This is a genomic window from Azoarcus sp. DD4, from assembly GCF_006496635.1.
In the GTDB taxonomy this organism is placed as follows: Bacteria; Pseudomonadota; Gammaproteobacteria; order Burkholderiales; family Rhodocyclaceae; genus Azoarcus.
This window is the reverse complement of sequence record NZ_CP022958.1, coordinates 3,354,871-3,411,093: the sequence shown is the minus strand read 5'-3', so window position 1 is coordinate 3,411,093 and position 56,223 is coordinate 3,354,871. Positions and strand designations below refer to the sequence as shown.

Here is a 56,223-nt window from a genome sequence, read left to right as displayed (position 1 = left end):
CGGCGTCGCCTGGCCACACCCAGACGAAACCGTGGCGTTCCACCACCGGGTAGCTGCGCACCGGCGGAAAACCGCGCACGCGCTGGCCGGGCATGGCCACGGTCTTGCCGTCGCAGCCCATCTCCAGGCCGTGGTAGCCGCACACCAGCCGGCCTTCCACCACGCGGCCGAGCGACAGCGGTGCGCCGCGGTGCGGGCACCAGTCTTCCACCGCGGCCACGCGGCCGGCTTCGCCGCGGTAGAACACGATGGGCTCGCCGCATATCCTGCGGCCGAGCGGCTTGTCGTCGATTTCGTCGGGGGTGCAGGCGACGTACCAGGCGTTTTTCGGGAACATGTCGGGTCTCTCCTCCTCGTGCGCGGGTGCGCGTGTCAGTCCTTGGTGTATTTGCCGACCAGGTTGCGGGCCTCGGTGTAGAGCCGCTGGCCGTCGGCCACTTCCTTGATCCACTCTTCGGTGACCGGGCGGGTAGCGGCTTCCCACTTCTTCATCTCGTCCGGGGCGAGCGCATAGACGGTGTTGCCGCGCGCCACCGTCATCTCGCGCGCGGCGGCGTCGGCGGGCGTGAACGCGGCGGAGATCCAGGCCGAGGTCTCGCGGCCGCTGTTGGCGTCGATCACCTTCTTCAGGTCGGCCGGCAGGCTGTCGTAGCGCTTCTGGTTCATCACGAAGATCATCGTGGACGACAGCATCGTGCGCGGGCCGTCGGCCTCGACGTGGAAGCGGGTGAGTTCGTGCGTCTTGGTCGGCGGCACCACTTCCCACGGCACCAGCGCGCCGTTGATGACGCCCTTGGACAGGCTTTCGGGCATCTGCGGCACCGGCATGCCGACCGGGGTGACGCCGAGCGCGGCCAGCATCTTGTTGCCCAGGCGGGACGGCGCGCGCACCTTGAGGCCCTTGAGATCGTCGAGCGACTTCACCGGCTTGTCGCGGAAGTGGAAGACGTAGGGGCCGGTCACCCAGGTGGCGATCGGCTTGACGCCGGCGAACTCGCTCATCGCGTTCTTCTCGACGAAGTCCCACAGCGCGCGCGACGAGGCTTCGCGGCCGGAGGTGAAGAAGGGCAGCTCGAATACCTCGGACAGCGGGAAGCGGCCCGGCGTCCAGCCCGGCAGCGTCCACGTGATGTCGGCCACGCCGTCGCGCGCCTGCTGCAGCAGCTGGGCCGGGGCGCCACCGAGTGACATCGCCGGGTAGATCTGGCATTTCATGCGGCCGGCCGATTCCGCCTCGATGCGCTCGCACCAGGGCACGATGAAGCGGGTGTGGGCGGCGGCAGTCGGCGGCAGCGAGTGCGCCAGCTTGAGCACGACCGGCTCCTGCTGGGCGAAGGCCGGGCCGGCGGCGAACGCCAGCGCCGCGAGCAATGCGCGGGACGGTTGCATGGGATGTCTCCTCTGTTCTCTCTGGATGGGGACCGGCTTTGCGCCGCCGGCAGGGCGTTAACCTTGGCGGATCAGGCGACCGCCGGGAATCAGGTCCATGACGCGCGGATTGGCCAGCGAGGCCTGCAGGTTGCGGTGGGCGATGCGGGCGTGCTCGCGCATCAGCGCTTCGGCGCGCGCGCCTTCGCGGCCGGCGATGGCCTCGATGACGGCGCGATGCTGGGCATTGGCGATCAGCAGGGTGCGCAGCGCATCGGGCGCGGCGGCCTGGACGCGGATGAAGCCGTTGGGCGAGGCGAAGGGCAGGGCATTGCCGCGCGCTACCTGGCGCTGCACCACCTCGCTGCGACAGGCGCCGGCCAGCAGTTCGTGGAAGCGGGCGTTGGCATCGACGTAACGCTCGAAGCGCGCCTCGTCGAGATCGCCGGCATCGAGCACGTCGTCGATGCGCGCAACGCAGTCCGACATCGCCCGCAGTTCGCCATCGGGCACGCCGCGCTCGGCGGCGAGGCGGGCGGCCAGCCCTTCGAGCGTGCCGCGGATCTCGATGGCGTCGCGGATCTCGTCCACCGAGAAGGCGCGCACGCGGAAGCCGCCGGAAGGAATGGGCTCGAGCAGGCCTTCTTCCTGCAGGCGGACCAGCGCGGCGCGGATCGGTGTGCGCGAGATGCCGGTGATTTCGGCGACCACTGGTTCGGAAACGCGCTCGCCGGCGGGGAGTTCGCCGTCGAGGATCATTTCGCGCAGGCGCAGTTGCGCCCGGACCGTTTGCGAGGCCGAACCGTCGTGGGTGTCGGTAGCGGGGGTATGCATGGTGTCTCCTCGGCGAGGCGCCCGAAGGCGGCCCGGTTTGCCCCCTGTTGCCGCATGCGCGAAACGCGCAGAGGGTGGGGGATCTGCTGTGTGTATACAACTATGATCGTAAAACAGGAAAATTGAGATGTAAACGCAAAATTTTCATCATGATGTATACAGACTGCTCCGCCATCGCCCGCTGGACAGTCGTAAACGAATGCGCCCGCCGGAAGGCGGGCGCGAAAGCTCGAAGTGCCGGCGGCGCCTGGCGCGCCGCGGGTGAGGTTCAGTAACCGACGGTGAAGCGCTTGCGGCTGTGCGCCGGCTTTTCCAGCTCATCGATCATCGCCACGGCGTAGTCCTGCAGCGAGATGTGGCTCTTTCCGGCGGCATCGACCAGCAGCTGGTCGCCGCCGAGGCGGAACTTGCCGGTGCGCTCGCCGGGTTCCAGGTAGGCCGAGGGGCTGAGGAAGCTCCAGTCGAGATGGGTCTCGGTGCGCAGGATGTTGAGCGCCTCGCGCGCGCCGGCGGCGGTTTCCTTCCATTGCGCCGGGAATTCCGGGGTGTCGAGCAGCTGCACGCCGGGGGCCACTTCCAGGCTGGCGGCGCCGCCCACCACCAGCAGGCGCGGCACGGCGGCTTCCTTGGTGGCATCGATGATGGAGCGGATGCCCTGCACGTAGTAGTTGTAGACCTCGGTCTGGGCGTGGCCGCTGAAGGCGCTGATCACCGCCTCGTGGCCGCGCAACTGGGTGACCAGGGTGGCGGTGTCGAGCACGTCGGTCTTCAGCGCGGCGAGATTGGGGTTGGCGGCGAGCTTTTCCGGGTGGCCGACCAGGGCGGTGACCTGGTGGCCGCGGGCCAGCGCTTCTGCGAGCAGGGCGGAACCGACATAGCCGCTGGCGCCGATGATGACGATCTTCATGGTGTGACCTCTTGCAGTGATGTATTGGTGTGACAGCATCATCGCAAGATCGATTGTTACGATAAACGGCGATAGATGGAACTTACTGTTATCTGAAGAAAGCCAGTGTTTGCATCCATCGACGTCCAGCGGGAACTGCGGGCCGGTCAGCGCGGGGCGTAGCGCCGGGCCAGCCAGTGGTCGAGCGAGATCGCACCGGGGCCGCGGGCGATCAGCACCAGCAGCACCGTCGCCCACACGCCGTGGGTCGGGTAGGCGTCCGGATAGACGAAGAGCTGGATGGTCAGGGTCATCACCAGCAGCGCCAGCGCGGAGAAGCGCGTCGCCAGCCCGAGCAGGATGAGGGCGGGGAACACATGCTCGGCGACGGCCGCCATCGGCGCGGCGAGTTCGGGCGGCAGCAGCGGCAGGCGATATTCGCTGCGGAACAGTTCGATGGCCGAATCCGACAGCCTCGGCCAGCCGAACCCGGCCTCGCCGGAGACGATGTCGAGCACGAAGCCCTCGATCTTCGTCTGGCCCGATTTCCAGAAGATCGCGGCGACGGAGAAGCGCCCCAGCAGTGCGATCAGCGTATCCGGAATGCGCGACAGCAGCGCGATGCCGCCGAGTATCAGTCCGGCGATGGGCGATGCCGGCGCGGCATGGCTGCCTGGGGCGGGCGTGTTCATGGCTGTCTCCTCGTGGGTGTCAGCGCCGTGATGGCGGATTTCTGCAGCAGCAGGCCGAGAACGCCTGCCAGGTCGAAGCCGGTGTCGGCTGCCGTCGCCGCTGTTGCCGCCTCGCCGAGCGGGCCGCCGGCCTGCAGCACTGCGATGAAACTGGCCGCCGCCGGCGCGATGCGCATGACTTCGACATCGATTCCGTTACGCAGGATCAGCGCCGTTTCCGCGGTGTCGGGCGCCACCGCCGACAGTTCGAGCAGGCCCTGGTGGGCGGCCCACAGGGAGACCACGGCCGAAGCCGAGGCCAGCACGTGCAGTGAGGGATGCAAGCGCAGGCCCAGCGCCGGCAGCGCCGCTTCGTCGGCCAGTGCGGCGGCCAGCTCGGCGGCGCCCAGCGGCTGCGCGTCGGCGGCGTGGCAGGCGAGCACCCGTAAATATTCGAGTCGGGCGACATCGGCCAGGTAGGGCAGTCCGGCGGCGGGCGGAAAGCCGTCGATGAAATCGGCAAAGCCGGCGCCGTAGAAGGCCAGGACGGGCGATCGCGGCGGATGGGCATAGGCGTAGATGCGCGCCATGGCACGGAAGAATTCCTCGCCGACAAGTTCCTGCGTCACCGGGAAGCTATCGGCCAGGGCATCGATCAGCGAGATGGCGACGTTGTTGCGATACACCCGGAAGCGTCGTGCCGGATCGGAACCGTTCCAGACCGTCAGTCCATCGGGGCAGGGCCGGCCGGGGTCGAGCAGGGCGGCGGCGACGTCGTCCAGCGGATTCATCATGCGTACTCCGCGCGCTCGGCGCCGACCGCCTGCAGCAGTGTTTCGGCCCGCCGTGCTTCGGCGAGCAGGACGGGGAATGCGGGGATGTCGTGGTCGCGCTCGATCAGCGTCGGGACCGCCCCGGTGCGATGCAGGGCCGAACGGTACAGCGCCCACACCGCCTGGGCGACCGGCGCGCCGTGGCTGTCGATCAGCAGCACCTCGCCGGCGGCAGCCGCATCGGCATCGCGGTCGAATCCGGCAAGGTGGATCTGCGCCGTCGCGGCCAGCGGCAAGGTGTCGATGAAGGTCGCCGGATCGCGGCCGTGGTTGATGCACGATACGTAGGCGTTGTTCACGTCGAGCAGCAGCCCGCAGCCGGTACGCCTGACGACCTCGCTGATGAATTCGCCTTCCGTCATCGTGGAGGCGGCGAATTCGACATAGGTCGCCGGATTTTCCAGCAGCATGCGGCGGCGCAGGCGTTCGTGCACGCGGTCGATGTGATCGCAGACGCGCTGCAGGCTGGCGGCATCGTAAGGGGCCGGCAGCAGGTCGTTGAGAAAGACCTCGCCGTGGCTGGACCAGGCGAGGTGTTCGGAGAACAGCAGGGGCTCGTAGCGCGCGACCAGCGCAGCGAGCCTGTCCAGGTGATCCTCGTCGAGCGCATCCTGGCCGCCGATGGACAGTCCGACGCCGTGGATGGACAAGGGGTAGCGGCTGCGGATCCGCGTCAGGTAGTGATGGAAAGGCCCGCCGTCCACCATGTAATTCTCGGCGTGGATCTCGAAAAAGCCGAGTTCGGGCAGGGTGTCGAGGATGGTGCGAAAGTGCTCGGGCTTGAGGCCCAGGCCGCTGCGCGGCGGGGCGGCGCGCAGCGCGGGAATGCCTGCGTCCGCCGGCGGAAAGTTGCATGTCGTCATGGCAGGCACTCCGTTACGCTTCAGCAGATCACATCTTCTTTGCCTTGAATTCCATCAGCTGCCCATGGCCGGTCGGCGAGGTGGACGAGGCCATCTTCTCGCAGCTGCCTTTCGGGACCAGCGACCAGGCGTTGCCCTGATGGTCGACCTTCGACGTACCGGCGCAGCTGGTGCCGGCACCGGCCTTGCAGTCGTTCTTGCCCTTGAGGGCGACGCCGTAGCATTTTTCCTTGTCGGCCATCGTGTCCTGGGCAAGCGCAGGGGCGGCGGCGATGGACACGGCGGCGCCGAAGGCCAGGGCGAGGGAAGCGGCGGTAAGCGATTTGCTCATGATGTATCTCCCGGGTGAGGGTGCGTGGATCGGATCGGACAGCCGGCAACACCGGCTGCTGTTCCTGTAGTCGGCGTTCGATTCGTATCCTTACACCGTCCGGTATCCGCCATTGCGTGGCGGGGATGCGCCGGCGAACGCGTTGCCGGCACAATGGGCGGGAGATCGACAGCGTGAATGCGGAAGGAGACGAGACGATGGAGATGAAACGCATCAGTTCCGGCAAGCTGCGCGCCATCGGCTACGACGCGCGCCAGCGCCTGCTGCGGGTGGAGCTGGACGACGGCAGTGCAATCGAATACGCCGCAGTCGGCGAGGAAGTCTGGCGCAGGCTGTCGGGTTCCGGCTCGGCGTGGAGCTATTACCGCGACAACATCGAGGAAGAATTCGCCGGCAAGCGGGTGGCGGCCAAGGCGGCGCCGAAGGCGAATCCGCTGGACGATCTGTTCAAGTAGCCAGCGCTTCGCAGCTGACAGCGGCCACGAGCCGAGGTTTGAGCGGGCGAGGTCTTAAAGCACGCTGTCCAGAGTCAGCCGCAGGTCGCGCCGGAGCAGCGCTGCAAAGGCTTCTGCGGAGACGGGTTTGCTGAAGTAATAGCCCTGGATCTCGTCGCAGCGGTGTTCGCGCAGCAGGCCGCATTGCTCGGCCGTTTCGACGCCCTCGGCGATCACCTTGAACTTGAGGTTGTGGGCGAGCGCGATGACCGCACGCACGATGGTCGCATCCTCGGTCTGGGTGAGCATGTTGCGCACGAAGGACTGGTCGATCTTCAGCGCATCCACGCGGAAATGCTTCAGGTAGGCGAGGCTGGAGTAGCCGGTGCCGAAGTCGTCGATCGACAGCTTCACGCCGGCCGCCTTGAGCCGCCCGAAGGTGGCGATCATCTTCTCGACGTCCTGGGCGATCAGGCTTTCGGTCAGCTCCAGTTCCAGCAGTTCCGGGGCGAGCCCGGTTTCACGCAGCATGTCCGCCGTCCAGGCGGCGAGATCCTGTTGCAGCAGCTGGCGTGCCGAAATGTTCACCGCGACGGTGGTCGGCGGCAGGCCCGCATCCGACCAGGCCTTGGCCTGCAGGCAGGCGGTGCGCAACACCCAGTCGCTGATCGGGATGATCAAGCCCGAATCTTCCGCGACAGGGATGAAATGGCTGGGCGGCACCATGCCGAGTTCGGGATGATGCCAGCGCAACAAGGCCTCGCAGCCGACGATCGCTCCGCTCTGCAGGCTGACCTTGGGTTGATAGAGCAGTTGCAGCTGGCCGGCCGCCGCCGCGCCGCGCAGGCAGGTTTCCAGGCTGACGCGGCGCTGCGTGTCCCGGCTCAGTTCCTGCGTGAAGCCCTGGAAGGTGTTGCGCCCTAGGCTCTTGGCGCGGTACATCGCCAGGTCCGCATTGATGATCAGGGCATCGGCGGTGTCGCAGTCCTGGGGGAACACGCTCAGGCCGATGCTGCCGGACAGGTGGATCTCGCGGCCTTCCAGCGTGATGGGCTGGCGGAGGCGCTCGATGATCTGGCACGCGCTGAGGTCGGCGTCGGTGCTGTCGTGCAGATCGGTCAGGAGGATCAGGAACTGGTCGCCGCCGTGGCGTGCCACGGTGTCGTTAGGGCGCAGGAGTGAGACGAGCCGGGCGCCGATCACCTTGAGCACCTCGTCCCCGAAGGGGTGTCCATACGCATCGTTGATGATCTTGAAACGATCGAGGTCGAGCAGCAGCAAGGCGAGCGACCGGCCGCTCCGGTCCGAGCACGCGATGGCCTGTTCGAGGCGCTCCTGCAACAGGTGGCGGTTGGGCAGGTCGGTGAGCGCGTCGTGGGTGGCCAGATGCCGCAGCCGCCGCTCGGCGTTCCGGCGCGCAGAGACATCGTTGATGAACAGCGTGTGGATCGGGCGTCCGTCCCGATGCAGGGCGATGACCCGCAGTTCCGCCTCGAACACGCCCTGGGCTCCGGTCAGCTGGAAGATGCCCGGCTCGGTGCGGGCGAGGATCGCGCTCCAGTCGGCGGGGCCGTCGGGCGCGCACAGCTTTTCGGCGACGGCGCGGCCGGTCTCGTCCCGCCGCAGGGCGAACAGGCGCTCGGCCGCCGCATTCCATTCGATCACCGCAAGATCGTGGTCCAGGCTGAGGATGGCGGTGTCGGTGGAATCGAAAACGGCGCCCTTCAGCGCCAGCGAGGCCAGCTGCTGCTCTTTGGCTTCGAGCAGTTGCACGTTCTGGATGGCGAGCTGTTCCTCGCGTTGCCGCAAGGCCGTGGCCATGCGGCCCAGCGCCTCGCCCAGCCGCCGGGTTTCGCGGAAGCCATCGGAGAGGGGCGGAATGACCAGCGGAGCGCGGCTGTCCAGTTGCTCGATACGGGCGACGCTGCGCTCCAGTTCGGCCAGCGGCCGGCCGAAGCGGCGGGCCATGCGGACCGAGATCAGCACGAGGCCGAGCAGCATCGCCAGTCCCATGCCGGCCACCTGGTACAACTGCTTGCGCAGCGGCGCGTCGATGAGCGTCGCGGGGCGCGATGCGACGATCAGCCAGGTGGGGCCGCCCGGCAAGGTCAGTTGGCGGGTGGCCGCCCAGCGGTCTTCATCCTGCCATTGCACGCGACCCACGAAGCCATCCACGCCGCCTCCGATCAGCGTGCCCAGTTCGTCCGGCACGGGCAGCGGCGCGCTGCCGACCTGCCGGGCGCCGATCAGGCTCGGCGTTCCGCCAAGTTCGACGACCTGGAGTTCCACCGCGTATTCGGCGGCGATGGCTGCCAGGAAGCGGTTGAGCGCCGGGATGTCGAGATCGGCGTCCAGTACGCCGATCAACTGGCCGGCGTGGTCGCGTAGCGGCCTCACATAGCTGAATCCCCACAGCGGGGTGCTGCCGCCGCCGTGGACGATCCACTGGTAGGCCGGCAGCCAGCGCCCCTCGACCGGCGCGTCCAGCGCTGCGCGGTAGAACGGACGCACGCGCGGATCGTAGCCGTCCGGGTCGCGCTGCTCGTGGGGTTTGAACCCGGTATCGGTCAGGAGATGGTTGCGCGTCACCGGATCGGTGGGCCGGGCGCCGGGGTGAAGCCACAGCAGGATCCGGCCGTCGGCGGTTCTTTCGAGGTTGCCGTACTCGCCGTGCTCGGCCAGCGCGATGCCGAGGTAGCTCAGCTCCGGCCGCTGTTCGAACGCAGCCAGCGATTTCTCCAGCACCGCCTGCAGGGTCGCCCCGGTCACGGTCGGGTTGCCGGCTGCGCGCGCGGCCGAGTCGGCCGTCATCTCGGCGGCACGGATCAGGATCTGCAGCCGCTCGACCGCCCGTTCGAGCGCGCGGGCGACATCCCGCTCTTCCGCCTCCCTGGTGCTGCTGACGCCCTGCCAGACCATGGCGACCAGGAAGGCAGCTACCAGCACGATGACCAGGCCGGTCGCGTTCAGCACCAATGCATGGGTAAACGAGCGGGGCGCCTGTTTCATCGAGTGAGTTCCGTGGCCGAGGTGGCCATGATGTCATATCGCGGCGTTATGCAGAAACGCATAGAGGGCGCTTCCCGTCCGCTGGGGAGGCGACATGCGATGGCGACGGAATCCCGATGCGCCCGGACCCGTTGGCTCGTCAGCCGGGATTGCCGCCGGTGAGCCACCGGATACGGTCGCGCGTGGAGCCGCCGTCGCCGGGGAGTCTGTCGAGACAGGCTGCCGTCGAGGCGCAGGCGGGCGGCTTCGCGCTACCGGTTGGCGCCTTTCGCGGTGTTCGGGGGCGTATCCAGCAGGCGCCTGAAGTAGGCGATTGTTTCCCGCAGACCATCCTCCAGCGGAATGCTCGGCCACCACTCGAGGTTCTTCCGTGCCAGGCCGATGTCGGGCTGGCGCTGACGCGGATCGTCTTCCGGCAGCGGCTTGAAGGCGAGTTTCGACCTGGAACCGCACAGCCGGATGATGGTTTCGGCGAGCTGGGCGATGGTGTATTCCGACGGGTTGCCGAGATTCACCGGCCCGGTGAAGCCCGGCCCGCTTTGCATCATCCGGACCACGCCGTCGACCAGATCGCTCACGTAGCAGAAGGAGCGCGTCTGGCTGCCGTCGCCGTAGAGGGTAATGTCCTCGCCATGCAAAGCCTGGACAATGAAATTGCTGATGACACGGCCATCGTGCAATTGCATGCCGGGGCCGTAGGTATTGAAGATCCGGACCACCTTGATGTCGAGCTTGTGCTGACGGTAGTAATCGAAAAACAGCGTCTCGGCGCAGCGCTTGCCTTCGTCATAGCAGCTGCGCGGACCGATCGGATTGACCCGGCCCCAGTAATCTTCCGTTTGCGGATGAATTTCCGGGTCGCCGTATACCTCGGAGGTGGATGCCTGCAGAATGCGCGCGCCCGTCCTCTTGGCCAGTCCCAGCATATTGATGGCGCCGTGGACGCTGGTCTTGGTGGTTTGCACCGGGTCGTACTGATAATGAACCGGAGATGCCGGGCAGGCGAAGTTATAGATTTGATCGACCTCGACATGGAGCGGAAATGTGATGTCGTGGCGTAGTGCTTCAAAGTTCGGATTGGCCAGCAGGTCATGAATGTTCTTGCGGCTTCCCGTAAAATAATTGTCTGCCGAAAGCACCTCGTGCCCGTCTGCCAGAAGGCGCCGACACAAATGGGAGCCAATGAATCCGGCTCCGCCAGTTACCAGAATTCGCATAAATAACCCGGAAGATGTCATGCATCAGATCGCATTCGTGATTACCTGCAAGGGCCGCCTGCATCACCTGCGACAAACGATACCTGCGATAGTCGAGCAGGCACCGGCGGAAATCATTGTGGTGGATTACGGATGCCCTGACAACACGGGCGATTGGGTCGAGGCCAATTATCCAGATGTAAAGGTCGTACGCGTCGGGGATGATCCGGGATTCTGTCTGCCGCGTGCCAGGAACATCGGCGCCAGGAATTCGACGACGCCCTGGATCTGTTTTATCGACGCCGATATACGAATCAATCCGGGCTGGCTCGACTGGATGAATAGCCATCTTGCCGCCGGCTGCTTTTATCGGGCGGCGCCGGATGGGGGCGTGCGGAATAACGAGACATTCGGCACCGTCATTTGCCCGAGAATTCCGTTCGAGCAGGTCGGCGGATATGACGAGGCATTCCGCGGCTGGGGCGGGGAGGATACCGATCTCTATCTACGGCTGACGGACGAAATGAAATTGAAGGAGGCTGCATATCCCTCCAGTTTCGTCGAACCGATATCGCACGACGACAGTGAAAGAACGAAATTCCACGACATCAAGAAGCGGGAAACGCAGCATCTGATCAATGTGTCCTACATCAGGATCAAACAGCACCTGCTTCGTGAACATGTCGATCAGCTCCCCATCGATGTCCGCAGCGACATGATGGAGCAGCTCAAGCGCCAGCTCGGCCGCCATCAGGAAGGGCACAGGAAGACCTACTCGGTCGTCCTGGAGATCAAGCAGCTTGTTGCCCGGGATGGCAAACAGCAGGATCTTCTGGTCGAGCTGAAAAAGCAGCGGCGATTCGTTCTGTTCGGTGCGCGCAAGCTGCGCATCAGGGCACGGCCCGCGCGCCGGTCCGGCGTGTCATGAACTGACGACCGGTCGCTGGATGAAGGCGGATGCATCCCGGATTGCGCCGGGATGTCATCCGCCTTCGTTCAAGTGCGACGGGTTCGATGGAGCCGGATTACCACTTCATTTCGCCCTTGTTGACCTTGGCGCCGATGTTCAGGGCGATGTCGAGGCCGGCGTCGGGGTACTGGCGCTTCATTGCCTCGATCACCGCCGCCGAATCCGGTGCCCGGTCCAGCTCGCTTTCGAAGCGCTGCAGGTAGGTACGGCTGTAATGCACCGCCTCGATGCCGGACTTTGCCTGCGGCGCGGCGTGGCCGGGAATCACCGTGGCCGGCTGCAGGGCTTCGATGCGGTCCAGCGCCTTGCCCCAGGCGGCACGCTGGGCCTTGGTCTGGGTGTCTGCCGTCCACAGGTGCAGGCCGGAGAACACATTGACGCCGCCGACCACCGCCTTGATCGACGGAATCCAGACGAAGCTGCGGTTCGGCAACTCGCTGTCCAGCCCCAGCACGTCGAGCTTCTGTCCTTCCAGCGTCAGCCCTTCCCTGGGCAGCGGTTCGGGAATGACGGGCGTGCGCGGCGCGTTGGAACCCAGCTTCGGCCCCCAGAACGCCAGCTTCTTGTCGACCGTGTTCCGGATCCAGGCAATCGTCGGTTCGCTCGCGTACACCTTCACGTCGGGAAACTCGGCCTTGATCACCTCCAGGCCGAAGTAGTAATCGGGGTCGCCGTGGCTGACGTAGACCGCCTTCAGCGCCTTGCCGCTGGCCAGGATGTCGGCCACCAGCCGGTGCGCGTCGGCGCGGGTGAATTGCGCATCGACGAGGATGGCTTCGGCCTTGCCGGTGACCAGCACCGAATTGACGTGGAAGCTGTTGCCGTCGGCGTTGTAGACCTTCAGCTGAAGCGGCGATTCGTCGGCGACGGCGCCGCCGATGGTGGCCAGCGCCAGCAGGGTGCCCAGGGTGATGGTGCGCAGCGTGTTCATGGTCTCTTCCTCGGTGGGTTGGGTGCTGCGAACTATAGGTAGTGGATACGAACGGATAAATGCTCAAATATGAGCATCTTTGTTGCGCAGAGTGTTCAAGTGGATAGATTGACCGCGATGCAGGTTTTCAGCGAGGTCGCCCAGCGCGGCAGCTTTACCGCAGCCGCCGAACATCTGGAGATGAGCCGGGTGATGGTGACGCGCTATGTCGGCGAGCTGGAATCGTGGATGGGCGCGCGGCTGCTGCAGCGCTCGACCCGGCGGCTTTCGCTTACCGACGCCGGCAGCGTCTGTCTTGCGCAGTGCCGCAGGATGCTCGAGCTGTCGCAGGAGATGCGCGACCAATCCGGCCAGCCGGGGCAGGCGCCGCAGGGCATGCTGCGGATGACTGCCAGCATGTCCTTCGGCATTGCCCATCTGGCGACGGCGGTGACCGACTACCTGGCGCGTTACCCCGCCGTCTCGGTCGACATGCTGATGGTGGATCGCAGCGTCAATCTGATCGAAGACCGGGTCGATCTGGCGGTGCGTATCTCCGGCGAACTCGATCCTGGCCTGGTCGCACGGCGGATCGCACCGTGCCGGTCGGTGGTGTGCGCGTCGCCCGCCTACCTGGCGCGTCGCGGGCGGCCGGAAACGCCGGGCGATCTCGCGCGCCACAATTGCCTCACCTACTCCAACTTCGGCAAGGGCGAGTGGCGATTCCTGCGCGGCGACGAGCGGGTCAGCGTCGCGGTGGGCGGAAACCTGAGCGCCAATGAAGCCACCGTCCTCACCCAGGCCACGCTGGCGGGCGCAGGCATTGCGCTGCAGCCGACTTACCTGGTCGGTCCGCTGATCCGGGCCGGCCAGCTGGTCCGCCTGCTTCCCGACTGGAGTCCGCCGGAACTCTCGATCTGGGGCGTCTACCTGTCGCGCCGGCATGCACCGGCGTCGCTGCGTACCATGCTCGACTTCCTGATCGAGCGATTTGGCGGCGAGCCGGGCTGGGATCTGGATTGACGGGCTGCCGCCGGACGTCAGCCCAAACCCAGCTCCGCCAGCATCGCATCCTTCTCCGCCCGCACCCGCGGGTGGTAGCAATCCGCTGGCTGGGCGCCCAGGTGGCCGACGCAGGCATTGCAGTCCACGCAGTGCGGCCCCGGCGTGCCGTCGCGGATGTGCTGGTAGAAGAAGGGATCGGCGAGGAAGGGCCGGCCGGCCGACACCGCGTCGCACAGTCCGCGGGCGATTGCGGCTTCCATCGTCGCCCGAGTGCGAAAGCCGCCGACGCTGATCACCGGTATCGTCAGCCGCGCCTTGAAATCCGGCGTGTAGTCGAGGTTGAAGCCCTCGCGCCCCTTCCACAGCAGATTGCTGGCGAACGCGACCAGCGGGCGGAACACCCGCAGCAGCGTGCGGCGCACGGGCGGCAGGTGGGCCATGCTGCCCGCCATCATGTTGCGCAGGCACAGGTCGAAAGTGCCGCGCACCATCGGGAAGCCGGATTCGTAGTGGCCGACCGAGATTTCCACCGCATCCACCCCGGCCGTCTCCATGATGCGTGCCGCTTCGGCCAGTTCGGCCGGCGCCAGACCGTCGCGCAGCGGCAGGGCGTCGGCGCCGTTCATCTTGATGATGACCGGGAAGTCCGCGCCCACCCGGCTGCGGATCGCGCCCAGCACCTCGCGCGCGAAACGCGTGCGCCGCTCGGGCGTGCCGCCGTAGTCGTCGTCGCGCCGGTTGGTGTAGGGGGTGAGGAACTGGCTCATCAGGTAGCCGTTGGCCGAGTGCATCTGCACGCCGTCGAAGCCGGCGTCGCGGCAGCGCCGCGCGGCCTCGCCAAACTGGTCGACGATGGCGGCGATCTCGTCGGCACGCATCGCCCGCGGCCGGGTGCCGGTGAGCAGGTCCTTGACCGCCGAGGCCGAGACGACCTCCGTCGCGCCGACGAAGTCTGGCACCACCTGGCGTCCACAATGATTGAGCTGGGCGAAGATGCGCCCGCCATGGGCGTGCACTGCCTCGGTGATCCGCGCCAGACCGGCGATCTTGTCGTCGTGGTCGGCACCCACCTGGCGCGGCGCCGATTTGCCCTGGCGGCTGACGTAGATGTTGCCGGTGATGATGAGCGGCGTGCCGCCCATCGCCAGCAGGCGGTAGAAGGCGACCAGTTCGTCGGTGACGAAGCCGTCGGCCGAGGCGCGCGTTTCCGCCGTCGCCGTCTTGAACAGCCGCCCCGGCAGTTCCAGCCCGCCGATGCGGATCGGCGTGAATAACAGGGTTTCGCTGGCAGCCATGCGTCACCTCCGCGAGCGCGGCCGGCAATCCCGATTGAATCGCCGTGTCATTGCAGCATAGACGACGTGTCCGGCAGTGGGCGCAGCCGGTGGTTTCGGCGGACAATCCGTGCTCGTCAAATCGCCGGTGCATGCCATGTCCAGCCTGGACAAGATCGACCTCAATTCCCTGCTGACCTTCGCCGCGGTGGCGGAGGCCGGCGGCTTCACCGCCGCGGCGGATCGCCTGGGCACCACCAAGGCGCGGGTCAGCCTCGCCATCGGCCGGCTGGAGAGCGAACTCGGCACCACGCTGTTCAGCCGCACCACCCGCCGGGTGACGCTCACCGAGGCCGGCGAGGCCTTGCAGGCGCGCTGCGTGCCGCTGCTGCGCGAGGCGCAGACGGTGCTCGCCGAGGTGGCGGAGGGCGAGGGCGCCGAGCTGGGCGGCACGTTGCGGCTGACTGCCTCGGTGGATCACGCCACGCAGTCGCTCGCCGGCGTGGTTGCCGCTTTCGCCGCCCGCCATCCGCGGCTGCAGATCGAGCTGCGCACCAGCGACCGGGTGGTCGACCTCGTCAAGGAAGGGCTGGATCTCGGCCTGCGCATGGGCTGGCTGCGCGATTCCTCGCTGCGGGCGAGCAAGCTCGGCGATTTCGACCAATACCTGGTCACGTCCCCCGCCTACCTGGAGCGCCACCCCGCACCGCAGACGCCGGAGGACCTCGCCGACCACACCTGGGTGGCCTTGATGCTGCTGCCGACGCCGCTCACCTGGACCTTCACCCGCGACGACGGCGAAACCCGCACGCTGCGGATGAACGCGCCGCTGCGCACCGATTCCGCCGGCACGCTGCGTGCGCTGCTGCGCCACGGCGCCGGGGTGTCGGTGCTCGACCAGTTGAGCGCCGAGGCCAGCATCGCGCGCGGCGAACTCGTCCGTCTGCTGCCGGAGTGGCGGCTGCCGCGCGGCGGCATCTACGCGGTGCACCCGCCCGGCCGCCATGTGCCGGCCAAGGTGCGCGCCTTCATCGAGTTCTACAAGGCGACGGCGCCCTGCACTGGGGCCGCGCCCGCGGCCTGAGCGGCGAGCTGCACGCATTTCTGCGCAAGGATTTCGGTGGGGTCGAGCAGCGCGATGCGGCGCCCGGCCACCGGGAAGTCCTCGTCCTGCGCCAGCAGCAGCGGCAGCTCGGTGCAGCCGAGGATGACCACCTCGGCGCCGCGCAGCACCAGCGCCACCAAGGCGAGCATCAGATCGTCCACGCAGCGCCCGCTGGTGTGGCCGGCCTTGACGCCTTGCGGCCCGTAGATGGCCTCCATCACCCGCGCCTGATCGGCCTCGTCCGGCACGATCAGCTCCAGCCCGGCCTCGGCGGCGATGTCGTGATAGACGCCGCTCGCCACCGTACCGCTGGTCGCCAGCAGGCCGACGCGGCGGCGCTGCGGATGTGCACGGCGGATGTGGGCGACGGTTTCCACCAGCATGTGCACCACCGGAATGGCGAGCTGCGGCTGGATGCGGCCGACGAAGGCGTGCGCGGTGTTGCAGGGGATGGCGATGACGTCGGCCTCGGCCGCCTCCAGCTTCTTGCAGGTGGCGTAGAGCGCGATGGTGGGGTCGGCGCCGTGGCCGAGCAGGTTGGCAGTGCGGTCGGGGATCTGCGGGTTCTGCTCGACGACGATCTTAAGATGTTCCTGGTCTCGCCCGGCCGGGGTGTTGCGCACGATCTTGTCCATGAAATCCACCGTCGCCGCCGGGCCGACGCCGCCGACCACGCCGATCTTGAAGGGCCGTGGCTGCGGCCGGGCAGGCCGCGCCACCGCATGCTCGGCATAGATGCGGTTGACGTCGAGGACGGGGATGCCGCGTGCAAGCAGCGCGTCCATCACCAGCGGCACCTCGCTGAAGCCGGGCAGGATCAGCTCGGCGCCCTGGTCCAGCAGGTCGCGGCAGGCGCGCGCCAGGCGCTCCACCGCAACGCCCTGCAGCTGCCCGGCCTTGATCCCGTCCGCGCCATAGATCGCCGTCATCACGCCTTCGCGCTGGACGTCCGGTCGGGGGTAGAGCAGGGACGTCGCCGGGAAATGGCGTTCGAACAGCGCGCTGGCGCGGACATGGTCGGAGGTCAGCACGCCCAGCCGGCGGGTGCCGGGGTAGTGGGCGGCAAGGTGCGCCTGCAGCGCATCCATGATGCTGAGGATGGGGAGGCGGACCTCGACGCGCAGCTCGTCGAGAAAGGTGTGGCTGATGAAGCAGGGCAGCAGCACCGCATCCACCCCGCGCGCCTCGAAGCGGCGGATGGTGTCGAACACGTAGAGCTTGCGGCCGCCGTGGGTGGCATCGCTGTCGCCGGGGCGGTCGTCGTCGCGGAAGGGCCGCTGCTCGAACAGCAGCTCGGCCTGATCCTGCCCGCGCGCAGCCGGCATCGCCTTGGCGAGCTTGTAGAACAGATCCGCGGCGCCGAGCATGCCGAGGCCACCGACGATGCCGAGTCGGCAGGGGTGTATGGGGTGTTGCATGGGGTATTCCGTTTTTGCTCGCTCGCCTTCAAGGGGCGTAGGCGGGGTTTCGCAGAGCCTTGCTCTGCGCCGCCGGAGCGGCGGAGCGAAGCGAAGACTCCCGGGTCAGGGTGGTTTTTTCCCCTCCCCTTCAAGGGGAGGGTTAGGGTGGGGATGGGGTTACGGAGATGCAGATGACCCCATCCCCATCCCAGCCTTCCCCTTGAAGGGGAAGGAGCCCCCCCGGCGCCCGGACTCATCGCCAATCGCCGGCCGGACGACGGTGCCGTCCGGCAACGGCTCCCGGGTCAGGGTGGGGATGGGGTCAGGGGCAGATTCGTGAAATCAACCGCGCGCCCCCTCGGCAACCGGCACCTTCGCAACCAGCGCTTCCGGCAGCGCGATGACGTCGCCCGCGGCGTGTTCCGTCTCCGCATCGTCCGCATCCACCACCGTCGGTCCCAGCTTGCCTTCCCACTTCGCAATCGCCGCCGTCGCCAGGCTGTTGCCGATCACGTTGGTGGCGGTACGGCCCATGTCGAGGAAGACGTCGATGCCCATGATCAGCAGCAGGCCGGCTTCCGGCAGACCGAACATCGGCAGCGTGGCGGCCACCACCACCAGCGAGGCGCGCGACACGCCGGCCATGCCCTTGCTGCTCACCATCAGCACCAGCAGCATGGTCAGCTGGGTGAAGAAGGACATCTCGATGCCATACACCTGGGCGATGAACATGATCGCGAAGGCCTGGTAGATCATCGAGCCGTCGAGGTTGAAGGCGTAGCCCATCGGCAGCACGAAGCCGGTGACCTCGTCCTTGACGCCGAACTTCTCCAGCTGCTCCATGGTTTTCGGGTAGGCGGCCTCGCTGCTGGCGGTGGAGAAGGCGATCAGTGTCGGTTCCTTTACCAGCCCGAGCAGGGTGAACACCCGTTTCTTCAGCACCACGTAGCCCACCCCGACCAGCACCAGCCACAAGGAGGCGAGGCCGAGGTAGAAGCTGCCGATCAGCGCCGCGTAGGTGGACAGCACGCCCAGCCCCTGCACCGTGATCGCCGCCGCCACCGCCGCGAACACGCCGATCGGCGCGAACAGCATCACGTAGTCGGTGATCTTGATCATCACGTGCACCAGCTCGTCGATGGTGCAGATCATCGCCTTGCCGGTGGCGTCCTTCAGCGAACTCAGGGCAAAGCCGAAGAACAGCGAGAACACCACGATCTGCAGCACCGCATTGCCCGACATCGCCTCGAAGATGCTCTTGGGGAAGACGTTGACGATGAAGTCCTTGAAGTTGAGCGAGGCGGTCTTCAGGTGGGTGGCGGCGCCCGCATCCGGCAGCGCCAGCTGCATGCTGTGGCCGGGCTGCAGCACGTTGGCCCAGAACAGGCCGAGCGCGAGCGACACGAAGGAGGCGGTGACGAACCAGCCCATCGCCTTCAGCGTGATGCGCCCCACCGCCTTGCTGTCGCCCAGGCTGGCAATGCCGGCCACCAGGGTGGCGAACACCAGCGGCGCGATGATCATCTTCACCAGGCGCAGGAAGATGTCGGTAAGCGCGGTGAAGTAGCCGGCAATCTCCTTGGCCGCCCCGGCATCCGGCGCCAGCGTATTGCACAGGTAGCCGACGACGATGCCGAGCACCAGCGCGATGAAGATCCAGGTAGTGAGTTTGTTGAGTTTCATGGTGTCTCCTCTATCCCTTCTTGTTTGGGCCTGCCGCGCTCAGCGCGCCACGGCCAGCCCCACAAACGCCCGCGGCCGCGTCAGCACCTCGGGCTGCAGGATCTCGTCGAGCTGTTCCCGGCTCAGCAGCCCCTTGTCCAGCACCAGGCCATACACGCTGCCGCCGCTGGCGAGCGCCTCGCGGGCGATCTCGGTGGCGTTGGCGTAGCCGATGTAGGGGTTGAGCGCGGTCACCAGGCCGATGGAGTTTTCCACGCTGTGGCGCAGCGCCTCGCGGTTCACCGTGATGCCGGCGACGCAGCGTTCGGCGAGCGTCAGGCAGCCGGCGCGCAGGTGGGTGACGCTCTTGAACAGGCTGTGGGCGATGATGGGTTCGAAGGCGTTGAGCTGCAGCTGGCCCGCTTCGGCGGCAAAACTCACGGTGAGGTCGTTGCCGATCACCTCGAAGGCGATCTGGTTCATCACCTCCGGAATCACCGGGTTCACCTTGCCCGGCATGATGGACGAGCCCGCCTGCATCGCCGGCAGATTGATCTCGCCCAGCCCGGCGCGCGGCCCGGAAGAGAGCAGGCGCAGGTCGTTGCACACCTTGGACAGCTTGATCGCCACCCGCTTCAACACCCCGGAAACCTGCACGAAGGCGCCGCAGTCCTGAGTGGCCTCCACCAGATTGGGCGAGGTCAGCAGCGGAATGCCGGTGATCCCGGCCAGATGCCGGCACACCAGCCCGGCGTAGTCGGGGTGGGCGTTGATGCCGGTGCCGATGGCGGTGGCGCCGAGGTTGATCTCGCGGATCAGCAGCACCGCCTCCTTCAGCCGGGCGATGTCCTCTTCCAGCATCACCACGTAGGTCGAGAATTCCTGGCCGACGGTCATCGGCACCGCGTCCTGCAGCTGGGTGCGGCCCATCTTCAGCACGTCGGCAAACTCGGTGGCCTTGGCGTCGAAAGCCGCGCGCAGCACCTCCATCGCCTCGATCAGGCCGAGGATGCCGCGGTAGCCGGCGAGCTTGAGCGCAGTCGGATACACGTCGTTGGTGCTCTGGCTCATGTTCACATGCTCGTTGGGATGCAGCCGGGCGTAGTCGCCGCGGGTGCTGCCGAGCAGTTCGAGCGCGCGGTTGGCGATCACCTCGTTGGCGTTCATGTTGGTCGAGGTGCCGGCGCCGCCCTGGATGACATCGACCACGAAGTGTTCGTGCAGCGCACCGGCGCGGACTTCCTCGCAGGCGCCGATGATGGCCCCGGCGCGCTCGGCATCGAGCAGGCCGAGCTCGCGGTTGGTCAGCGCCGCCGCCTGCTTGATCGCGGCCAGCGCGGCGACCAGGTCGGGGTAGATCGAGATCGGCGTGCCAGTAATGGGAAAGTTTTCGACCGCGCGCAGGGTATGCACCCCGTAATAAGCGTCGGCCGGCACGGCGCGGTCGCCGAGAAGGTCGTGTTCGATGCGTTCGGCTTTGCAGAGCATGATGTGTCCTGTGATGGGGAAGGCGCATCAATGCTATGGACGCAGCTGCGATTTCGTGGCGAGTTATGCGATAAATGCATGACTGCCCCAAGAAAGCCGAATAAGGGAAGGGGCGCTATCGCCTTTGCATGCGTGCCGGCGGCGGGTTTTCCCGCTCGCACCGGCGGTCTGCGCGCATCACTGCCGCCCGGCAAGCACGGCCCGGCCGGGAGCACGGCCCCGCCTGCCTGCACTCCGGCCGTGAAGCACATCACGCCGGCATTCCGTGTTGCCAAATGTAATATGCCGTTCGATCATGTCGAACGGGAACGCCACCCGCCAGTCACGGCACCGTGCCGGCAAGCGCCCCCGATCCGCCGAACCGCAAGCACAGAAAACGTCATGGCCAAATTCCTGAATACCAGCGCGACCAACTACTTCCTGGAAGAACTGATCAAGAACGCCAAGGATCGCCTGATCCTCATCAGCCCCTTCCTCAAGCTCAACGACCGGATGAAGGAGCTGCTGGCCGACAAGAACCGGCTGAAGATCGACGTCCGCATCGTCTATGGCAAGAGCGAACTCCAGCCGGAGGAGATCAACTGGCTGAAGGAACTCACCTACATCCGCACCAGCTTCTGCAAGAACCTGCACGCCAAGTGCTACATGAACGAAGAACTGGCCATCATCACCAGCCTCAACCTCTACGAATTCAGCCAGATCAACAACAACGAAATGGGCGTGCTGATCCGGCGCGAGGAAGACGGCGAGCTTTACCGCGAAACCTATGACGAAGCGCAGCGGATCATCCGCATCAGCGATGAGGTAAGGATCACGCTGGAGCGGGTGAGTGCGGATGCCAAGGGCGAGGACGAGGGTAAGGGGGAATCCGAGGACAGCGGCGACAAAAGCGAGACTGGTGACCGCAGCGGCAAGCTGACCACGTCCAAGCTGGCGCAGAAATCCGGGATGAAGACCGGGGAGTTTCTGGAAAAGCTGGTTGCGGCGGGGCTACTGGAAACGCGGGATGGAAAGCACTACCTGACGGCAAAGGGGAAAGAGGCCGGTGGGGAGTTCAAGATGAGTCCGCGGTTCGGGCCGTATTTTCTTTGGCCTGAGGGGCTGAGTCTGTTGTTGTAATCAATATATGAGAGGAAGGCGCTTACGGCAGGAGATCGGCCAAAGCTGTCGTTCAGGTGTTCCCGCGCAAGCGGCAGCAATGTTTCAGCAACGCGCCTTTCAGCACTGACTTGCCCTGAGCGGTAGCTTCCAGACGAGCCCCGTCATCCACTGAGCCACAGCTTCCAGTGGCTGCTGTCTGCTGCACCAGAAATCACCATCCCTTGGTAGCCGAAGCGGGTGTTGGCTCGTGGGTACGTTGACAGCTGACCAGCGACAAGTTTTCCGGGAAACGACGGAGCCCTTGCCATGCGGGCAAAGCAGGAAATGCTCGGAACCATGTTGAAGCACGACGAGGCACAGCAGAGCGTCGAAGACATATCCCTGCCTGCGCTTAGCGGGGGCCAGATACATAAGCGGCGCAAAGCAAAGTGCCTTGTGGATGAGCTAGCGCGATATGCTTTCCGAAAAGGAGGCGGACATGACGGAAATGTATCTGAATGCGCTTAAGGGAGAGCTTCAAAAGGGTGATCCGAAAACGCTAGAGCGGCTTGCCGCCGACCTAGTCAGCAAGCTCGTCGGTGTCCGCCTAACCGTTGCAAAGTCCGGTTTCCAGCATGGCTCAGACGCGGGAACGGTTGGCCGTTCTGGGCGACACCTTCGCCTTGAGTGTAAGCGCTACGCTGATGACTCACCTCTCGACGACCGAAACTTGCAGGGCGAGATAGATGACGCGCTTAGACGAGACGGCGCCCTTGAGGCTTGGATTCTCTTCTCTACTCGGGGCGTTCCTCAACAGACAGAAGACAGCCTGCAGGCCAAGGCGCAAACCACGGGTGTCCCCGTCATCGTGATTGACTGGCGACAGGACAGCGCTGAACTGCCGACTCTCGCCGCGCTGTGTGCTTGGGCACCTGAAATTATCGAAAAACATTATGGCGAAACTGCAAGGACAGTTGCAGAGGCAATGGCTGAGCCTGCGAAGCCTTTAGTAGAGCGCCTTGTGCGCGAACTATCGCCTTGGGCCATTGGATACCAGAGACTCGTCGATAGTGCCAATGAACGATTCAAGAAACTATGGAGCAACGCAGCAGAGTCTAGGAGTGTGTTCGGTCAGAACGTTGCTGGCGGAGTAGTTCCGGTCGTCCACCGACAGTCCATTTCGAGCGGGTTGGAGTCTTGGTGGCTATCGGATCCAAACAGCACAGCCGTCGTACACGGCGCCGAAGGTATGGGTAAGACTTGGGCCGTTGTGCAATGGGCGCAAAGTAGGTTGGAAACACTTCCAATCTTTCTCATGCTGCCCTCGTCGGCCTTCAAGGAGATGAGAGGTATCACATACGCAAGCGCTACGGAATTTATCGGCGATGCGCTTCGTGATTTAACCCCCGGCACTGAGAGAACTTACTGGCGGGCACGAGTGGAGCGTCTGCTTCAGAGGCCTGTCATCGAAGGGCCTGCGTTTCTCTTGTTGGTGGACGGGGTCAACCAAGAGCCTTCCTTTGAGTGGGAGCGCTTCCTTCAACTTCTAGAGGGTGACGCCTTTAAGGGGCGTGTGCGAGTAGTGGTTACAGCGCAGACGCATTTCCTGCGAGAACGCCTTCACGATCTGCGCCGTCTGTCTTACTCCGTTAAACGGTTTGAGATCGGGCCGTACGACCTATCTAAAGGGGGTGAATTCGATGCTCTGCTTAGCCTCCATGGCGTCGATCGGGGTCGGCTTTCTGCTGCAGTGATCGAGCTTGCGCGTATTCCCCGTCTGTTTAAGCTAGCTATCCATCAGAGCAGCGATGCTGCCTTGTACGGTGAGCCAACACCCGGGCGCCTCCTGTGGGCGCATGCGCGAGATGAGTTAGGCCTGAAGGCAAAAGCCTCTCTCAGTGAGAGCGACTGGGAAGAATGGCTTCAAAGTCTTGCAAATCGATATCTGCAGGACATCGTTGCAGGAAAAATGCTTGGGGTTGATGAGAAGGGGTACTCGACCAAGGAACTGGGGGAGATGGTCAGAGACCCTTCTGGCTCGGCTGATGAGACAGCTCGACGGCTGTACGAAATCGTTAGCGGCACTTGGCTTGAACCGATACCTGGGCGTTCCGGGCGCTTGAGGCCTACTGGTAATCCCCCCATTTTCAGGGGCAGCCAGAAGTAGAGCTATGCGGCGATGGCCAGCCGCTGCTTTGGGGTGATACCGCCCAAGGCCATGTTGGGGCGCTCGTGATTGTAGAGCCAGAGCCAGCGGGTGGCGTAATCCTGGACCTCATCGATCGACTCGAACAGGTAGTGACCGAGCCAGTCGTAGCGTACGGTGCGGTTAAAGCGCTCGACGTAGGCATTTTGCTGCGGCTTTCCGGGCTGGATGTGATTGAGCTGAACACCGTTCTTCTGTGCCCACTCGGTCAGCGTCTTGCCGACATATTCCGGTCCGTTGTCGCTGCGGATCGCCGTTGGCTTGCCTCGCCATTCGATCACCTGTTCGAGCGCGCGCACGACCCGCTCGGCGGGCAAGGACAGATCGATGTCCATGGCGAGCGCTTCGCGGTTGAAGTCATCGATGATGTTGAGCAGTCGGAAACTGCGCCCATCGGCCAGCTGATCGTGCATGAAGTCCATCGACCAGCACTGATTGATCGCCTTGGGTACCGCCAGCGGTTCGGGTTTCTCGCGCACGATCCGCTTTCGCGGCTTGATGCGCAGATTGAGCTCGAGCTCGCGATAGATCCGATACACCCGCTTGTGATTCCAGCGTAAGCGTCCGGTGCCAACCGTCTTGCGCAGCGCTCAGTCCGATGCGTTGATCTCGTCGGTGACCTCGCCGTCGCGCAATGCGCGGACGATGGCGGCATCGAGCCGGGTCAGGAGTTCGTAGAGGGTTTCGCCGTCGCGGCGCTGGAGCATGGCCAGGCAGTTGTGGTCGTCGTTGGCGATGGCGACGCAGCCGACGGGGTACAACTGCCCGAGGGTGATTTGCCCTTCGGTCTCGATCAGTGTGGTGACGTTGGGGAGGCCGGCCAGCGGATCGTCCGCCGGGACCGGTGCTATGCGGCTTCCCGGTTTGCTTCGACCGGGGCGAGTTCGACGTTCCATGGCAGCAATTCCTCGATGCGGTTGACCGGGTGCTCGGCGATGCGCGCGAGCACGTGGCGCAGGTAGGCCTCCGGATCCAGGTCGTTGAGCTTGGCCGTGCCGATCAGGCTGTAGATCGTAGCCGCGCGCTTGCCCCCGGCGTCCGAGCCGGCAAAGAGGTAGTTCTTGCGGCCGATCGCCACGGTACGCAAGGCCCGTTCGGCGGCATTGTTGTCGATCTCGATGCGCCCGTCGTCGGCGTAGCGGGTAAGCGCCGGCCAGCGCGTGAGCGCATAGCGGATCGCCTCGGCGAGCGCCGAGCGCTTCGAGATCTTGGTCAGCGTCTCCTCGAGCCACTCCTTGAGTGACGCGAGTAGCGGTGCGGTGCGCGCCTGGCGCACCTCGCGTCGCACGTCGGGCGGCTGGCCGCGGATGGCGGCCTCGACCTCGTAGAGCGCGCCGATGCGCGTGAGCGCCTCGGTGGCGATCGGCGAGGCATGCGCCTTGGCGAGCTCGTAGAACTTGCGACGGGCATGCGCCCAGCACGCGGCCTCGGCGATGTCTCCGTGGGCATACAGCGGCCCGTAGCCTGCGAAGGCGTCGGCTTGCAGGATGCCGCGGAACGCTTTCAGGTGCGCCTGGGGATGTTCGCCCCGCCGGTTCGGCGAGTAGGCGAACCACACGGCGGGTGCCGCTCGATCACCGGCCGGGCGATCGTCGCGCACGTAGGTCCATAGCCGCCCGTTGCGGGTCTTGCCCTCGCCGGGGGCGAGCACCGGCACCGGGGTGTCGTCGGCGTGGACCTTGGCGGCCGCGAGCACGTAACGGTTGAGCGCTTCGACCAGCGGGCGTAGCAGCGCGCTGCACTGGCCAACCCAGTCGGCGAGCGTCGAGCGTTCGAGCGTGACGCCCGCCCGGGCGTAGATGTCGCTCTGGCGGTAGAGCGGCAGGTGGTCGCAGTACTTGGCGGTGAGGACATGGGCGAGCAGTCCCGCCCCGGCCCGGCCGCGGGCAATCGGGCGGCTCGGTGCCGGCGCCTGGACGATCGCGTCGCAGTGAGCGCAGGCAAGCTTGGGTCGAACGTGGCGAACCACCCGGAAGTAGTCAGGCACGTACTCGAGCATTTCGCTCACGTCCTCGCCGAGCCGCTTCAACACGCCGCCGCAGTCCGGGCAGCAGGTCGCCTGCGGCGCATGCTCGAGCTGCTCGCGCGGCAGGCGCGCCGGCAGCGGCTCGCGCGCGGCGCGTTCGGATTCGGTGTCGGGGGTAATCGGGGAAACGGCGACGGCGCGCTCGGCGCGCACCGCCTCGAGCTCTTCGAGCGAGAGTTCCAGCTGGCCGATGGTCTCGTCGAGCTGCTCCGAGCGGCGGCCGAACTGCGCCCGGCGCAGCTTCGCGATGATGAAGTTCAGGCGCTCGATCTCGGCCTGCTGCGCCGCGACCATCGCCTTGAGCAGCGTGGCATCATCGGGCAGGGGCGAGGTCGAGTTCATGACGCGAGTCTACGCGAGTCCGCCCCGTGTGAACAGCCCTCTTGGCGCCCCTCCTATGCCGCGCATTCGGGTTGCCAGCTTCGCCGGGGGCGACGCCAGTCGATGCCTTCGAGCAGCATCGACAATTGCGCCGCGGTGAGATGGACTGCGCCTTCGGTGGCCTGCGGCCACACGAAGCGGCCGTGTTCGAGCCGCTTGGCGAACAGGCACACCCCGTCGCCGCTCCACCACAAGAGCTTCACCAGGTGGCCACGCTGGCCTCGGAAGATGAACACGTGCCCCGAGAACGGATTCTCACCCAGCGCGCCTTGCACCAGCGCGGCCAAGCCGTCCATGCCGCGGCGCATGTCGGTGACGCCGGCCACCAGCCAGATCCGGGTGCCGGCCGGCAGTCCGATCATGCCCGCGCGGCCAGACAGTCGAGCACCATCGCCAGCGTGCTACGGCGGACCGCGCCGCGCACGCGCACCGTGGCGCCGTTCAGGACGATCTCGATCTCCGTCGTCAGGCCGCTGGCGCCGGATGTTGCCTCCTGCGGTAGCGCCGGGGCGGTGGTGAGTACCGGCAACAGCAGGGGCAGTTCGGTCACAGCGTGTTCGTGCAGCGGCGTGCCAAACTTGCCAGCCCGGTAGTGGCGACGCCATTTGAACAGCAGATTGGCATTGACGCCGTGCTCCAGCGCGAGTTTGGCCACCGAGATGCCCGGCTCACACGCCAGGCCCGCGAGCCGCCGCTTGAAATCAACCGGATGATTCGGACATCCCTTACGGGTCACCCGGACTCTGCCGTTCGTAGCCACTTTGGTCCCCACCACTTCTTTGGTGGGCACCACTTTGGGCGACCTCAGTCAGCAGGGGAAGACGGTACAGAACGGACGCTTACATTCCAGCGGTAGCCCTTCACGTTTCGCAGGTACAAGAAGCACAGGCCAAAGCCCCAGTTGCGCTGGTTGTGGGTCAGGCGGATCAAGTGATCGGCGATCTCGGCATTCTCGGCCGAGCACTTTGCCTGGTAGTGGTAGCAGGTTTCGCTGATCCCGAATGCCGCACACGCCACGCGTATGCTCGCGCCGCGCTGCTGCACGGCCTGGTAAGCCATCTCACGCCGGCGAGATGGCTTCACCACTTTTTTTCGAGGGCCTCCTTCACGATCTCCGCCTTGAGCCGTTCTTCTGCATACATCTTCTTGAGCCGAGCGTTCTCCACTTCGAGCTCCTTGAGCCGCGCCATCAGCGACGCATCCATGCCACCAAACCTGGCCCGCCACTTGTAGAACGTCGCCGAGCTGATGCCGTGCTCCCGGCACAGCTCCGGAACCGGCTTGCCAGCCTCCGCCTGCTTGAGCACAGCGATGATCTGGCTGTCTGAAAACCTCGATGTCTTCATCTTGTAGAACTCCCTCGATCCGAGAAAATTCTACTTCTGAGCGCCCCTATTTGCCGGGGGGATTACCTACTGAGACAACCGTATATCTTGCGTTAGGCGTTGCGGTGCTTGGAGCACTCGATTTCGCGGAACAGACAAGTGCAGAAAAAGCGGCTCAAGTACTTGACGAATATCTCGACGCGGTAAGGGCAACATCGCAGGCGGCCAAAATACTTACCGCCGCGCTGTCCGTTCTTGTCGAGAAGAAATGGCCACATGCCTCAGTCGTCCCACAGCTCGTCCTATCTGCGTTGTTGCAAAGTCAAAACGCAGGTGACGAGCAGCGTCAACATGCCGTGCAATTGGCTCCCGCGCTTGTCGAGCCGCTCCTGCAAGTAGTTGAGGAGTCTCGCAGTAGGGCGACTGCCTCGGCACGTCACTGGGCGTTGGTTGCGCTGCATCAGATTCCTGCCGTGAATGGGTCTGCCTGGGAGGCCATTGCAAACCGGATCGTTGATTGGGTAGCACACACCACTTGCCCCGCAACTGAGAAGGTAGCCACCAACGACCAGAGCGCCAAGCATCAGGTTCAACTGCTGACGGAGAAGATTGGCACCGCTGCGCCTGGAGTATATAGCGTGCTCGGGGTGCCAATGCGTTTGCACGAACAGGAGCATGACAACTTAGGTGAATATGTGCCGCAGTTGCTGCTCGGCAAGCCACTGACACCGGCGCTAAATGTATTCCTTGCAGCGACGGTTGCTAGTGCTGTAGGGCATACAGGACGGGTCTGGTCTGGCCTAAAGTGGCTTGTGATGCTGAATCCAGTCGATCGCGCAGGTCTTCAGGCAGAGCTTACCCGCCTATCCGCTGTTGCCACAGGATGGGAGCGAGAGTCAGGCATCCATCCCGATGTCCTACAGCAGGTTTGCAGCCTGCTCCTGTGGCTGACAGGAGACGAGCAACTGGAACGCGAAGCCAGCAGGCAAAGCTTAGCTCGGGAGGACTTCAGATACAGCAGGGATTATCTCACCGACCCCGCGCGCAGCTTCTTTGCGCTTGAACACAGACATGTCGACTTGGTGTGGTTGGATACGGAGAGTTCAGCATTCGGCAAGCTTCAGCGTGCCCAAGCATTTTTGCCGGATCCTTCATTGACCTTCCCCGTAAGTCTTGAACAAGGCGTTATCGAGTGGGGTCTGTCGCTTAATCTTGAAGCGATGAACAGCAGCAGGAACTATTCCGCTGAGGACCACACCCTTGACTCCTTTCTGCCTACGGCGTCTCGCGTGTCTCCCCCGGCTGTCGAAGGTGTCGTTGCACGATGGTTCGGAACATTCCACGGCCGCGATGACGAGCGACGCCATTGGGCTGCTATGACGTTGCCGCGCTTCGCTTTGCTAGTTCGACCTGTTGATGTCGCGGCTATCCGCGATATGAGACTCCGACGTCCCGCGAGTCCTAACAAGGACGAACGGATCGTACTTCTCTCTCTTCTTGAAGGGGAGTTGCTGAATGCACCCGTTGATGTTCAACTGGATACATTGGTGACGGAACAGGATGCTTTTATTTCGATAACGTTGGCCGAGGAGTTACGTCCGCCCGAACTCAATACCGTCAAGGATTTCGTCCACCGCTGGGGCCTTGAGAACACTCGGGCGCTGGAGGTGCTTTGTAGCTATGTGATCACCAACCCTAGGCCGCTGGATCACGAGATATTCGATCAACTCGTGCAACACGCACTGAACTCAGACGAGGATCTTAAGACGCTCGCTTTCATGGCCCTCACGGCCTGCAACCCCAAGCAATTTGGCCAAGCACTTGTCGGTGCTGGATGGAAGGCGCTGCCGTCTGCAAATGAGTATCTACAGGACTTCGGATGCAAAGCGGTATTCGCGGCTTCAGAGGAACGCCCCCTGGCAGATATTTCAGATATGGTTACACCGTGGTGCCTGCTCGATGAAGCAGTGAAGCGTGGAGGGAGTCCCGAAGACCTGACTCTGGCCGTACAGGCTATTGATAGGACACTCCAGTGGGATGGTTTTTCATCGTTTCCCATGGTGGCACGCATATCGGTGAAGTCCATTGGCACAAGGAACTCCGTCTCGGTCGAGCCTAACCCGCAGGCCCCGAATGAGGACGGCGGATTCAAGTACGTCGATCCCGATGCGAGATGGGCACATCACCAGGCGGTCAGGGAAACCGGTGAAACTTATCTCCGAAATGCAAAGTCTGCGGGTGCTGTCATGGCAACCCGCGTTGTGAGGATCGAGGCTGCACGAATGCTTGTGGGCCGTTGTCCGGAAGTGGTATCAAGATGGCTTGAAGGCCTTGGCGAACCGACACAAGCTCTCGTCTCCCGGCTTAACCTCGCCGGAGGCCTGTTTCTAGCGCTGTGTGAGGTCCTACTCGAGACCGACGCAATTCGGGGGGCTCAGCTATGGCATGTCCTCAGACGGCACCTTCGCATTCAGTTCGTGGGTGCTGGGGAACTCGACGAACTGCTGCTGATACTGTTCAGAGTCCCTGAAAATGCAGAAGTGCTGGAATTGAGAGAGCAGTTCTACAGTCTTTCTCAAAACGCATCCGACGAGTCGTATCTCGATTTGGCGCTTGCAGCTGTCAGCCAAGGAGGGGCGCCCTGGCTCGAAGCAGCCATCGCTGCCGATGAAGTGGCCACCGAACCCTTCCGGAGGAAACGGGCGATTACGCTTCGAGGGTTCCTTCCCCCCGATCCTTTGTTTCAGGCCAAATGGCGCGAGGGCCTTTGCGTAGGTAGCTGGGACGCGTTACGCATGCGCACTCAGGAGATGAGCAATCGCGCAAGTCAGGCCAGGTATTGGTGGAAGAGTTTCCTAACAGCCCCTGATGCCCTTGTCGCATTCTGCTCGTGGCAAGTGTTCCTTGCGTGCGCAGACAAGATGGCTTGGGTTTGGATGGATTCAGACATTGAGTTCCATAGGGCAGACAACGAGCTTTGGCGGCTTAAGATGCTTCATATGAGGCTCAACGAGTCGGCCCTCAAGTCGGCGCTCAATAGGAAGAGTAAAAAAGGGGCGAATGCTCTCGACAGGCATCTTGTCGGTTGGGATAGCCCAGATAGTTGGTTTACTCATGACGCACTGACTGGACTGGGCTTCTGAAAAGGGCAATCACCTCAAATATTGGTAAAGTCAGTTGCGCTTTCGATTCATGGGATTGCCTTCTGCTTGGCGGTTATCCGCTACAGCATATATGCACCTGCCTCATCCTCGACCAAAGTAGCCAGTCAAAGCAGCAACGTAAAAAGTCCGCTCTGGCCGATTTACAGACGGCCGGAGTTCAATCCACCAAGAGAAACCGCTCCCGCAATTTCTCGACGACTTCTTGTTCCCCCCTCAACCGGAACACCGCCCCCTCATCCTCCGCCCTTTCCTCCAGCACCTCGCAATTCGCGTAGATCTCCTTCCGCAATTGCTGCGCCGACCACGGCAGCAGTAATTCGGCCTCGACGAGATCGCGCTGGAAGAAGGCCACGATGGTCTGCCGTAGCTTGGCCACCTCATCCGGCCGGCGGGCGCTCATGACGATGCAGTCGGGGTATTTGGCGCGCAGCGCGGCTTCGCATTCGGCCTGCACCTCGGCGTCGCCGACGTGGTCGATCTTGTTGAAGACGCGGATGCGCGGGATGTCCTGGGCGTCGATTTCTTCCAGCACCTTGTCGGTGACTTCGAGCTGGCGTTCGAAGCCGGGGTCGCTGGCGTCGATGACGTGGAGCAGCAGGGCGGCGTCCAGCGCTTCGTCCAGGGTGGATTTGAACGAGGCGACCAGGCCGTGCGGCAGGTTCTTGATGAAGCCGACGGTGTCGCTGACGAGCACGCGCGGCACGCTTTCGGGGTAGAGGGTGCGGACGGTGGTGTCCAGCGTGGCGAAGAGCTTGTTGGCGACCAGCACCTCGCTGCCGGTGAGCGCGCGCATCAGCGTGGATTTGCCGGCGTTGGTGTAGCCGACCAGCGCGACGTTGGCGAGGCTCTGGCGGCCCTGGCGGCGGGCGCGCTGGGTCTTGCGCTCGGCTTCCATGGCGACGATTTCCAGCTGCAGTTCGGCGATGCGGTCGCGGATCTTGCGGCGGTCGAGTTCGGTGTGCGATTCGCCGGCGCCACGGCCGCCCACGCCGCTGCGCTGGCGCCCCTGCGGCCCGGCGAGCTTGGCGGCCTCGCGCAGGCGCGGCGCCATGTAGCCGAGGCGGGCGATTTCCACCTGCGCCTTGGCGGCGCGCGAGCGCGCGTTGCGGTGGAAGATCTCGAGGATGACCATGGTGCGGTCCATCACCTCGCAGCCGGTTTCCAGCTCCAGGTTGCGCGCCTGCGAGGGCGAGATTTCATGATCGACCAGCAACGCCTCGATTTCGCCGTAGCGCGGCACGGTGGCGTGCGGCGCGGCCTCGAAGCCGGCCTGGGCGCTGACGAAGTCGCGGATTTCCTGCCGTTTGCCCACGCCGAGGTAGCCGGTGGTGTCGAAGCCGCCGCGCTTCTGCACGAAGGTGTGGACCACCTGGTAGCCGAGCGTTTTCGCCAGCTCGCGCAGCTCGGTGAGCGAGGCTTCGAACTCGGCATCGCTCACGTTGGGGAGTTGGACGGAGGCTGCAACGGCGTAGCGCGGCTTGTCGGCGAGGTCTTTTTGCATTCGGGGGCTGCGAGTAAGGGGAAGGCGGGGATGGTAACCGGCAATCGGGGGCGGCCGCTGCCGGTTTGCACAAATGTGGGCTGCGGTCGACAGTTGCAAGGGGGGCGGCGCGGACAGGCGCAGCGCACACGACGGATTGGGCGGGTGCCGGGGTTTTGCGATACTGCCTCACCCCGCAGCGGCGGGCGCGGACGCCCGGGCCCGCGCCGGCGCGGGGGCATGCGCGCCGATGCGTGTCGATGCGGGTGCCTGGCAATGGCCGCGACAGCCCGCGGCGAGGAGAACAATGTGCAGATCAAATGGCTGGAAGACTTCCTCACGCTCACCGATGCGCGTGCCTTTTCGCGTGCGGCGGAGCGGCGCAACGTGTCGCAGCCGACATTCAGCCGCCACATCCAGGCGCTGGAGGACTGGCTGGGGGTGGAGCTGATCGACCGCCGCGCGCAGGGCGTGCAGCTGACCGCCGCCGGCCGCATCTTCCGCGGCTTCGCCGCCGACACCCTGCGCCGCACCTACGACATGCGCACCGTGCTGCGCGGCCAGTCGCCGGGCACGGTGGATACGGTGCGCTTCTCGGTGGCGCACACCCTGTCGCTGACCTTCTTTCCGCGCTGGCTGAGCGGTCTCAAGGAAGCGCTCGGCCATGTGGTGGCGCGCGTCGGCGCAGTGAATGTGCCGGAAGGCGCGAGCGCGCTGATCGAAGGCGCCACCGACCTGCTCATCATCTACCACCATCCGCAGCTGCCGGTGCTGCTGGACCCGGTGCGCTTTCCCCACATCACGCTCGCCACCGACCGCATGCTGCCGTTTTCGGCACCGCGCGCCGACGGCCGGCCGCGCTACAAGCTGCCCGGCCGGGCAGAGGCGGCAGTGCCTTTCCTGGCGTATTCCAGCGGCACCTACCTTGGCCACGTGGTGGAGATGATCCTGCTGAGCGCGGCCGAGCGCTGCCACTTCGACCGTTCTTTCGACACCCACATGTCCGAGGCCTTGAAAGCCATGGTGCTGGAAGGCCACGGCCTGGGCTGGCTGCCGGAAAGCTGCGTCGGCCGCGACGTGGCCGACGGCCGCCTGGTGCCGGCCGGCCCGGCGCAGTGGAGCTGCACGCTGGAGGTGCGGCTGCACCGCGCGGCGGAGAATGCGAATCCGATGGTGGACAGGATCTGGGGCTTGTTGAGCGGTACGCGCGCCGACGCCTGAGGCAGGAGCCCAGGCGTGTTCCTGGCTGCGCCGACGCCGTGCCCGCTACAGGTCGACTTCCAGTACAGCGGAGCGCGAACGTGAGCGGTGGCGGCGCGGCGTGACGCAGGGAGGCCTTTGGCGGTCTCGTTCCCCGCATGCGGACCATCTCAACGTCGGGAGAATTTCCCGGGTTTTCCCGCCGGCAATCCGGGAAAATCGGCGGGCCATTACTCAAATAATTCTTCGAGACAAATACGATGAGACTGCAATTCACTGCGGGGAACCGGACCGCAGGTCTTCGCCCGCGCCTGTTGGCGCTGGCTGTGCTGGCGGCGTATCAGGGGGGCGCTGTGGGGGCGGAGCCGACGATCCAGTTGCCAGCGGTCGAGGTCATCGGCACCACGCCTCTTCCCGGTATCGGTCTGCCGATCGAACAGGTCCCGGCCAACGTGCAGACGGTCAAGGGCCAGGCCCTCGAAGACCAGCGCAGTCTTACCGTCGCCGATTACATGGCGCAGAACATGACCGGGGTGAACGTCAACGAAACCCAGAACAATCCGTTCCAGCCCAACGTGAATTTCCGCGGCTTCACCGCCTCGCCGCTGCTCGGCACCCCGCAGGGCCTGTCGGTGTACCAGGACGGCGTGCGCATCAACGAGCCGTTTGGCGACGTGGTGAGCTGGGATCTGATCCCGGTCAACGCGCTGGCCAACATGTCGATGATGCCGGGCTCCAATCCGCTGTTCGGTCTCAATACCCTGGGCGGCGCCATTTCGATGCAGACCAAGCGCGGCTACACCCATCGGGGCGGTGCCGTGGAAGTTTCCGGCGGCTCCTGGGGCCGTTACAACGCCCAGGCCGAATTCGGCGGCGTGGCGGCCAACGGCGTGGACTACTTCATCGCCGGCAACTATTTCGACGAGGATGGCTGGCGCGACGCGTCGCCCTCCGAAGTACGTCAGGTGTTCGGTCAGCTGGGCTGGCGGAACGCCACCACCGATCTAAGCATGACCCTGTCGCTGGCCGATAACGACCTCATCGGCAACGGCCTGGTGCAGCGGGAATTCCTGAGCGCCCAAGGGTGGGATGCAATCAACACCAAGCCGGACCAGACCGAGAACAAGCTCGCGTTCTTGAATTTCAACGGCAGCCACTGGCTCAACGACGCCACCATGCTCAGTGCCAATGCCTACTACCGTAACGCGCGTACGCGCACCCTGAACGGCGACGCTAACGACGATATCGATCCGGATGACGCCGATTTCGATCTGTCCGAGTGCGTCGGCGGAGCCGACGAGGACGACGCCGAGATCTCCTGTAGCGGTGCGCTCAATCGCAGCAAGTCACGGCGCGTCGGCTACGGGGTCACCGGGCAGATCAATTTCAACCAGGACTTGCTGGGTCACCAGAATCTGTTCATCGTCGGACTAGGCTATGAGCACAGCCGGACCGATTTCGAACAGACCACTGAGTTCGGCACCATCAACGCCGGGCGCGGCGTCGACGGCATCGGCGTGTTCGGTGACGAGGGCGAGGTGGAGCTGCGCGGGGTCAACCGGACCTGGAGCGTATTCGCGACCGATACCTTCTCGTTCAACAGTGTCTATCACCTGACCGTGTCCGGCCGCTACAACCATACCCGGGTGGAGAACCGCGACCAGCTGATCCCGGACCGCAGCAATCCCGAATCGCTGACCGGCGACCACAGTTTCCGCCGCTTCAATCCGGCAATCGGCCTGGCGATCACGCCGAGCAAGAACCTGTCGTTCTACGCCAGCTATAACGAAGGCAGTCGCGCGCCGACCGCCATCGAACTGGGCTGCGCCAATCCGGACCAGCCGTGCAAGCTGCCCAACGCCATGGCCGGCGACCCGCCGCTCGACATGGTGGTGTCGAAAACCTTCGAAGGCGGCGTGCGCGGCAAGATCGCGAACGGGATCGGCTATAGCGCCAGCCTGTACCGCACCGAAAACACCGACGACATCCAGTTCATTGCCGCCAATTCCACCGGCGCCGGCTACTTCTCCAACGTCGGCAAGACGCGGCGGGAAGGGGTGGATCTTGGCCTGAATGGCGAGATGGGCACGTTCCGCTGGTTTGCCGGATACAGCTACATCAAGGCGACCTACCAGTCCAATTTCTCGATCGCCAATGAGGTCAATTCCAGTGCGGTGGATACCGATTCCGATGGCGACGGGGATACGATTTTCGTCAGCAAGGGCGATCGCCTCCCCGGCATTCCGCGCCATCAGTTCAAGGTGCGCGGCGAATGGCAGGCGCTGCCGCAGTGGACCATCGGTGCCAATGTCGTTGCGTTCTCCAGCCAGTATTCCCACGGTAACGAGAACAACGATCATCGCGGCGCAGGCGGCAAGGTGGCCGGCTATGCCGTTGTGAATCTGGATACCCGTTACAACTTCGGCAACACCGGCTGGCAGCTGTTCGCCAAGGTCAACAACCTGTTCGACAAGAAGTACCACACAGGCGGCATGCTGGGTGAAACCTTCTTCGAGGCCGACGGGACCTTCATGGGCGGCGACGACGAGTTCTCCGCGCTGGTGGCGCCGGGTGCCCCACGCGCAGCGTGGATCGGCGTGCGATACGCATTCGACAAGCCGGCTGGACGCTGACGCGCACTGACCGCCGCCAGCACAACGACGTCGCCAACCGGCGTTGCTCTGCCGCCGTGGTCAGCGCCAGTAGCGCGGATAGCTGCCGCGCTGGCGCAGATTGTTGGCGGCCAGCGCCACCAGCACGATGGTGACCGAGCCGGCCAGCACCGGCGTCAGCAGGAAATCCGCGCCGGCATGGCTGGCCAGCACCACCAGCGGATCGGCGCCGGCGGGCGCGTGCACCGTGCGGGTGAGCTGCATCAGCGCCAGCGCCACGCCGACCGCGATGCCCGCCGCCAGCCAGCCGTCGCCCAGGGTGTGGAGCACCACCAGCCCGACCAGGCTGGCGACGAGGTGGCCGCCGACGATGCTGCGCGGCTGCGCCAGCGGGCTGTCGGGCAGGCCGAAGGCGAGCACGCAGCTTGCGCCGAAGGGCGCCATCTGCCACGGATAGCCGGACAGCTGGGTGAGCCAGCCGGTAAGCGCGATGGCGACGATGGCGCCCAACATCGAGGTGAGCACGAAGGCGGGCGAGGGCGCGGCAGGAGCGGAGGAGTGGACGAGGCGGGCAAGACGGGACATGGACATCTCCGGTGGATGGCAGTGAGCGGTCGGGGCCAAGGGAAGTAGACCGATCTGTGTATCAAGGTAAACCGTTCGGTGTACTTTTGTCTACCGATCGGTTTACTTCGGTGCCTTCCGCGGCCATACTCGGGGCGTCATCTGCCGCCGGAATCGCCATGAACAAGCAGGAACAGCTGGTCGACAGCGCCATGCAGCTCTTCTACCGCCAGGGTTTCCACGCCACCGGGGTGGATCAGCTGAGTCGGGAAGGGGAGGTCACCAAGCGCACGCTGTACCGCTACTTCCCCACCAAGGAAGCGCTGGTGCGGGCGGCGCTGGAACACCGCGACGCGCTTTTCATGGCGCGCATGCGCGCCCACGTCGAAGCGCAACCGCTGGCGCAGCGGCCCGCCGCCTACATCGACTTCATCCTCGCGTGGACGCAGGAGCCGGACTTCCACGGCTGCGCCTTCATCAACGCTGCCGCCGAATACCCGGCGGTGAGCGACGAAGCGCATGCCGTCGCCGCCGCGCACAAGCAGGCGATCCGCGACTATCTCGACCGCATCTGCGTGGAGGCCGGTCTGGCGGAACCGCAAGCGGCCGCCCGCCAGCTCTTCCTGCTCGGCGAAGGGCTGACCGTGGCGGCGCAGGTCGGCGGCTACGATGCCGCGCTGGCGGAAACCGCGCTGGCGCTGGCGGCCGCGCTCGGCAGCGGCTGAGGCTCTCCGCGCTCAACCGGCCTTTTCGAACAGGGTTTCGAGAAAACCACGCGCTTCGCGCCGCAGCCGGCGCCGGGTGGTGATGTCGGCGATCACCCGGTGGTCGTCGTTGCGCACGATCTGGACGTGGTGGTGGAGCACCGCGCCGTGGCGCTCGAACTCGCACAGCTGCAGGTTGAGCGCGCAGCCGACGTCGGCATTGCCGTGGTAGAGCGTGTGGCGCTCGGTGGTGACGCAGGGCGCCGCCGCCGGGCCGAACCAGGCCGCTTCCGCCTGATCGACGAGTTCGTGGAAGCGGGCGAAGTAGAGGAAGCCGGCGCCGTTGAAATGCACCGAAGGGCAGGGGCGGATCAGCTGCGGTGCGTAGCTGTGGCCGGGGCGGCCGCGCGCGGCGTCCTGTTCGCGCCGCGCCTGCAGCCAGGCGCGGTTGTGCGCGGCGAAGCGCTCGCCTTCCTCCAGCGCCGGCACCGCGTCGAAACCGGCCACCGCGCTGCGTACCGCCGAGCTGTTCACGCCGGCGGTCTCGCGCGCGACGAACACCGACAGCATGTCCACCACCGCGCGCAGGCCGTGGCCGACCGACACCACATGCTTGCTGTAGAACTGGGTGCGGCTGACGCGGCCGAGGCTGCTGGCGATCTCCACCACGTCGTTCTCCTGCACCGCATCCAGCTCGGCCTGGCGCAGCCGCACCGAGCGGAAGGCGGGATACACCCGGCGCTGGCGCGCATCGCGCAGCTGCGAGATCGGCAGACCGCAGGCCTGGGCGAGCAGCTGCCAATGGCGATCACCGCATTCGGCCAGCAGCCAGCTTTCGGACAAACCGTTGAGGCCGAGCTGCGGCATGCCGACGCGGTAGCGGCCGGGCGGCATCGCTGCGAGCGGGGCGGGTGGCGCGAGCGGGCGCGGTGCGAACAGGGTAGCGTCGGACATGCTGCTGTCTCCGGTGGCTGGGTGGATCAGGCGACGGCGGCCTGAGGAGCATCGCCTGCGCCGTCGTCGGCGCCGGCCAGCCGTTTGCCGATCACCTCCGCCAGATGGCGCGCATCGTCCGCCACGCCCAGGAAGCGCCCGGAGCCCCAGGTGTTCAGCCACGGCAGCCCCAGGAAATACAGCCCCGGCACCGGCGACACGCCGCGGGTGTATTTCGGGTTGCCGCGGCCGTCGAAGGCGGGCAGTTCGATCCAGCGGTAGTCGGGGCGGAAGCCGATCGCCCACACGATGCTGGTGATGCCGGTGGCGTCGCAGTCGAGCGCCAGCGGATCGGACTCCGGCGCCCATGCCTTCTCGAAGGGCGCTTCTTCCGGCGCGTCGATGCCCTTGGCGGCGATGTACTTGTCGATGTCGCGGCGGATGCTCACATACACCTCGTCGGCGTCGTCGAGGTTCTGCGTCAGGTCGGGCAGGAATTCGAGGCGGCCGCCCTGGATGCCGGCCATGCTGCCGTAGAGCTTCACGCCCTCCAGCGCGAACTTGCGCAGGTCGATCTCGTGGCCACCATCGCGGCCGGTCATGTAGTGGTTGGTCTTCTCGCGCGCCTTCTCGCCGAGCGGATGGCGGTCGATGGTGAGTTCGTAGTAGCCCATGTCCATCAGCCACTCGGTGGCCTCGCGGCCGCGGTACACGCGCGGCGAGCGCGGCGCCGGGCCAACGCACAGATGCACCTTGCGGCTGGCCAGGTGCAGGTCTTCCATGATCTGCACGCCGGATTGCCCCGACCCGACCACCAGCACCTCGCCTTCCGGCAGCGACTGTGGATTGCGGTAGTCCACCGAGTGGATCTGCTTGATGTGCGCCGGCAGGCTGGCCGCGTAGGCCGGCACGATGGGGATGTCGTAGCCGCCGGTGGCGACCACGATGTGATCGGTGCTGAACTGGCCGGCGCTGGTCGTCACCTCCAGCCGGCCCGACTTGCCGCGCACCACATGCTGCACGCCCACGCCTTCGACGATGGGCGGCGCGGTCTTGCGGGCGAAGGCTTCGACGTATTCGGCGATCTGGTCCTTGAGCATGAAGCCCTGCGGATCGTCGCCCTGGTAGGGGAAGTCGGGCAGGCGGCACTGCCAGTTGGGGGTGACCAGGCAGAAGGTGTCCCAGCGGTCGTTGCGCCAGGAATGGGCGACGCGGTTCTTCTCGAACACGATGTGCTCAATGCCGTGCTGCTGCAGGCAGTAGCTGATGGAAAGCCCGGCCTGGCCACCGCCGACGACGATGACAGGGTAGTGCGAGCGCGACAGCAGCTGGGTGGATTGCGGGAAGAGGGTGTTCATGGAGGGCTCCTGCATGATGCGATGGTGGATGCGTGTGAGGAAGGGCAGTGCTCAGCGCGCGCCCGGTTTGAAGGCCTGGACGGCGACGCTGCCGTCCGGCGTGGATTCGAAGTCGCGGGCGCGTTCGCGGATGCGGCCGAGCTGGTCCATGGCGCTGGAGCAGTAGAAGCCGTACTTCTCCCGCACCCGTTCGCTGGCCACGGTCAGCGCCTGTTCGCAGCGGGAGACGAATTCCGCCACCGGGTAGCTCTGGCCGGGGGCGAGGTAGTCGCCGATCACCAGCGAGGGCGAGTAGCAGTTCTCTTCCTGGCCGTCGGGCCAGCGCACGTGGAAGTACATTTCAGGCATGGTCGAACTCCGTTCGGGGTAGGGCGTTGAGCAGATCGGTGTAGGCGGCCAGGTGTGCGCGGGCGCAGCCGGGCCAGTCGTGGTGCTTTGCCACCGCGTGGCCGGCGGCGACGAGGCGGGCGCGGGTGCCGGGCATCAGCGCGTGGCACATCGCGCGGGCAATGGATTCCGGGTCGGCCGGATCGGCCCACAGGCAGTCGTTGGTGCCGAGGAAATCGGTGAAGGGGGCGAGGCGCGACACCGCCACCGGGGTGCCGCTGGCCATGGCTTCGACGATGGCGAGGCCAAAGCCTTCCACCAGCGAGGCGAACACCAGCGCGTCAGCGATGCGGTAGAGCGCCGGCATCTCGTCGTCGGCGAGCACGCCGGCGAGCACCACGGGTTCTCCCGGGCCGGTGGCCAGGCCCTCGTCCGCCAGCGCGGCGTCGAACTGGCGGCGGTAGGCGCCGTGGTCGAGCAGGCTGGCGCCGCCGGCGATCACCAGCTGGGCGTCGATCAAGATGTGGCGCAGGCGGGCGAAGGCGCGCAGGGTGGCGACGGTGTTCTTGCGCGCTTCGATGCCGCCGACGGCGAGGAAGATCGGGCCGGTGCCCAGGCCGAGGCGGGCCTTCAGCGCCGCGTCCGCCGCGCTGGCAAGCGGCGTGAAGCGCGCGGTATCGACGCCGTTGCCGACGATGTCGGCGGCGAGACCGAAGCGGTCGCGCAGCTGCTGCTGCCAAGTCGGGCTGACGCACAGCAGGCGGTCGGCGCCAAGGATGGAGCGGGCTTCGAGCGCATCCACCGCGGCGTCGCCATAGCTCGCGTCGAGGTGGTGCACCGTGCGGACGTAGCCGGGGATGAGGCCGCGTTGCCGCAGTTCCAGCAGCGCGTTGGCGCCGATGCCGTCGTGGGCGTGAAAGACGTCGAAATCCGCATGACCCGGCCGGGAAAACCATTCCACGAAGGTCGCGATGCGCGCTTCGACCAGCCCGCGCAGGCCGGCGGGGGGCGCGGCTTCCGGGATCAGCCGGGTTTCGCAACGGGTGGCGCGAAAGAAGCGCGCGCCGGCCGGGCCGGGGGCATGCACCGTCACCGCATGGCCGAGCGCGGTGAGCGCCTCGGCCAGTTCCAGGCAATGGACCACGCCGCCGCGCGGGTTGATCGAATGGGTGAGCAGCGCGATGCGCAGCGGACGTTCAGGCAGCATGGCGCGCCTCCGTTCCGGCGTTGGGCGCGATGCCCATCAAGGGTTCGTCTGCGAGATCCCAGAACACTGCGCGCTCCTCGCCCAAGCCGACCTCCAGCCGGCTGCCCGCGGTGATTTCGCCGATGGCGGCGGCGGCGATGTCGCGGGCGTGGAAGCGCGCGATCAGCTCGTCCGCCTGCTGCGGCCGGCAGGCGAGCAGGTAGCCGAAGCTGGGGAAGCTGCGCAGCCAGCGCGCGAGGTCGACGCCGGCCGGGCGCGGCACGCTGTCGAGCGCGATGCGGGCGCCGACCCCGGAACATTCGATCAGCATCAGCGCGGTGCCGAGCAGGCCGGCCTGGCTGATGTCCTTGGCGGCATGCGCCAGCCCGGCTTCGGCGATGGCCGGCAGCAGGGCGAGGTCGTCGCGCAGGCGCTGCGGTGGCGCGTCGAGGGCGGCGCACCAGTTGTCGAAGGGCTCGCGGTAGCTGCCGCGCAGGTCGATGGCGGCGACCAGCACATCGCCCGGCCGCGCGGCGAAGCTGCTGAGCAGGTGCCTGGCTTCGCCGAGCACCGCCACCGCCAGCTGGGCCTGCGCGGTGCGGGTGTTGCTGTGGCCGCCGACGATGGGTACGCCGTAGGCCTGCGCCGCCGCCGTCATGCCGGCCATCACTGCCTGCGCCTGCTGGTGGCCGTCGCTCCACAGCGCATCAACCACCGCCAGCGGGCGGCCGCCCATTGCGGCGATGTCCGAGAGATTCACCATGACCCCGCACCAGCCGGCGAACCAGGGGTCGTGGGCGACGAAGGCGTTGATGAAGCCTTCGATGGCGAACAGCAGGTGGCCATCGCCGTGCGGGATCGCGGCGCAGTCGTCGCCTAGCCAGGCGTCGGCGCCGGGCAGCGCCGCCGTGCCGAGGGCGGCCAGCACGCCGTCGATGTCGCGCTTGTGGGCGATGCCCTTGTGTGCGCGCAGTTCGGCGACGAGTTGCTGGAGTGGGGTGGCGGCCATGCTCAGCGCCCCCGCCGCAGTTGGACCTGCATCGCCTCGCCGGCCGCGAAGGCCGGGTAGTGGGCGAGGTCGGCTTCCATCAGCCTGTGCGGCTGGCCGTGCAGCGCGATGGCGGCGACGCTCGCCCAGTGCAGGCGCTCGAACAGCGTGACGTTGCGCTCCTGCACCTGGGCGATGAAGCGCGTGCAGCCCAGGGTGTTGGCGCTGCGCACCGCGAGCTGGATGAGGGCGCCGCCGATCGCGCCGATACGGCGGAAATCCGCCGCCACCGCCAACCGCGAGCCTTGCCAGACGCCGGGTTCGAGGCGATGGATGCGCACCGTGCCGACCACCGGGCCGGGCGCGCCGCCGTCGTCCGGCAGCGGGCGGGCGACCAGCGTGATGGCGTGGCCGTCGATGGCGTCGGCATCGTCGCCGGCGAACAGGCCCTGTTCGTCGCAGAACACCGCGCGGCGCAGCTGCAGCGCGGCGGCGCGGGTGCCCGCATCGGCGTGGGTGACGAGGTAGTGACGCGGCAGCTGCAACCGGGCCGCGAGCGGCAAGGGGGCGTTCATCGTGCGGCCTCGTAGCTCGACAGCGCCGAGCAGGCGCCGCACTTGCCGCAGCCGGCCTTCATCGCGCGGGCGGACAGGCCGCCCTCGTAGAGCATGTCGGCGAGCGGGGCGAGCACCGAATCCATGAAGGCGGCGCTGGGCGTCGGGTGGTCTTCCAGCGGCGTGCCGGAGATGGGTACGAAGGGCACGACGAAGGGATAGACGCCGATGTCCACCAGCCGCCGGCAGGTGTCCAGGATGGCGTCGCGGCTGTCGCCGAGGCCGGCGAGGATGTAGGTGGAGACCTGGCCGCGGCCGAACACCTCCACCGCAGCGGCGAAGGCTTCGTCGTAACGTTCCACCGGGATCGCCGCCTTGCCCGGCATGATGCGCTGGCGCAGCGCCGGGGTGACCACTTCCAGGTGCATGCCCAGGGTATCGACGCCGGCATCGCGCACACGGCGGAACCAGGCGAAGTCGTCGGGCGGCTCGAACTGGGCCTGCAGCGGCAGATCGACCGCGGCGCGGATGGCCTCGGCGCTTTCGCACATGATGCGGGCGCCGCGGTCGGGCGTGGGCGGGGTGCCGGTGGTCATCACCATGTGGCGCACGCCGTCGAGCAGCACCGCGGCGCGGGCGACCTCGGCCAGCTGTTCCGGCGTCTTGCGGGCGACGGTGCGGCCGGCGGCGAGCGACTGGCCGATGCTGCAGAACTGGCAGCTCTTCGTGCGGCTCTGGTAGCGGGTGCAGGTCTGCAGCACGGTGGTGGCGAGCACGTCGGTGCTGTGCAGCGTGGCGATGTGGCTGTAGGGCACGCCGTCCAGCGTCTGCAGCCGGTAGAAGCGCGGCTGGCGGGCGAAGGCGATGCGCGCCACATGCTGGCCGTCGCGCTTGATCGTCGCCGCGCCGTCGGTGTCCGGCGGCGAGGCAAGATAGGGCGAATTGAGCGCGCGGCCGGTGTGGATGGGGATCATCACCGGACGGCCGTCGATCAGCACGGTGGCGTGGTCCGACGGCCCGGCGCCGCCGCGCCGGCTGTGGATCTCGGACGGCACGCCTTCCAGGCGGAAGCCGTGGCTCTGCAGTTCAGAGATCAGCTGTTGCGGGCGCAATGCGGTCGTCGTCGACATGGTCGGCTCCTGCCTGAGAAGGGAAAGGGAGGGACGCAGCCAGCTGCGTGTGCAGCGCCGGCTTGGGGGCGAGGTCGGCGTGCAGCGACAGCAGTTCCGGCCGCGCGTAGTGGCCGACCGAATCCATCATCCGCTTGCGCTTGGTGACCAGCCGCATGTCGAGGTCGGCCACCAGCATGCCTTCGCCCTCGGTGAGCGGTTCGCAGACGTAATTGCCTTCCGGCGACACGATGGCGGTGTGGCAGCCGCCGCGCAGCGCGCGCTGCATCGCCGGGTCGGGGGTGATGGACTCGATCTGCGCGTCGGTCAGCCAGCCGGTGGCGTTCACCACGAAGCAGCCGGATTCCAGCGCGTGGTGGCGGATGGTCACCGCCATCTGGTCGGCGAAGATCTGGCCGACCATCGAGCCGGGGAACTGCGCGGCGTGGATTTCCTCGTGCTGCGCCATCAGGGTGTAGCGAGCGAGCGGGTTGTAGTGCTCCCAGCAGGCGAGCGCGCCGATGCGGCCGATGCCGGTTTCCACCACCTTGAGGCCGCTGCCGTCGCCTTGGCCCCACACCATGCGCTCGTGGTAGGTCGGGGTGATCTTGCGGCGCTTGAGTACCAGCGCGCCGGTCTCGTCGAAGATCAGCTGGGTGTTGTAGAGCGAGCCGTGGTCGCGTTCGTTGACGCCGAGCACGACGACCGCGCCCGCCCGCCGCGCCGCTTCGCCCACGGCCAGGGTGACCGGGCCGGGCACCGTCACCGCGCGCTCGTAGAGCTCGAGGTGGGCGGCGCCCATCGTCACCGCCGGCTGGATGAAGGAGAAGTAGGGGTAGTAGGGCACGAAGGTCTCGGGGAAGACCACCATGCGCGCGCCTTTCTCACCGGCTTCCAGGATGGCGCGGCAGACTTTGTCCACCGTGCCGTCTGCGGATTCCAGGTCGGGCGCCATCTGCACCGCGGCGACGCGGACGATACGCGGGGTCGTCATGCTCATCTCCTCGCGGCGGCGCTTAGAGCGTCCAGGTGTTGACGACGAAGGCGTTGTCGCGCTTGGCGAGCAGCTGGATGTCCATCACGTCGAGCGGGCTGATCGGGCGGATGCCGGGGATCAGCGCCGGTTCGCCGTGGCCGTAGAGCGCCTGCAGCGCGAAGCGGCACGCATAGACCTTGCCGCCTTCCTCGATGAACTTGGCGATCTGCTTGTTCATTGCCAGGTGGCCGGGGAAGGCTTCGTCGCCGATGCGCGGAAAGCCGCGCTGCACGCCCAGGGTCACGCCCGGGCCGTAGAGCAGGATGGTGGTGTCGAAACCCTTGCGCAGCAGGCGGGTGGCCTGCAGCAGGTTGACCAGGCCGATTGAGCCTTCGAAGGCGACGGTGTGGAAGGTCACCAGCGCCTTCTGGCCGGGTTCGGCCTTGACGTCCTCGAACACTTTCTCTTCGTAATCGACGAAGAAATCACCGGCGGCATGGGGGGGCAGGGTCACAGCGGGCATGTCGGTTCCTTTGTTCAGTTGGGATCGAATGCGCGCCGCGGAGGGGGGCGAGGTCGGTTGCCGGATGATCCGCCGCGGTGCGCAGGATCAATTTAGCAATCGATGTGCCATCAATGATGCAATATTGTATGCATACAATAAAGCACAGTGATGGCAAGGGAAAGTGCGATCAGCTCGTCGTTCGGCGTAGCGAAAGTCCGGCAACGCATGGCGTTGTTGACGCACAGCGACTGTGCGCGGACCGGCTGAGTGCGCACGTCAATTGTGCATGTATTGTATGCATGCAATTGTGTGGCGAGCGACGAGATGGCCAGCGAGAGCGGCGGATCGATGATCCGCCGGGGATGAGAACGGAGCGTGCTGCACGCCGGCCAGGGGATGGGCCGGCGGGGCTCAGACGATGGACGAATAGATTGCCGGCGGATGCGACAGCGCCGCACCCACCAGCTCCATCGCATGGCTGACGTCGGCGCGGCTGGCGGTGCCGCCGAGGCAGATACGTACCGCCTCCACCGCCGGGCCGCCGACCAGGAAAGCGTCGCTGGTGACCACGCCGATGCCGCTGGAGCGCAGATGGGTGGCGAAGCTCACCCGGCTCCAGCCTTCCGGCAGCGGCAGCCACAGGTGGAAGCCGTCGGGCGAGGCGAGGTAGCTCACGCCCGCCAGTGCCTGTGCCGCCAGTAGCTGGCGGGCGCGCGATTCTTCGCGGACGAAGGCGACCAGCGCGTCGCCGGTGCCGTCGGCGATCCACTCGGTGGCGATCGCCATCGACAGCGGCGGCGCCATCACCGACACCGCGCGCAGGATGGCGGACAGGCGCGGCAGCTGGCGGGTATCCGGCACCGCGAGGTAGGCGATGCGCAGGCCGGCGCCGATCGTCTTCGACAGCCCGCAGACATGGTAGGTGAGCTCGGGCAGCAGGCTGAAGAAGCTGGGCGGCGGCGCCTCGGGCAGCAGGCTGTAGGGATCGTCCTCGATGATGGGGACGCGGTGGCGCGCGGCGATCTCGGCCAGCGCCTCGCGGCGGGCGAGCGGCATCGTCACCGTGTTGGGGTTCTGCAGCGTCGGGTTGCAGTAGAGCGCCGCCGGCTGGCTGTCGCGGCAGGCGGCTTCGAAGGCTTCCGGCAGGATGCCGTCGCGGTCGGCGGCCAGGCCGATCAGGCTGATGCCGTGCAGCGCGGCGAGCGCGCGCACGCCGGGGTAGGTGATGTTGTCGCAGCAGATGCGGCCGCCGCCGCTGCCGACCAGCAGGCTGAACAGCGCGTTGAGCACGCTGTGGGTGCCGGGGCAGACCAGCACCCGGTCAGGGCTGGTGGTGATGCCGCGCCGCGCCAGCCACTGCACCGCGGCGTCGCGCTCGTCCGGCCCGCCGCCGAAGGGCTGGTAGCGCAGCAGGCCGCGGATGTCGCCGCACAGCCGCTTCATGCCGGTTTCCATGCGCGCCAGCAGCTCGGGCCGGTCGGGCTCGGGCGGCAGATTCATCGACATGTCGATCAGCGGCGCGCGCGCCGGTGCCGGCCGGCTGCGCGGACAGGCGTCGGCGCGCACGAAGGTACCCTGGCCGACACGGGCGTCGGTCAGCCCGCGGCGCTGGGCCTCGGCGTAGGCGCGGCTGATGGTGGTGAAGTTGTAGCCGAGCACGTCGGCCAACTGGCGCTGCGGCGGCAGCTGCGCGTTGGCTGCCAGCCGGCCCTGGCGGATGTCGTCGGCGATGGCATCCGCGATGGCGAGGTAGGCCGGCTTGTCGGTGGCGATGGAGGTCGGCGTCCAGATCTGTTTGTGGGTGCGCATCGAGACATACAAGCGAATGAATTGACGGCATTGTATGCATCTGATGCGATCAAGTCATCGTTGATCGTGCCGGCATGCTCCGGGACATGGAGAGCCTGAACGGCAGCGTCGGTCGCTTTCGCGCCCTGGCCAGGGCTGAGGCGTATGCCGATGGCAGCGGTCCGGCGGGAATGTGATATACATTCCGCCCTCCCCAACATCGATGGCAAGCATGGTGAAGACTGCACAGACGCATCCTGTTGTGTTCGGAACGGAGGACATCCTCCGCAGCCTGTGCGATTCGGTGGCAAAGGTGCTGACGGTCGCCACCGGCAGCCGGATCCACTACGCGAGCATGGTCCAGCGCATCCACAAGACCTGCCTGAAGCCGGATATCGGCTGCTTCGTGCTGTTCGACGGCGGTTTTTCCGGGTTGGTGGTCATCAACTTCTCGGCCGCTGCTGCAATGGAGTTGTACGAGCAGTACATGCTCAACATGGGCATGGGGCGCGAGGACCTCGCCACCGCCTTCACCTCGGACGAGGTGGGCAACGTGATGGGCGAGTTGATGAACCAGAGCGTGGGCGACTTCACCGGCAAGATCTCGCGCGAGCTGCAGACCCAGATCACCCAGAACCAGCCCAAGATGCTGGCGCTGACCAAGCAGGTGATGCTGAGCGTGGATACCCACCTGGACCGCCCGGAGGCGCGTCGGGTCAGCTTCTACACCGGCCGCAACAACATCTTCTATCTCGAGCTGGCGATCGACCGCACCGAGTTCATCCAGCTGAACGAATTCGACGCCGACGAGGCGCCCGATCCCGATGCGCTGATCGAGCAGGCCCACGCGGCCGGCGCCGGGCAGGCTGACGTGTCCGCGCCGGCGGAAGCCGCGGCCGACGATGACGCCGACGCGCTGTTGAAGTCGCTGGGGATGTAGCCGGGCGCGGCCGGTTTCAACTACCGGCCGCTCATCGGATAGCCGTCAGCGACGGGCTGCGCCGCCTCGGCACTGTGGCCGGAGCACGACGGTGCGAAGGTGCCGATGCCGCCGTTGCAGGCGGTCCCCGCCTTGCACGGGCTTCTGCGCGCAGATCAAGCGTGCCGTCTCAGAGGCTCAGGCCTGCCAGCCCCATCAACTGCCGGATCAGCCAGGCGACGACGCCGAGCGCTGCCACGCTGGCGGCCCAGATCACGACTAGCCAGCCGAGGCGGCCGAGGTGCGACGCCCTGCGTTCTTCCGATGGGCTGTCCATCAGTGGTAGCCCGCACTGGCATCGACCTTGCCGCGGAAGACGTAGTAGCTCCAGGCGGTGTACATCAGGATCAGCGGAATGATGAGCAGGGCGCCGACGAGGGCGAAGCCCATGCTCTGCGGCGGTGCTGCGGCCTGCCAGATGGTGATGCCAGGCGGGATGACGTTGGGCCAGATGCTGATGCCCAGCCCGCTGTAGCCGAGGAAGACGAGGCCGAGCGTCAGCAGGAAGGGGCCGCCTTGCGGCGTGCCGCGGAGCTGCTTCAGCAACTGCCGGACGGCCAGCAGCACGAGTACCGGTACCGGGGCGAACCACAACATGCCGGGCCAGGTGAACCAGCGTGCGGCGATGCTCTCGTGCGCAAGCGGCGTCCACAGGCTGATGACGCCGATGACGGCGAGCAGCGCCCACACCAGCGGGCGCGCGAGCGCGATCATGCGGGCCTGCAGCGCGCCCGCGGTCTTCATGATCAGCCAGGTGCAACCGAGCAGGGCGTAGGTGGCGACCAGCCCCAGTCCGGTGAACAGCGCGAACGGCGTCAGCCAGGCGAAGGCGCTGCCGGCGTAGGCACCGTTGGTGACGGGGATGCCCTGGATGAAGCCGCCGAGCGTGACCCCCTGGAAGAAGGTCGCGACCAGCGAACCGCCGATGAAGGCCTTGTCCCACCAGGGGCGGTGGGCGTCGTCCGCCTTGAAGCGGAACTCGAAAGCGACGCCGCGGAAGATCAGCCCGAGCAGCATCAGGATCAGCGGCAGGTAGAAGGCGGTGAGCACCACCGAGTAGGCCAGGGGAAAGGCCGCCAGCAGTCCGGCGCCGCCCAGCACCAGCCAGGTCTCGTTGCCGTCCCACACCGGGGCGACGGTGTTCATCATCACGTCGCGGTCGCCCTTGGCCGGCACGAAGGGGTAGAGCAGGCCGATGCCGAGGTCGAAGCCGTCCATGACCACGTACATCATGACGCCGAACAGGATGATCACGGCCCAGATCAGCGGAAGGTCGATGCCCATGGCGTTCAGCTCCGTGCGGGAAGGGAAATGATGTCATCGGCGGCGGCCGACAGTGGTCGTGCCGGCGTGTGTGGCTGGCCGGGCCCGCCCGGCAGCGGATGCTCGCCCTCGTGCTCGACCGGGCCGACGCGGATGAGGCGCAGCAGGTAGGCGATGCCGATGCCGAAGACCACGACATAGACCACGACGAACAGCGCCAGGCTCAGCCCGAGCTGGCCGGCACCGACCGGCGACACCGCGTCGGCGGTGCGTTGCAGGCCGTACACCACCCAGGGCTGGCGGCCGATCTCGGTGGTGAACCAGCCGGCCAGCAGGGCGATCAGGCCGCTCGGCCCCATCCACAGCGCGAAGCGCAGCAGCGGCCGCGAGCGGTAGAGGCCTTGGCCGCGGCGCGCCCACAGGGCCCACAGCGCGAGTGCGATCATCAGCAGGCCGAGCCCGACCATGATGCGGAAGGACCAGAACACGATGGTGGCATTGGGGCGGTCTTCCGGCGGGAATTCCTTCAGGCCGGGGAACTGGCCGTCCAGCGAGTGGGTGAGGATAAGGCTGCCAAGGTGGGGGATTTCGATTGCAAAGCGGGTTTCCTCGCGGGCCATGTCGGGCAGGCCGAACAGGATGAGCGGCACGCCCTCGCCGGGCTTGTTTTCCCAGTGGCCTTCCATCGCGGCGATCTTGGCGGGCTGGTGCTGCAGGGTGTTGAGGCCGTGGGCGTCGCCTACCAGCACCTGGATCGGGGCAGCGACCAGCAGCATCCACATCGCCATCGACATCATCTTGCGGATCGCCGCGTTGTCGTTGCCGCGCAGCAGGTGCCAGGCAGCCGAAGCGGCAACGAGCAGCGCGGTGCACAGGAAGGCGGCGATGCCCATGTGGGCGAGGCGGTAGGGGAAGGACGGGTTGAAGATCACCGCCAGCCAGTCGGTCGGCACCACGCGGCCGTCGATGATCTCGAAGCCGGCCGGCGTCTGCATCCAGCTGTTGGAGGCGAGGATCCAGGTGGCCGAGATCAGCGTGCCGATGGCGACCATCACCGTCGAGAAGAAGTGCAGCCCGGGGCCGACCTTCTTCCAGCCGAACAGCATGACGCCGAGGAAGCCGGCCTCGAGGAAGAAGGCGGTGAGCACCTCGTAGGCGAGCAGCGGGCCGGTGACGCCGCCGGCGAAGGTGGAGAAGAAGCTCCAGTTGGTGCCGAACTGGTAGGCCATCACCAGCCCGGACACCACGCCCATGCCGAAATTGACCGCGAAGATCTTCGACCAGAAATGGTAGAGGTCGCGGAACACCGTCTGGCCGGTGCGCAGCCAGCAGCCCTCCAGCACGGCGAGATAGCTCGCCAGGCCGATGGTGATCGCCGGGAAGACGATGTGGAAGGAAACCGTGAACGCGAACTGGATTCGCGCCAGCAGCAATGCATCGAGATCCGACATGGCGGGCGATCCCCGTGATGGTCAAGGCGGTTGAATGACAAGCCCGCGCCGCTTTCCGTTCCATCGGCTCGGCTTTGGGTCGGGATTACTGGTAGCTCACCGAGTAGTCGTCGAAGGCGCGCAGCGCCGCTTCGGCATCCTGGTCGGCGCGCAGCGCGAAGGCGTCGAAGCCGCAGCGGCGCAGGAAGTAGAGCTGGTCGCGCAGCACATCGCCGACGGCGCGCAGCTCGCCGCGGTAGCCGTGGCGTTCGCGCAGCAGGCGGGCGGTGGAGTAGCCGCGGCCGTCGGTGAACACCGGGAAGTTCACCGCGATCAGGCTCAGGCGCGGCAGATCGGGGACGAGCGCTTCGAAGTCGTCGTCCGGCTGCAGCAGCACGCCGGTGTCCGGATGCGGCTGCAGTCCGGCGCTGCGCCACAGCAGCCAGCGGGCGAGGCCGACGATGGCCGGCTGGCCGGGATCGGCGCCGTCTTCGTCGGCGAGCAGCGGGCGCGGGTCGTAGTCGATGCGGTCAAGCCTGAGGATGCGCGTCATGGTCGGCTCCGTAGAGGTGTTGCTTGAAGGATTCGTGGCCGATGCGGCGCAGGGTGTCGACGAAGACTTCGCCGTCGCGACGCTGCAGGCGATAGAGGCCCACCACCTTCTCCACCACCGCTGGCACTTCCTCGGCGCGGAAGGACGGGCCGACGATGCGGCCGATGGCGGGCGGTCCGTCCTGGCTGCCGCCCAACGTCACCTGATACCACTCCTCGCCGTTCTTATCGACACCGAGTATGCCGATGTTGCCGATGTGATGATGGCCGCAGGCATTGACGCAGCCCGAGATGTTGAGCGTCAGCGGGCCGATGTCGGCGGCCGCGGCGTCGTCGCCGAGGCGGCGCTGGATGGCCTCGGCCACCGGCAGCGAGCGGGCGTTGGCGAGCGAGCAGAAGTCGCCGCCGGGGCAGCACACCACGTCGGTGGCGAGGCCGATGTTGGCGGTGGCGAGCCGGTGGTCGGCGGCATCCCGCCACAGCGCGTGCAGGTCGGCGCGGCGCACCTGCGGCAGCACCAGGTTCTGTTCGTGGCTGACGCGGATCTCGCCCGCGCTGTAGCGCTCGGCCAGCTCGGCGACGGCGTCCATCTGCGCGGCCGTGGCATCGCCGGGCGGATTGCCGGTCTGCTTCAGCGACAGCGTGACGATGGCGTAGCCCGCGAGCCTGTGGGCGGCGACGTTGCGCGCCAGCCAGCGCTGGAAGGCGGGGTCGCCGTGACCGGCGAGGCCGTTCTCCGCTGCATCGGCCGGCGTCGCTGCGGGGCTGCGGAAATGGGCTTCCATCGCGGCGAAGCGGTCGTCGTCGATGCGGGCCGGACCGCCGCGCAGGTAGTCCCATTCCTTGTCGACTTCGGCGGCGAAGGCCTCGGGGCCGAGCTCCTTCACCAGGATCTTGATGCGCGCCTTGTACTTCTTGTCGCGCCGGCCGTGGCGGTTGTAGACCCGCAGGATGGCGTCGAAATAGCTCAGCAGTTCGTGCCGCGGCAGGAAGGTCTGGATGCGGTGGCCCACCATGGGCGTGCGCCCCAGCCCGCCGCCGACGAAGACCTCGAAGCCGATCTCGCCGTCGTCGCGGCGCAGGGCGCGTGCGCCGATGTCGTGAAAGCTGACCGCGGCGCGGTCGTTGGGGCTGCCGGTCAGCGCGATCTTGAACTTGCGTGGCAGGAAGCTGTATTCCGGCGAGAGCGTGGACCACTGGCGCAGGATCTCGCAGTAGGGCCGAGGGTCCAGCACCTCGTCGGCGGCGACGCCGGCGTAGGGGTCGGTGGTGATGTTGCGGATGCAGTTGCCCGAGGTCTGGATGGCGTGCATCTGCACCGTGGCGAGTTCGGCCAGGATGTCCGGCGTTTCTTCCAGCCGCACCCAGTTGAACTGGATGTTGCAGCGGGTGGTGAAGTGGCCGTAGCCGCGGTCGAAGTCGCGCGCGATGCGGGCGAGCATGCGCAGCTGCGGCGAGGACATCGTGCCGTAGGGAATGGCCACCCGCAGCATCGGCGCATGGCGCTGGATGTAGAGGCCGTTCTGCAGGCGCAGCGGGCGGAAGTCGTCTTCGGACAACTCGCCGGCGAGGAAGCGGCGCATCTGGTCGCGAAAGCGCAGCACGCGTTCGTCTACCAGGCGCTGGTCGGTATCGTCGTATTGGTACATGCGGGGTCTCTGTCGGGGTCGGGCGGCGGATCAGGGCAGCAGGAAGACGCTCTGCTCGGTGACTGTGGTGGGCGGGCCGTCGAGCGCCTCGACCTGGAAGCGGATGGTCTGCGCGCCGGACTTGCCGGGCTCTGGCTGGGCGGCCACCGTCAGCGGCACCGGCAGCACGCTGCCGCTGGCGACGTGGAAGGTGTCGCCGCCGGTGAGGCGGGCACCGGCCGGGCCGTCGACGCGGATGCGGAAGGCGCGCGGTTCTTCCAGCATGTTCACCAGCTTGAGCGTGTAGGTGTTCTCGATGCTGCCGTCGGCGGCTTCCTGCAGCAGGGCGTGGCGGTCGCGCAGCACGTCGACCTGCAGCGGCACGCGGTGAGCCAGCATCCAGGCGCCGAGCAGAGTGAAGACCACCATGGTGGCGAGATAGACCGCGGCGCGCGGGCGGGCGAGGGCGGCGAGCAGGCCACCCGTGGTGGTGCCGCATGGCGCGGCGAGTTCGCGCTCGGAGGCGAAGCGGATCAGGCCGGTGGGCGTGCCGACGCGGTCCATCACCTCGTCGCAGGCATCGACGCACAGCCCGCAGTTGATGCACTGGTACTGCAGGCCGTCGCGGATGTCGATGCCGGTGGGGCAGACCTGCACGCACAGGCTGCAATCGACGCAGTCGCCGCGGCCCGCCGGTTTGTCCGCAAGTTTGGCGGTGGCGCTGCCGCGCAGCCGGCGCGGTTCGCCGCGGCGGCTGTCGTAGCTCACCGTGCGGGTGTCGGCATCGAACATCACGCCCTGGAAGCGCGAGTAGGGGCACATGTGCATGCACACCATCTCGCGGGCGAAGCCGGCCTGCAGGTAGGCGAAGGCGGCGTAGAAGAACACCCAGAAGCCTTCCCAGGGGCCGAGTTCGCCGGGGCCGAGGTTCCACAGCAGTTCGCGGATCGGGGTGAAGTAGCCGACGAAGCTGATGCCGGTCCATAGCGCGATCGCCAGCCAGATCGCATGTTTGGTGCCCTTGATCGCGAACTTGCGCGGGCTGGGCGGTGCCTGGTCCAGTCGCATGCGGGCGAGGTGGTCGCCTTCGACCTTGTCCTCCACCCAGCGGAAGATCGCGGTATAGACCGTCTGCGGACAGGCGAAGCCGCAGAACAGCCGGCCGGCGAGCGCGGTGACGAGGAACAGCGCGCTGGCGGCGACGATCAGCAGCAGCGCCAGCAGCAGTGCGTCCTGCGGCCACAGCACCAGGCCGAAGAGGTAGAACTTGCGCTCGGCGATGTCGAACAGCAGCGCCTGGCGGCCGTCCCACTGCAGCCAGCAGGCGCCGTAGAACAGGATCTGGGTGATCCAGACCATGGCCCAGCGCAGGCTGTTGAAGCGGCCGGCCACCGTGCGTGGATGGATCTTGCCGGTCTTGCGGTAGAACTCGATGCGGGCACCCTGTGCCCGGGTGGATGGCGTGTGCATGAAGGCTTCCCTGCCGCGGCCCGCAGCGCGCGTGGAAGGCGGTGTTCGGGGCGGCGGTGGAAGTAGACCACTCGGGTTGCGGGGGTAACAGTCTCAGTCTGTCGGGTTTTGTTGCGTAACAGTTTTCCGGGGCTAGGGAATGCCGCTGCCGGCGCGCCGCGCGGTTTCAGCTGCGGTGTCGGCGCAGCCGATACAATCGAGGCTAGGCTTTGACATAGACGCCATGAATATTCAATCGGTAGACCTCAATCTGCTCAAGATCTTCGAGGCGGTATATCTGGAGCGCAACGTCAGCCGGGCGGCGGTCCGGCTCGAGCTGACGCAGCCGTCCGTCAGCCACGGCCTGACCCGTCTGCGACTGCTGTTCGGCGATCCGCTGTTCGTACGGACCCGTTCGGGCGTCGAGCCCACGGTCGTGGCCGACCGTATCGCCGGCCCGGTGCAGCAGGCGCTGCGCGTACTGCAGACCACACTGGACGAGCATGCGCACTTCGAACCCGCCAGCTCCGGCCGTACCTTCCGCCTGCACATGAGCGACTTCGGCGAGGTGATCTTCCTCCCGAAGCTGATGCGCGCATTGCTGGAGCGCGCGCCCGGGGTACGCATCGAAACGCGGCAGCTCGGCGGCGTGGAGCTTGCCGCTGCGCTGGATAGTGGCCAGATCGATCTCGCCATCGGCTATCTGCCCGTCCTCGATCAGGGATTCGAGTGTCGCCATCTGCTTGCGGACGAATATGCGGTCATTGCGCCCCGTCACCTGATCCCGTCCGGCGGCAAGGGGGAGAACGCCTTCAACGGACTCGACTTCATCGCCGTGACCTCCCATCCGCAGACGCTGGCCATCCTGCGCGAATGCGGCCTGCTCGAGCGGGTCAAGCTGTGGGTGCCGCATTTCATGGTGGTGCCGGCGATTCTTGCCGAGCGCGACTTCGCCGCCGTCGCCCCGCGCGAGGTGGTGCATGCCTTCAGCCCGCGCAGCCGTGTGCGCAGCTTTCCCTTGCCCGCCCTGCAACGCGGGATGGACGTCAATCTGTACTGGAACCGGCGCTATTCCGGCGACCCCGGACATGCCTGGATGCGCGAGCTGGTTGCCGACCTGTTCGACCGCGAGCGCAGGTAGCCGCACATTCCGTTGAGCGGGACGCCTGGCGGCATCCCGCCATTATCGACGGCATCTATATCTCACGTATGGCCTGCTGAATTGCCGCGCCCCGCCTGCCCTCCTAAGGTGACGACCAACCGACACCGGTATCACCCAGGAGAGGAGACGAATGTACACAACGGGTACGGCATTTCTCGAGGCGCTCTACGAGCGCGGCGTCCGCCATCTGTTTGCCAACTTGGGCAGCGACCATCCGGCCATCGTCGAGAGCATGGAGGAGGCGAAGGCCGCATCGCGCGAGGTGCCCGCGCTCATCACCTGTCCCAACGAGATGGTGGCGCTCAGTGCGGCCCAGGGTTACGCCCAGGTCACCGGTCAGCCGCAGGCCGTGCTGGTTCATGTGGAGTGCGGCACGCAGGCGCTCGCGGGTGCAGTGCATAACGTCGCCAAGGCAAGGGTGCCGGTGCTGATCTTTGCCGGCGCGTCGCCCTTCACCCAGGAAGGCGAATTGCGCGGCAGCCGCAACGAGTTCATCCAGTGGATACAGGATGTGCATGATCAGCGCGGCATCGTGCGCGGCTACACCCGCTACGACAACGAGATCCGCACCGGCCGCAACGTCAAGCAACTGGTCTATCGCGCGATGCAGATTGCCTGCAGCGACCCGAAGGGGGCGGCCTACCTGACCGGGGCGCGCGAGGTCATGGAAGAGGAAGTGCCGCGGGTCGAGCTCGATGCCGGGCAGTGGCAGCCGATCGCACCCTGCGCCCTGCCGGAGCAGGGGCTGCGGGCGCTGATCGCGGATCTCGCGACCGCCCGTCATCCGGTGGTGGTGACGTCCTTCCTCGGCCGCAGCGCCGCCGCCGTGGCCGAGTTGGTGAAGCTGGTGGAGCGGCTCGCGATTCCGGTCATCGAGTCGGTGCCGTCCTATGTGAACATTCCGGCGGATCACCCGATGTACCTCGGCAACCAGTGGAATGCGCCGCGCCAGAACGAAACCCTGGCCGCAGCCGACCTGGTGCTGGTGATCGACAGCGACGTGCCCTGGATTCCGCTCGTGAACCGTCCGAGCGAGGATGCGCGCGTGTATTACA

At 66.3% G+C, this 56,223-nt stretch carries 50 protein-coding genes and 2 pseudogenes (2 of these 52 cut by a window edge); 13 read left to right on the top strand and 39 right to left on the bottom strand.

Annotation, left to right across the window (positions count from 1 at the left end):
• From CJ010_RS15730 to CJ010_RS15695, 8 genes are all read right to left on the bottom strand, one after another.
• On the bottom strand, positions 1–337 hold the beginning of the coding sequence (locus CJ010_RS15730; protein ID WP_141018913.1) for an aromatic ring-hydroxylating dioxygenase subunit alpha. The gene continues 716 nt to the left of window position 1, outside the view; the window shows 337 of its 1,053 coding nt (coding positions 1–337); its start codon is at positions 335–337; the stop codon falls past the left edge of the window.
• Between the two features lie 35 nt (positions 338–372).
• A complete protein-coding gene (locus CJ010_RS15725) occupies positions 373–1,389 on the bottom strand; it encodes a TRAP transporter substrate-binding protein (RefSeq protein ID WP_141018912.1) in 1,017 nt (338 codons plus the stop codon).
• 57 nt (positions 1,390–1,446) lie between these two features.
• The gene (locus CJ010_RS15720; protein WP_141018911.1) at positions 1,447–2,202 is read right to left on the bottom strand and encodes a GntR family transcriptional regulator; all 756 of its coding nucleotides are present in this window, start codon (positions 2,200–2,202) and stop codon (positions 1,447–1,449) included.
• Between the two features lie 268 nt (positions 2,203–2,470).
• Entirely contained in the window at positions 2,471–3,109 is a 639-nt protein-coding gene (locus CJ010_RS15715; protein ID WP_141018910.1) for an NAD(P)-dependent oxidoreductase, read from the bottom strand.
• Positions 3,110–3,255: 146 nt separating this feature from the next.
• On the bottom strand, positions 3,256–3,780 hold the full coding sequence (locus tag CJ010_RS15710) for a DoxX family protein (RefSeq protein ID WP_141018909.1): 525 nt from the start codon (positions 3,778–3,780) through the stop codon (positions 3,256–3,258).
• Positions 3,777–4,553, bottom strand: coding sequence for a DUF2063 domain-containing protein (locus CJ010_RS15705; RefSeq protein WP_205754797.1), 777 nt, complete (start codon positions 4,551–4,553; stop codon positions 3,777–3,779). Before CJ010_RS15705 ends, CJ010_RS15710 begins: the two co-directional genes overlap by 4 nt.
• A complete protein-coding gene (locus CJ010_RS15700) occupies positions 4,550–5,455 on the bottom strand; it encodes a DUF692 domain-containing protein (RefSeq protein WP_141018908.1) in 906 nt (301 codons plus the stop codon). Before CJ010_RS15700 ends, CJ010_RS15705 begins: the two co-directional genes overlap by 4 nt.
• A 28-nt stretch (positions 5,456–5,483) precedes the next feature.
• Entirely contained in the window at positions 5,484–5,786 is a 303-nt protein-coding gene (locus tag CJ010_RS15695; RefSeq protein ID WP_141018907.1) for a DUF2282 domain-containing protein, read from the bottom strand.
• 197 nt (positions 5,787–5,983) lie between these two features.
• Between CJ010_RS15695 and CJ010_RS15690 the strand changes: the two genes are divergently transcribed.
• Complete coding sequence (locus CJ010_RS15690) at positions 5,984–6,241, top strand: KTSC domain-containing protein (protein WP_141018906.1); 258 nt, start codon at positions 5,984–5,986, stop codon at positions 6,239–6,241.
• 54 nt (positions 6,242–6,295) lie between these two features.
• On the opposite strand, the gene CJ010_RS15685 is transcribed toward CJ010_RS15690, so the two are convergent.
• Together CJ010_RS15685 and CJ010_RS15680 are read right to left on the bottom strand one after the other, a co-directional pair.
• A complete protein-coding gene (locus CJ010_RS15685; RefSeq protein ID WP_141018905.1) occupies positions 6,296–9,229 on the bottom strand; it encodes an EAL domain-containing protein in 2,934 nt (977 codons plus the stop codon).
• A gap of 251 nt (positions 9,230–9,480) precedes the next feature.
• Positions 9,481–10,446, bottom strand: coding sequence for a UDP-glucuronic acid decarboxylase family protein (locus CJ010_RS15680; protein WP_141018904.1), 966 nt, complete (start codon positions 10,444–10,446; stop codon positions 9,481–9,483).
• A 19-nt stretch (positions 10,447–10,465) separates the two neighbouring features.
• Between CJ010_RS15680 and CJ010_RS15675 the strand changes: the two genes are divergently transcribed.
• The gene (locus tag CJ010_RS15675; protein ID WP_168224972.1) at positions 10,466–11,353 is read left to right on the top strand and encodes a glycosyltransferase family 2 protein; all 888 of its coding nucleotides are present in this window, start codon (positions 10,466–10,468) and stop codon (positions 11,351–11,353) included.
• Between the two features lie 97 nt (positions 11,354–11,450).
• Here CJ010_RS15675 and CJ010_RS15670 read toward each other — a convergent pair whose 3' ends face one another.
• The gene (locus CJ010_RS15670; protein WP_141018902.1) at positions 11,451–12,326 is read right to left on the bottom strand and encodes an MBL fold metallo-hydrolase; all 876 of its coding nucleotides are present in this window, start codon (positions 12,324–12,326) and stop codon (positions 11,451–11,453) included.
• Positions 12,327–12,425: 99 nt separating this feature from the next.
• Here CJ010_RS15670 and CJ010_RS15665 point away from each other — a divergent pair, with 99 nt between their 5' ends.
• Positions 12,426–13,328, top strand: a complete 903-nt coding sequence (locus tag CJ010_RS15665; protein ID WP_141018901.1) for a LysR family transcriptional regulator — start codon at positions 12,426–12,428, stop codon at positions 13,326–13,328.
• A 17-nt stretch (positions 13,329–13,345) separates the two neighbouring features.
• On the opposite strand, the gene CJ010_RS15660 is transcribed toward CJ010_RS15665, so the two are convergent.
• The gene (locus tag CJ010_RS15660) at positions 13,346–14,605 is read right to left on the bottom strand and encodes an NADH:flavin oxidoreductase (protein ID WP_141018900.1); all 1,260 of its coding nucleotides are present in this window, start codon (positions 14,603–14,605) and stop codon (positions 13,346–13,348) included.
• A 109-nt stretch (positions 14,606–14,714) separates the two neighbouring features.
• Here CJ010_RS15660 and CJ010_RS15655 point away from each other — a divergent pair, with 109 nt between their 5' ends.
• Positions 14,715–15,668, top strand: a complete 954-nt coding sequence (locus CJ010_RS15655) for a LysR family transcriptional regulator (RefSeq protein ID WP_240794380.1) — start codon at positions 14,715–14,717, stop codon at positions 15,666–15,668.
• Here CJ010_RS15655 and CJ010_RS15650 read toward each other — a convergent pair.
• From CJ010_RS15650 to aspA, 3 genes are all read right to left on the bottom strand, one after another.
• The gene (locus CJ010_RS15650; protein ID WP_141018899.1) at positions 15,623–17,107 is read right to left on the bottom strand and encodes an aspartate/glutamate racemase family protein; all 1,485 of its coding nucleotides are present in this window, start codon (positions 17,105–17,107) and stop codon (positions 15,623–15,625) included. The two genes, CJ010_RS15655 and CJ010_RS15650, sit on opposite strands and share 46 nt — an antisense overlap.
• 324 nt (positions 17,108–17,431) lie before the next feature.
• A complete protein-coding gene (locus CJ010_RS15645) occupies positions 17,432–18,772 on the bottom strand; it encodes a dicarboxylate/amino acid:cation symporter (protein ID WP_141018898.1) in 1,341 nt (446 codons plus the stop codon).
• 39 nt (positions 18,773–18,811) lie between these two features.
• Entirely contained in the window at positions 18,812–20,239 is a 1,428-nt protein-coding gene (gene aspA / locus CJ010_RS15640; protein WP_141018897.1) for an aspartate ammonia-lyase, read from the bottom strand.
• Between aspA and CJ010_RS25475 the strand changes: the two genes are divergently transcribed.
• Complete coding sequence (locus tag CJ010_RS25475) at positions 20,210–21,358, top strand: phospholipase D family protein (protein ID WP_240794379.1); 1,149 nt, start codon at positions 20,210–20,212, stop codon at positions 21,356–21,358. The genes aspA and CJ010_RS25475 overlap by 30 nt on opposite strands.
• A 460-nt stretch (positions 21,359–21,818) precedes the next feature.
• The gene (locus CJ010_RS15630) at positions 21,819–23,486 is read left to right on the top strand and encodes a hypothetical protein (RefSeq protein WP_141018896.1); all 1,668 of its coding nucleotides are present in this window, start codon (positions 21,819–21,821) and stop codon (positions 23,484–23,486) included.
• 2 nt (positions 23,487–23,488) lie between these two features.
• On the opposite strand, the pseudogene CJ010_RS15625 reads toward CJ010_RS15630, so the two are convergent.
• The 6 genes and pseudogenes from CJ010_RS15625 to CJ010_RS15600 all read right to left on the bottom strand — a co-directional run.
• A pseudogene (locus CJ010_RS15625) lies at positions 23,489–24,112 on the bottom strand (IS3 family transposase); the annotation flags it as partial.
• Between the two features lie 3 nt (positions 24,113–24,115).
• Positions 24,116–24,421: a hypothetical protein gene (locus CJ010_RS15620; protein WP_141018895.1), complete on the bottom strand. Its 306-nt coding sequence runs from the start codon at positions 24,419–24,421 to the stop codon at positions 24,116–24,118.
• Positions 24,373–25,893: an IS66 family transposase gene (locus tag CJ010_RS15615; RefSeq protein ID WP_141018894.1), complete on the bottom strand. Its 1,521-nt coding sequence runs from the start codon at positions 25,891–25,893 to the stop codon at positions 24,373–24,375. The genes CJ010_RS15620 and CJ010_RS15615 overlap by 49 nt, the downstream gene beginning before the upstream one ends.
• Positions 25,894–25,946: 53 nt before the next feature.
• Positions 25,947–26,294, bottom strand: a complete 348-nt coding sequence (gene tnpB / locus CJ010_RS15610; RefSeq protein ID WP_141018893.1) for an IS66 family insertion sequence element accessory protein TnpB — start codon at positions 26,292–26,294, stop codon at positions 25,947–25,949.
• Positions 26,291–26,668 carry a transposase gene (locus tag CJ010_RS15605; protein ID WP_205754796.1) on the bottom strand — a complete coding sequence of 126 codons (378 nt, stop codon included), beginning with the start codon at positions 26,666–26,668 and terminating at the stop codon, positions 26,291–26,293. Before CJ010_RS15605 ends, tnpB begins: the two co-directional genes overlap by 4 nt.
• Before the next feature lie 107 nt (positions 26,669–26,775).
• Positions 26,776–27,278, bottom strand: a pseudogene (locus CJ010_RS15600) (transposase); the annotation flags it as partial.
• Between the two features lie 104 nt (positions 27,279–27,382).
• On the opposite strand from CJ010_RS15600, the gene CJ010_RS15595 reads away from it, so the two are divergent.
• Positions 27,383–30,400: a hypothetical protein gene (locus tag CJ010_RS15595; protein ID WP_141018892.1), complete on the top strand. Its 3,018-nt coding sequence runs from the start codon at positions 27,383–27,385 to the stop codon at positions 30,398–30,400.
• Between the two features lie 178 nt (positions 30,401–30,578).
• Here CJ010_RS15595 and hflX read toward each other — a convergent pair whose 3' ends face one another.
• Positions 30,579–31,922, bottom strand: coding sequence for a GTPase HflX (gene hflX, locus CJ010_RS15590; RefSeq protein ID WP_141018891.1), 1,344 nt, complete (start codon positions 31,920–31,922; stop codon positions 30,579–30,581).
• A 255-nt stretch (positions 31,923–32,177) separates the two neighbouring features.
• Here hflX and CJ010_RS15585 point away from each other — a divergent pair, with 255 nt between their 5' ends.
• Together CJ010_RS15585 and CJ010_RS15580 are read left to right on the top strand one after the other, a co-directional pair.
• Positions 32,178–33,122, top strand: coding sequence for a LysR family transcriptional regulator (locus CJ010_RS15585; protein ID WP_240794378.1), 945 nt, complete (start codon positions 32,178–32,180; stop codon positions 33,120–33,122).
• Between the two features lie 239 nt (positions 33,123–33,361).
• Complete coding sequence (locus CJ010_RS15580) at positions 33,362–35,734, top strand: TonB-dependent receptor (protein WP_141018890.1); 2,373 nt, start codon at positions 33,362–33,364, stop codon at positions 35,732–35,734.
• Between the two features lie 60 nt (positions 35,735–35,794).
• Here the strand turns inward: CJ010_RS15580 and CJ010_RS15575 are convergent, their stop codons facing one another.
• Positions 35,795–36,298, bottom strand: a complete 504-nt coding sequence (locus CJ010_RS15575) for an HPP family protein (protein ID WP_141018889.1) — start codon at positions 36,296–36,298, stop codon at positions 35,795–35,797.
• A 158-nt stretch (positions 36,299–36,456) separates the two neighbouring features.
• Between CJ010_RS15575 and CJ010_RS15570 the strand changes: the two genes are divergently transcribed.
• Positions 36,457–37,002, top strand: a complete 546-nt coding sequence (locus CJ010_RS15570; protein ID WP_141018888.1) for a TetR/AcrR family transcriptional regulator — start codon at positions 36,457–36,459, stop codon at positions 37,000–37,002.
• A gap of 12 nt (positions 37,003–37,014) precedes the next feature.
• On the opposite strand, the gene CJ010_RS15565 is transcribed toward CJ010_RS15570, so the two are convergent.
• From CJ010_RS15565 to CJ010_RS15520, 10 genes are all read right to left on the bottom strand, one after another.
• Positions 37,015–37,935 (bottom strand): Pnap_2097 family protein, encoded by a 921-nt coding sequence (locus CJ010_RS15565; RefSeq protein WP_141018887.1) that lies wholly within the window; start codon positions 37,933–37,935, stop codon positions 37,015–37,017.
• Between the two features lie 26 nt (positions 37,936–37,961).
• Positions 37,962–39,272 carry an MSMEG_0569 family flavin-dependent oxidoreductase gene (locus CJ010_RS15560; protein ID WP_141018886.1) on the bottom strand — a complete coding sequence of 437 codons (1,311 nt, stop codon included), beginning with the start codon at positions 39,270–39,272 and terminating at the stop codon, positions 37,962–37,964.
• Positions 39,273–39,323: 51 nt separating this feature from the next.
• Positions 39,324–39,620, bottom strand: coding sequence for an MSMEG_0570 family nitrogen starvation response protein (locus tag CJ010_RS15555; protein WP_141018885.1), 297 nt, complete (start codon positions 39,618–39,620; stop codon positions 39,324–39,326).
• Positions 39,613–40,806 carry an MSMEG_0565 family glycosyltransferase gene (locus CJ010_RS15550; RefSeq protein WP_141018884.1) on the bottom strand — a complete coding sequence of 398 codons (1,194 nt, stop codon included), beginning with the start codon at positions 40,804–40,806 and terminating at the stop codon, positions 39,613–39,615. Before CJ010_RS15550 ends, CJ010_RS15555 begins: the two co-directional genes overlap by 8 nt.
• Positions 40,796–41,794, bottom strand: coding sequence for a sll0787 family AIR synthase-like protein (locus CJ010_RS15545; protein WP_141018883.1), 999 nt, complete (start codon positions 41,792–41,794; stop codon positions 40,796–40,798). The genes CJ010_RS15550 and CJ010_RS15545 overlap by 11 nt, the downstream gene beginning before the upstream one ends.
• Positions 41,795–41,796: 2 nt before the next feature.
• Entirely contained in the window at positions 41,797–42,348 is a 552-nt protein-coding gene (locus CJ010_RS15540) for an MSMEG_0567/Sll0786 family nitrogen starvation N-acetyltransferase (RefSeq protein ID WP_141018882.1), read from the bottom strand.
• The gene (locus CJ010_RS15535; RefSeq protein ID WP_141018881.1) at positions 42,345–43,457 is read right to left on the bottom strand and encodes an MSMEG_0568 family radical SAM protein; all 1,113 of its coding nucleotides are present in this window, start codon (positions 43,455–43,457) and stop codon (positions 42,345–42,347) included. Before CJ010_RS15535 ends, CJ010_RS15540 begins: the two co-directional genes overlap by 4 nt.
• Entirely contained in the window at positions 43,414–44,430 is a 1,017-nt protein-coding gene (locus CJ010_RS15530; RefSeq protein WP_141018880.1) for a Nit6803 family nitrilase, read from the bottom strand. Before CJ010_RS15530 ends, CJ010_RS15535 begins: the two co-directional genes overlap by 44 nt.
• A 22-nt stretch (positions 44,431–44,452) precedes the next feature.
• Positions 44,453–44,935 carry an MSMEG_0572/Sll0783 family nitrogen starvation response protein gene (locus CJ010_RS15525; RefSeq protein WP_141018879.1) on the bottom strand — a complete coding sequence of 161 codons (483 nt, stop codon included), beginning with the start codon at positions 44,933–44,935 and terminating at the stop codon, positions 44,453–44,455.
• 393 nt (positions 44,936–45,328) lie between these two features.
• On the bottom strand, positions 45,329–46,726 hold the full coding sequence (locus CJ010_RS15520) for a PLP-dependent aminotransferase family protein (RefSeq protein WP_141018878.1): 1,398 nt from the start codon (positions 46,724–46,726) through the stop codon (positions 45,329–45,331).
• A gap of 211 nt (positions 46,727–46,937) precedes the next feature.
• Between CJ010_RS15520 and CJ010_RS15515 the strand changes: the two genes are divergently transcribed.
• A complete protein-coding gene (locus tag CJ010_RS15515) occupies positions 46,938–47,645 on the top strand; it encodes a DUF3334 family protein (protein ID WP_205754795.1) in 708 nt (235 codons plus the stop codon).
• Between the two features lie 169 nt (positions 47,646–47,814).
• On the opposite strand, the gene CJ010_RS15510 is transcribed toward CJ010_RS15515, so the two are convergent.
• The 6 genes from CJ010_RS15510 to ccoG all read right to left on the bottom strand — a co-directional run bounded on the left by CJ010_RS15510 (position 47,815) and on the right by ccoG (position 54,027).
• Positions 47,815–47,961: a DUF2474 domain-containing protein gene (locus CJ010_RS15510; RefSeq protein WP_141018876.1), complete on the bottom strand. Its 147-nt coding sequence runs from the start codon at positions 47,959–47,961 to the stop codon at positions 47,815–47,817.
• Positions 47,961–48,968, bottom strand: coding sequence for a cytochrome d ubiquinol oxidase subunit II (gene cydB / locus CJ010_RS15505; RefSeq protein WP_141018875.1), 1,008 nt, complete (start codon positions 48,966–48,968; stop codon positions 47,961–47,963). Before cydB ends, CJ010_RS15510 begins: the two co-directional genes overlap by 1 nt.
• A gap of 5 nt (positions 48,969–48,973) precedes the next feature.
• On the bottom strand, positions 48,974–50,398 hold the full coding sequence (locus CJ010_RS15500; RefSeq protein ID WP_141018874.1) for a cytochrome ubiquinol oxidase subunit I: 1,425 nt from the start codon (positions 50,396–50,398) through the stop codon (positions 48,974–48,976).
• Between the two features lie 85 nt (positions 50,399–50,483).
• A complete protein-coding gene (locus CJ010_RS15495; RefSeq protein WP_141018873.1) occupies positions 50,484–50,930 on the bottom strand; it encodes a DUF934 domain-containing protein in 447 nt (148 codons plus the stop codon).
• Entirely contained in the window at positions 50,908–52,578 is a 1,671-nt protein-coding gene (locus tag CJ010_RS15490) for a nitrite/sulfite reductase (protein ID WP_141018872.1), read from the bottom strand. The genes CJ010_RS15495 and CJ010_RS15490 overlap by 23 nt, the downstream gene beginning before the upstream one ends.
• Positions 52,579–52,608: 30 nt before the next feature.
• On the bottom strand, positions 52,609–54,027 hold the full coding sequence (gene ccoG / locus CJ010_RS15485; RefSeq protein WP_141018871.1) for a cytochrome c oxidase accessory protein CcoG: 1,419 nt from the start codon (positions 54,025–54,027) through the stop codon (positions 52,609–52,611).
• Positions 54,028–54,250: 223 nt separating this feature from the next.
• Between ccoG and CJ010_RS15480 the strand changes: the two genes are divergently transcribed.
• Complete coding sequence (locus CJ010_RS15480) at positions 54,251–55,147, top strand: LysR family transcriptional regulator (protein ID WP_168224971.1); 897 nt, start codon at positions 54,251–54,253, stop codon at positions 55,145–55,147.
• 151 nt (positions 55,148–55,298) lie between these two features.
• Positions 55,299–56,223, top strand: partial view of a thiamine pyrophosphate-requiring protein gene (locus tag CJ010_RS15475; RefSeq protein WP_141018869.1) — the 5' portion only. Its footprint extends 782 nt past the window's final position; only the first 925 of its 1,707 coding nucleotides appear in the window; the start codon lies at positions 55,299–55,301; its stop codon lies off the right edge, out of view.

Excerpts from the sequence above, each read along its gene's own strand:
- CJ010_RS15725 (WP_141018912.1), bottom strand. The coding sequence starts at position 1,389 with ATGCAACCGTCCCGCGCATTGCTCGCGGCGCTGGCGTTCGCCGCCGGC.
- CJ010_RS15720 (WP_141018911.1), bottom strand. The coding sequence starts at position 2,202 with ATGCATACCCCCGCTACCGACACCCACGACGGTTCGGCCTCGCAAACG.
- CJ010_RS15715 (WP_141018910.1), bottom strand. The coding sequence starts at position 3,109 with ATGAAGATCGTCATCATCGGCGCCAGCGGCTATGTCGGTTCCGCCCTG.
- CJ010_RS15710 (WP_141018909.1), bottom strand. The coding sequence starts at position 3,780 with ATGAACACGCCCGCCCCAGGCAGCCATGCCGCGCCGGCATCGCCCATC.
- CJ010_RS15705 (WP_205754797.1), bottom strand. The coding sequence starts at position 4,553 with ATGATGAATCCGCTGGACGACGTCGCCGCCGCCCTGCTCGACCCCGGC.
- CJ010_RS15700 (WP_141018908.1), bottom strand. The coding sequence starts at position 5,455 with ATGACGACATGCAACTTTCCGCCGGCGGACGCAGGCATTCCCGCGCTG.
- CJ010_RS15695 (WP_141018907.1), bottom strand. The coding sequence starts at position 5,786 with ATGAGCAAATCGCTTACCGCCGCTTCCCTCGCCCTGGCCTTCGGCGCC.
- CJ010_RS15690 (WP_141018906.1), top strand. The coding sequence starts at position 5,984 with ATGGAGATGAAACGCATCAGTTCCGGCAAGCTGCGCGCCATCGGCTAC.
- CJ010_RS15685 (WP_141018905.1), bottom strand. The coding sequence starts at position 9,229 with ATGAAACAGGCGCCCCGCTCGTTTACCCATGCATTGGTGCTGAACGCG.
- CJ010_RS15680 (WP_141018904.1), bottom strand. The coding sequence starts at position 10,446 with ATGCGAATTCTGGTAACTGGCGGAGCCGGATTCATTGGCTCCCATTTG.
- CJ010_RS15675 (WP_168224972.1), top strand. The coding sequence starts at position 10,466 with ATGCATCAGATCGCATTCGTGATTACCTGCAAGGGCCGCCTGCATCAC.
- CJ010_RS15670 (WP_141018902.1), bottom strand. The coding sequence starts at position 12,326 with ATGAACACGCTGCGCACCATCACCCTGGGCACCCTGCTGGCGCTGGCC.
- CJ010_RS15660 (WP_141018900.1), bottom strand. The coding sequence starts at position 14,605 with ATGGCTGCCAGCGAAACCCTGTTATTCACGCCGATCCGCATCGGCGGG.
- CJ010_RS15650 (WP_141018899.1), bottom strand. The coding sequence starts at position 17,107 with ATGCAACACCCCATACACCCCTGCCGACTCGGCATCGTCGGTGGCCTC.
- CJ010_RS15645 (WP_141018898.1), bottom strand. The coding sequence starts at position 18,772 with ATGAAACTCAACAAACTCACTACCTGGATCTTCATCGCGCTGGTGCTC.
- aspA (WP_141018897.1), bottom strand. The coding sequence starts at position 20,239 with ATGCTCTGCAAAGCCGAACGCATCGAACACGACCTTCTCGGCGACCGC.
- CJ010_RS15630 (WP_141018896.1), top strand. The coding sequence starts at position 21,819 with ATGACGGAAATGTATCTGAATGCGCTTAAGGGAGAGCTTCAAAAGGGT.
- CJ010_RS15620 (WP_141018895.1), bottom strand. The coding sequence starts at position 24,421 with ATGGAACGTCGAACTCGCCCCGGTCGAAGCAAACCGGGAAGCCGCATA.
- CJ010_RS15615 (WP_141018894.1), bottom strand. The coding sequence starts at position 25,893 with ATGAACTCGACCTCGCCCCTGCCCGATGATGCCACGCTGCTCAAGGCG.
- tnpB (WP_141018893.1), bottom strand. The coding sequence starts at position 26,294 with ATGATCGGACTGCCGGCCGGCACCCGGATCTGGCTGGTGGCCGGCGTC.
- hflX (WP_141018891.1), bottom strand. The coding sequence starts at position 31,922 with ATGCAAAAAGACCTCGCCGACAAGCCGCGCTACGCCGTTGCAGCCTCC.
- CJ010_RS15585 (WP_240794378.1), top strand. The coding sequence starts at position 32,178 with ATGGCCGCGACAGCCCGCGGCGAGGAGAACAATGTGCAGATCAAATGG.
- CJ010_RS15580 (WP_141018890.1), top strand. The coding sequence starts at position 33,362 with ATGAGACTGCAATTCACTGCGGGGAACCGGACCGCAGGTCTTCGCCCG.
- CJ010_RS15575 (WP_141018889.1), bottom strand. The coding sequence starts at position 36,298 with ATGTCCCGTCTTGCCCGCCTCGTCCACTCCTCCGCTCCTGCCGCGCCC.
- CJ010_RS15570 (WP_141018888.1), top strand. The coding sequence starts at position 36,457 with ATGAACAAGCAGGAACAGCTGGTCGACAGCGCCATGCAGCTCTTCTAC.
- CJ010_RS15565 (WP_141018887.1), bottom strand. The coding sequence starts at position 37,935 with ATGTCCGACGCTACCCTGTTCGCACCGCGCCCGCTCGCGCCACCCGCC.
- CJ010_RS15560 (WP_141018886.1), bottom strand. The coding sequence starts at position 39,272 with ATGAACACCCTCTTCCCGCAATCCACCCAGCTGCTGTCGCGCTCGCAC.
- CJ010_RS15555 (WP_141018885.1), bottom strand. The coding sequence starts at position 39,620 with ATGCCTGAAATGTACTTCCACGTGCGCTGGCCCGACGGCCAGGAAGAG.
- CJ010_RS15550 (WP_141018884.1), bottom strand. The coding sequence starts at position 40,806 with ATGCTGCCTGAACGTCCGCTGCGCATCGCGCTGCTCACCCATTCGATC.
- CJ010_RS15545 (WP_141018883.1), bottom strand. The coding sequence starts at position 41,794 with ATGGCCGCCACCCCACTCCAGCAACTCGTCGCCGAACTGCGCGCACAC.
- CJ010_RS15540 (WP_141018882.1), bottom strand. The coding sequence starts at position 42,348 with ATGAACGCCCCCTTGCCGCTCGCGGCCCGGTTGCAGCTGCCGCGTCAC.
- CJ010_RS15535 (WP_141018881.1), bottom strand. The coding sequence starts at position 43,457 with ATGTCGACGACGACCGCATTGCGCCCGCAACAGCTGATCTCTGAACTG.
- CJ010_RS15530 (WP_141018880.1), bottom strand. The coding sequence starts at position 44,430 with ATGACGACCCCGCGTATCGTCCGCGTCGCCGCGGTGCAGATGGCGCCC.
- CJ010_RS15525 (WP_141018879.1), bottom strand. The coding sequence starts at position 44,935 with ATGCCCGCTGTGACCCTGCCCCCCCATGCCGCCGGTGATTTCTTCGTC.
- CJ010_RS15520 (WP_141018878.1), bottom strand. The coding sequence starts at position 46,726 with ATGCGCACCCACAAACAGATCTGGACGCCGACCTCCATCGCCACCGAC.
- CJ010_RS15515 (WP_205754795.1), top strand. The coding sequence starts at position 46,938 with ATGGTGAAGACTGCACAGACGCATCCTGTTGTGTTCGGAACGGAGGAC.
- CJ010_RS15510 (WP_141018876.1), bottom strand. The coding sequence starts at position 47,961 with ATGGACAGCCCATCGGAAGAACGCAGGGCGTCGCACCTCGGCCGCCTC.
- cydB (WP_141018875.1), bottom strand. The coding sequence starts at position 48,968 with ATGGGCATCGACCTTCCGCTGATCTGGGCCGTGATCATCCTGTTCGGC.
- CJ010_RS15500 (WP_141018874.1), bottom strand. The coding sequence starts at position 50,398 with ATGTCGGATCTCGATGCATTGCTGCTGGCGCGAATCCAGTTCGCGTTC.
- CJ010_RS15495 (WP_141018873.1), bottom strand. The coding sequence starts at position 50,930 with ATGACGCGCATCCTCAGGCTTGACCGCATCGACTACGACCCGCGCCCG.
- CJ010_RS15490 (WP_141018872.1), bottom strand. The coding sequence starts at position 52,578 with ATGTACCAATACGACGATACCGACCAGCGCCTGGTAGACGAACGCGTG.
- ccoG (WP_141018871.1), bottom strand. The coding sequence starts at position 54,027 with ATGCACACGCCATCCACCCGGGCACAGGGTGCCCGCATCGAGTTCTAC.
- CJ010_RS15480 (WP_168224971.1), top strand. The coding sequence starts at position 54,251 with ATGAATATTCAATCGGTAGACCTCAATCTGCTCAAGATCTTCGAGGCG.